The 56,017-nt window shown below is 70.3% G+C and carries 56 protein-coding genes (2 of these 56 running past the window's edge); 25 read left to right on the forward strand and 31 right to left on the reverse strand.

Annotation, left to right across the window (positions count from 1 at the left end):
- The 6 genes from RS82_RS04650 to RS82_RS04675 form a co-directional block, all read right to left on the reverse strand.
- Positions 1–742, reverse strand: partial view of a ribonuclease J gene (locus tag RS82_RS04650; RefSeq protein WP_045297276.1) — the beginning only. 935 nt of this gene lie to the left of the window's left edge; only the first 742 of its 1,677 coding nucleotides appear in the window; its start codon is at positions 740–742; its stop codon lies beyond the left edge, outside the window.
- Positions 743–811: 69 nt separating this feature from the next.
- A complete protein-coding gene (gene dapA / locus RS82_RS04655) occupies positions 812–1,789 on the reverse strand; it encodes a 4-hydroxy-tetrahydrodipicolinate synthase (RefSeq protein WP_045297277.1) in 978 nt (325 codons plus the stop codon).
- A 217-nt stretch (positions 1,790–2,006) separates the two neighbouring features.
- Positions 2,007–2,894: a type IV toxin-antitoxin system AbiEi family antitoxin domain-containing protein gene (locus RS82_RS04660; RefSeq protein WP_045297279.1), complete on the reverse strand. Its 888-nt coding sequence runs from the start codon at positions 2,892–2,894 to the stop codon at positions 2,007–2,009.
- 416 nt (positions 2,895–3,310) lie between these two features.
- Positions 3,311–4,075, reverse strand: coding sequence for an SDR family NAD(P)-dependent oxidoreductase (locus RS82_RS04665; RefSeq protein ID WP_045297280.1), 765 nt, complete (start codon positions 4,073–4,075; stop codon positions 3,311–3,313).
- Positions 4,076–4,096: 21 nt separating this feature from the next.
- Positions 4,097–4,621 carry a dihydrofolate reductase gene (locus RS82_RS04670; protein WP_045297282.1) on the reverse strand — a complete coding sequence of 175 codons (525 nt, stop codon included), beginning with the start codon at positions 4,619–4,621 and terminating at the stop codon, positions 4,097–4,099.
- Positions 4,618–5,427, reverse strand: coding sequence for a thymidylate synthase (locus RS82_RS04675; protein ID WP_045297382.1), 810 nt, complete (start codon positions 5,425–5,427; stop codon positions 4,618–4,620). The genes RS82_RS04670 and RS82_RS04675 overlap by 4 nt, the downstream gene beginning before the upstream one ends.
- Positions 5,428–5,573: 146 nt before the next feature.
- On the opposite strand from RS82_RS04675, the gene RS82_RS04680 reads away from it, so the two are divergent.
- From RS82_RS04680 to RS82_RS04695, 4 genes are all read left to right on the forward strand, one after another.
- Entirely contained in the window at positions 5,574–6,011 is a 438-nt protein-coding gene (locus RS82_RS04680; protein ID WP_045297283.1) for a TlpA family protein disulfide reductase, read from the forward strand.
- Positions 6,004–6,543: a DUF4395 domain-containing protein gene (locus tag RS82_RS04685; protein WP_045297284.1), complete on the forward strand. Its 540-nt coding sequence runs from the start codon at positions 6,004–6,006 to the stop codon at positions 6,541–6,543. The genes RS82_RS04680 and RS82_RS04685 overlap by 8 nt, the downstream gene beginning before the upstream one ends.
- 129 nt (positions 6,544–6,672) lie before the next feature.
- Complete coding sequence (locus RS82_RS04690) at positions 6,673–7,098, forward strand: OsmC family peroxiredoxin (RefSeq protein ID WP_045297285.1); 426 nt, start codon at positions 6,673–6,675, stop codon at positions 7,096–7,098.
- Positions 7,091–8,020 carry a TIGR01777 family oxidoreductase gene (locus tag RS82_RS04695; protein WP_045297286.1) on the forward strand — a complete coding sequence of 310 codons (930 nt, stop codon included), beginning with the start codon at positions 7,091–7,093 and terminating at the stop codon, positions 8,018–8,020. Before RS82_RS04690 ends, RS82_RS04695 begins: the two co-directional genes overlap by 8 nt.
- A 14-nt stretch (positions 8,021–8,034) precedes the next feature.
- On the opposite strand, the gene RS82_RS04700 is transcribed toward RS82_RS04695, so the two are convergent.
- Together RS82_RS04700 and RS82_RS04705 are read right to left on the reverse strand one after the other, a co-directional pair.
- Positions 8,035–8,484: a hypothetical protein gene (locus RS82_RS04700; protein ID WP_045297288.1), complete on the reverse strand. Its 450-nt coding sequence runs from the start codon at positions 8,482–8,484 to the stop codon at positions 8,035–8,037.
- Positions 8,481–9,296 (reverse strand): 4-hydroxy-tetrahydrodipicolinate reductase, encoded by an 816-nt coding sequence (locus RS82_RS04705; protein ID WP_045297290.1) that lies wholly within the window; start codon positions 9,294–9,296, stop codon positions 8,481–8,483. Before RS82_RS04705 ends, RS82_RS04700 begins: the two co-directional genes overlap by 4 nt.
- 70 nt (positions 9,297–9,366) lie before the next feature.
- Here RS82_RS04705 and RS82_RS04710 point away from each other — a divergent pair, with 70 nt between their 5' ends.
- Positions 9,367–9,840, forward strand: coding sequence for a GNAT family N-acetyltransferase (locus RS82_RS04710; RefSeq protein ID WP_045297293.1), 474 nt, complete (start codon positions 9,367–9,369; stop codon positions 9,838–9,840).
- 13 nt (positions 9,841–9,853) lie between these two features.
- Here RS82_RS04710 and RS82_RS04715 read toward each other — a convergent pair whose 3' ends face one another.
- From RS82_RS04715 to RS82_RS04725, 3 genes are all read right to left on the reverse strand, one after another.
- Positions 9,854–10,456, reverse strand: coding sequence for a histidine phosphatase family protein (locus RS82_RS04715; protein ID WP_045297294.1), 603 nt, complete (start codon positions 10,454–10,456; stop codon positions 9,854–9,856).
- 114 nt (positions 10,457–10,570) lie between these two features.
- Positions 10,571–11,623, reverse strand: a complete 1,053-nt coding sequence (locus RS82_RS04720) for an aldo/keto reductase (protein ID WP_045297295.1) — start codon at positions 11,621–11,623, stop codon at positions 10,571–10,573.
- A 287-nt stretch (positions 11,624–11,910) separates the two neighbouring features.
- Positions 11,911–14,190: a polyribonucleotide nucleotidyltransferase gene (locus RS82_RS04725; protein ID WP_045297296.1), complete on the reverse strand. Its 2,280-nt coding sequence runs from the start codon at positions 14,188–14,190 to the stop codon at positions 11,911–11,913.
- Positions 14,191–14,502: 312 nt separating this feature from the next.
- Between RS82_RS04725 and RS82_RS04730 the strand changes: the two genes are divergently transcribed.
- From RS82_RS04730 to RS82_RS04735, 3 genes are read left to right on the forward strand one after another with little or no spacing between them, the layout of a single operon-like run.
- Positions 14,503–14,685 carry a DUF5302 domain-containing protein gene (locus RS82_RS04730; RefSeq protein WP_045297298.1) on the forward strand — a complete coding sequence of 61 codons (183 nt, stop codon included), beginning with the start codon at positions 14,503–14,505 and terminating at the stop codon, positions 14,683–14,685.
- A gap of 10 nt (positions 14,686–14,695) precedes the next feature.
- Positions 14,696–14,830: a hypothetical protein gene (locus RS82_RS21935; RefSeq protein WP_281176459.1), complete on the forward strand. Its 135-nt coding sequence runs from the start codon at positions 14,696–14,698 to the stop codon at positions 14,828–14,830.
- A 13-nt stretch (positions 14,831–14,843) separates the two neighbouring features.
- Positions 14,844–15,029 carry a hypothetical protein gene (locus RS82_RS04735; RefSeq protein ID WP_045297299.1) on the forward strand — a complete coding sequence of 62 codons (186 nt, stop codon included), beginning with the start codon at positions 14,844–14,846 and terminating at the stop codon, positions 15,027–15,029.
- A gap of 44 nt (positions 15,030–15,073) precedes the next feature.
- On the opposite strand, the gene RS82_RS04740 is transcribed toward RS82_RS04735, so the two are convergent.
- Positions 15,074–16,525, reverse strand: a complete 1,452-nt coding sequence (locus RS82_RS04740; RefSeq protein ID WP_045297300.1) for a cation:dicarboxylate symporter family transporter — start codon at positions 16,523–16,525, stop codon at positions 15,074–15,076.
- A 184-nt stretch (positions 16,526–16,709) separates the two neighbouring features.
- Here RS82_RS04740 and RS82_RS04745 point away from each other — a divergent pair, with 184 nt between their 5' ends.
- The 4 genes from RS82_RS04745 to RS82_RS04760 all read left to right on the forward strand — a co-directional run bounded on the left by RS82_RS04745 (position 16,710) and on the right by RS82_RS04760 (position 20,851).
- The gene (locus tag RS82_RS04745; RefSeq protein ID WP_045297301.1) at positions 16,710–17,975 is read left to right on the forward strand and encodes a sensor histidine kinase; all 1,266 of its coding nucleotides are present in this window, start codon (positions 16,710–16,712) and stop codon (positions 17,973–17,975) included.
- Positions 17,972–18,664: a response regulator gene (locus RS82_RS04750; protein WP_045297302.1), complete on the forward strand. Its 693-nt coding sequence runs from the start codon at positions 17,972–17,974 to the stop codon at positions 18,662–18,664. Before RS82_RS04745 ends, RS82_RS04750 begins: the two co-directional genes overlap by 4 nt.
- 166 nt (positions 18,665–18,830) lie before the next feature.
- Complete coding sequence (gad, locus tag RS82_RS04755; RefSeq protein WP_045297304.1) at positions 18,831–20,198, forward strand: glutamate decarboxylase; 1,368 nt, start codon at positions 18,831–18,833, stop codon at positions 20,196–20,198.
- Positions 20,195–20,851 (forward strand): hypothetical protein, encoded by a 657-nt coding sequence (locus RS82_RS04760; protein WP_245619513.1) that lies wholly within the window; start codon positions 20,195–20,197, stop codon positions 20,849–20,851. The genes gad and RS82_RS04760 overlap by 4 nt, the downstream gene beginning before the upstream one ends.
- Before the next feature lie 18 nt (positions 20,852–20,869).
- On the opposite strand, the gene RS82_RS04765 is transcribed toward RS82_RS04760, so the two are convergent.
- Positions 20,870–22,855, reverse strand: coding sequence for a glycosyltransferase (locus RS82_RS04765; RefSeq protein ID WP_045297305.1), 1,986 nt, complete (start codon positions 22,853–22,855; stop codon positions 20,870–20,872).
- A gap of 139 nt (positions 22,856–22,994) precedes the next feature.
- On the opposite strand from RS82_RS04765, the gene RS82_RS04770 reads away from it, so the two are divergent.
- Together RS82_RS04770 and RS82_RS04775 are read left to right on the forward strand one after the other, a co-directional pair.
- The gene (locus RS82_RS04770; RefSeq protein WP_045297386.1) at positions 22,995–23,603 is read left to right on the forward strand and encodes a DedA family protein; all 609 of its coding nucleotides are present in this window, start codon (positions 22,995–22,997) and stop codon (positions 23,601–23,603) included.
- A 55-nt stretch (positions 23,604–23,658) separates the two neighbouring features.
- Positions 23,659–24,474: a DNA/RNA non-specific endonuclease gene (locus tag RS82_RS04775; RefSeq protein WP_425411875.1), complete on the forward strand. Its 816-nt coding sequence runs from the start codon at positions 23,659–23,661 to the stop codon at positions 24,472–24,474.
- 3 nt (positions 24,475–24,477) lie between these two features.
- Here RS82_RS04775 and RS82_RS04780 read toward each other — a convergent pair whose 3' ends face one another.
- The 3 genes from RS82_RS04780 to RS82_RS04790 form a co-directional block, all read right to left on the reverse strand.
- The gene (locus tag RS82_RS04780) at positions 24,478–25,128 is read right to left on the reverse strand and encodes an FMN reductase (RefSeq protein ID WP_045297311.1); all 651 of its coding nucleotides are present in this window, start codon (positions 25,126–25,128) and stop codon (positions 24,478–24,480) included.
- 1 nt (position 25,129) lies between these two features.
- Positions 25,130–26,329 carry an LLM class flavin-dependent oxidoreductase gene (locus RS82_RS04785; protein ID WP_157005397.1) on the reverse strand — a complete coding sequence of 400 codons (1,200 nt, stop codon included), beginning with the start codon at positions 26,327–26,329 and terminating at the stop codon, positions 25,130–25,132.
- A 167-nt stretch (positions 26,330–26,496) separates the two neighbouring features.
- On the reverse strand, positions 26,497–27,612 hold the full coding sequence (locus RS82_RS04790) for an ROK family transcriptional regulator (RefSeq protein ID WP_045297315.1): 1,116 nt from the start codon (positions 27,610–27,612) through the stop codon (positions 26,497–26,499).
- A gap of 125 nt (positions 27,613–27,737) precedes the next feature.
- Here RS82_RS04790 and RS82_RS04795 point away from each other — a divergent pair, with 125 nt between their 5' ends.
- From RS82_RS04795 to RS82_RS04810, 4 genes are read left to right on the forward strand one after another with little or no spacing between them, the layout of a single operon-like run.
- Positions 27,738–29,906, forward strand: a complete 2,169-nt coding sequence (locus RS82_RS04795; RefSeq protein WP_045297317.1) for an alpha-galactosidase — start codon at positions 27,738–27,740, stop codon at positions 29,904–29,906.
- A 40-nt stretch (positions 29,907–29,946) separates the two neighbouring features.
- Positions 29,947–31,233 (forward strand): ABC transporter substrate-binding protein, encoded by a 1,287-nt coding sequence (locus RS82_RS04800; protein WP_045297318.1) that lies wholly within the window; start codon positions 29,947–29,949, stop codon positions 31,231–31,233.
- Position 31,234: 1 nt separating this feature from the next.
- Positions 31,235–32,170, forward strand: a complete 936-nt coding sequence (locus RS82_RS04805; RefSeq protein WP_045297319.1) for a carbohydrate ABC transporter permease — start codon at positions 31,235–31,237, stop codon at positions 32,168–32,170.
- Positions 32,170–33,087 (forward strand): carbohydrate ABC transporter permease, encoded by a 918-nt coding sequence (locus RS82_RS04810; RefSeq protein ID WP_045297320.1) that lies wholly within the window; start codon positions 32,170–32,172, stop codon positions 33,085–33,087. The genes RS82_RS04805 and RS82_RS04810 overlap by 1 nt, the downstream gene beginning before the upstream one ends.
- A 41-nt stretch (positions 33,088–33,128) precedes the next feature.
- On the opposite strand, the gene RS82_RS04815 is transcribed toward RS82_RS04810, so the two are convergent.
- Positions 33,129–34,010: an alpha/beta fold hydrolase gene (locus RS82_RS04815; protein ID WP_045297322.1), complete on the reverse strand. Its 882-nt coding sequence runs from the start codon at positions 34,008–34,010 to the stop codon at positions 33,129–33,131.
- Between the two features lie 13 nt (positions 34,011–34,023).
- Entirely contained in the window at positions 34,024–35,520 is a 1,497-nt protein-coding gene (locus tag RS82_RS04820; protein ID WP_084695459.1) for a carboxylesterase/lipase family protein, read from the reverse strand.
- Positions 35,521–35,652: 132 nt separating this feature from the next.
- On the opposite strand from RS82_RS04820, the gene RS82_RS04825 reads away from it, so the two are divergent.
- The gene (locus tag RS82_RS04825) at positions 35,653–36,834 is read left to right on the forward strand and encodes an acyltransferase family protein (protein ID WP_084695461.1); all 1,182 of its coding nucleotides are present in this window, start codon (positions 35,653–35,655) and stop codon (positions 36,832–36,834) included.
- 170 nt (positions 36,835–37,004) lie between these two features.
- Positions 37,005–38,207 carry an oxygenase MpaB family protein gene (locus tag RS82_RS04830; protein WP_245619515.1) on the forward strand — a complete coding sequence of 401 codons (1,203 nt, stop codon included), beginning with the start codon at positions 37,005–37,007 and terminating at the stop codon, positions 38,205–38,207.
- 163 nt (positions 38,208–38,370) lie between these two features.
- Here RS82_RS04830 and efeB read toward each other — a convergent pair whose 3' ends face one another.
- From efeB to RS82_RS04850, 4 genes are all read right to left on the reverse strand, one after another.
- Positions 38,371–39,645, reverse strand: coding sequence for an iron uptake transporter deferrochelatase/peroxidase subunit (gene efeB / locus RS82_RS04835; RefSeq protein ID WP_245619518.1), 1,275 nt, complete (start codon positions 39,643–39,645; stop codon positions 38,371–38,373).
- Between the two features lie 61 nt (positions 39,646–39,706).
- Entirely contained in the window at positions 39,707–40,933 is a 1,227-nt protein-coding gene (gene efeO, locus RS82_RS04840) for an iron uptake system protein EfeO (protein WP_045297328.1), read from the reverse strand.
- Positions 40,930–41,904, reverse strand: coding sequence for an iron uptake transporter permease EfeU (gene efeU / locus RS82_RS04845; protein ID WP_045297329.1), 975 nt, complete (start codon positions 41,902–41,904; stop codon positions 40,930–40,932). The genes efeO and efeU overlap by 4 nt, the downstream gene beginning before the upstream one ends.
- 139 nt (positions 41,905–42,043) lie before the next feature.
- Positions 42,044–43,009: a helix-turn-helix transcriptional regulator gene (locus RS82_RS04850; RefSeq protein WP_045297331.1), complete on the reverse strand. Its 966-nt coding sequence runs from the start codon at positions 43,007–43,009 to the stop codon at positions 42,044–42,046.
- 70 nt (positions 43,010–43,079) lie between these two features.
- Here RS82_RS04850 and RS82_RS04855 point away from each other — a divergent pair, with 70 nt between their 5' ends.
- Together RS82_RS04855 and RS82_RS04860 are read left to right on the forward strand one after the other, a co-directional pair.
- Entirely contained in the window at positions 43,080–44,219 is a 1,140-nt protein-coding gene (locus RS82_RS04855) for an epoxide hydrolase family protein (protein ID WP_045297332.1), read from the forward strand.
- Positions 44,220–44,316: 97 nt separating this feature from the next.
- A complete protein-coding gene (locus RS82_RS04860; protein WP_045297334.1) occupies positions 44,317–45,351 on the forward strand; it encodes an isopenicillin N synthase family dioxygenase in 1,035 nt (344 codons plus the stop codon).
- Positions 45,352–45,436: 85 nt separating this feature from the next.
- On the opposite strand, the gene rpsO is transcribed toward RS82_RS04860, so the two are convergent.
- On the reverse strand, positions 45,437–45,706 hold the full coding sequence (gene rpsO / locus RS82_RS04865) for a 30S ribosomal protein S15 (RefSeq protein WP_005048780.1): 270 nt from the start codon (positions 45,704–45,706) through the stop codon (positions 45,437–45,439).
- A 176-nt stretch (positions 45,707–45,882) separates the two neighbouring features.
- Between rpsO and RS82_RS04870 the strand changes: the two genes are divergently transcribed.
- Together RS82_RS04870 and RS82_RS04875 are read left to right on the forward strand one after the other, a co-directional pair.
- Positions 45,883–47,193 carry an MFS transporter gene (locus tag RS82_RS04870; RefSeq protein ID WP_045297335.1) on the forward strand — a complete coding sequence of 437 codons (1,311 nt, stop codon included), beginning with the start codon at positions 45,883–45,885 and terminating at the stop codon, positions 47,191–47,193.
- Between the two features lie 97 nt (positions 47,194–47,290).
- The gene (locus RS82_RS04875) at positions 47,291–48,310 is read left to right on the forward strand and encodes a DMT family transporter (RefSeq protein ID WP_084695462.1); all 1,020 of its coding nucleotides are present in this window, start codon (positions 47,291–47,293) and stop codon (positions 48,308–48,310) included.
- Here RS82_RS04875 and RS82_RS04880 read toward each other — a convergent pair.
- The 3 genes from RS82_RS04880 to RS82_RS04890 form a co-directional block, all read right to left on the reverse strand.
- Entirely contained in the window at positions 48,273–48,836 is a 564-nt protein-coding gene (locus RS82_RS04880; protein ID WP_045297337.1) for a YceI family protein, read from the reverse strand. The genes RS82_RS04875 and RS82_RS04880 overlap by 38 nt on opposite strands.
- A 174-nt stretch (positions 48,837–49,010) precedes the next feature.
- Complete coding sequence (locus RS82_RS04885; protein WP_045297338.1) at positions 49,011–49,379, reverse strand: FKBP-type peptidyl-prolyl cis-trans isomerase; 369 nt, start codon at positions 49,377–49,379, stop codon at positions 49,011–49,013.
- 199 nt (positions 49,380–49,578) lie between these two features.
- The gene (locus RS82_RS04890; RefSeq protein ID WP_045297340.1) at positions 49,579–50,802 is read right to left on the reverse strand and encodes a PrsW family intramembrane metalloprotease; all 1,224 of its coding nucleotides are present in this window, start codon (positions 50,800–50,802) and stop codon (positions 49,579–49,581) included.
- Between the two features lie 86 nt (positions 50,803–50,888).
- On the opposite strand from RS82_RS04890, the gene RS82_RS04895 reads away from it, so the two are divergent.
- Positions 50,889–51,752 carry a fumarylacetoacetate hydrolase family protein gene (locus tag RS82_RS04895; protein ID WP_045297342.1) on the forward strand — a complete coding sequence of 288 codons (864 nt, stop codon included), beginning with the start codon at positions 50,889–50,891 and terminating at the stop codon, positions 51,750–51,752.
- A 67-nt stretch (positions 51,753–51,819) separates the two neighbouring features.
- On the opposite strand, the gene RS82_RS21310 is transcribed toward RS82_RS04895, so the two are convergent.
- From RS82_RS21310 to RS82_RS04920, 5 genes are all read right to left on the reverse strand, one after another.
- Positions 51,820–52,380: a hypothetical protein gene (locus RS82_RS21310; RefSeq protein ID WP_052676695.1), complete on the reverse strand. Its 561-nt coding sequence runs from the start codon at positions 52,378–52,380 to the stop codon at positions 51,820–51,822.
- A gap of 62 nt (positions 52,381–52,442) precedes the next feature.
- On the reverse strand, positions 52,443–53,924 hold the full coding sequence (locus RS82_RS04905) for an aspartate ammonia-lyase (RefSeq protein WP_045297343.1): 1,482 nt from the start codon (positions 53,922–53,924) through the stop codon (positions 52,443–52,445).
- A 144-nt stretch (positions 53,925–54,068) separates the two neighbouring features.
- The gene (locus tag RS82_RS04910; RefSeq protein WP_045297345.1) at positions 54,069–54,980 is read right to left on the reverse strand and encodes a phosphodiesterase; all 912 of its coding nucleotides are present in this window, start codon (positions 54,978–54,980) and stop codon (positions 54,069–54,071) included.
- 57 nt (positions 54,981–55,037) lie between these two features.
- Positions 55,038–55,367, reverse strand: coding sequence for a hypothetical protein (locus RS82_RS04915; protein ID WP_045297347.1), 330 nt, complete (start codon positions 55,365–55,367; stop codon positions 55,038–55,040).
- Positions 55,364–56,017, reverse strand: the 3' portion of a protein-coding gene (locus tag RS82_RS04920; RefSeq protein WP_045297349.1) for an inorganic phosphate transporter. The gene runs 642 nt beyond the window's last position; 654 of the gene's 1,296 nt are visible here — the last part of the coding sequence; its start codon lies off the right edge, out of view; it ends in the stop codon at positions 55,364–55,366. Before RS82_RS04920 ends, RS82_RS04915 begins: the two co-directional genes overlap by 4 nt.

Consider the following 56,017-nt stretch of genomic DNA (forward strand, 5'->3'; position numbering starts at 1 on the left):
CCTGTTGCACCCGGTGGACGTGGCTCGAGAAGCTCGCCACGATCACGCGCCGCGGCGCCTTGCCGATCACCTGGTCGAGCACCGGGCCGATCGACCGTTCGAGGGGCGTGAAGCCGGGCACATCGGCGTTGGTCGAGTCGACGAGGAAGAGGTCGACACCCTCCTCCCCCAGCCGCGAGAACGCGCGGAGGTCGGTCAGCCGGCCGTCGAGCGGCAGCTGGTCCATCTTGAAGTCGCCGGTCGCGAGAACGAGACCCGCGGGCGTGCGGATCGCGACGGCGAGCGCGTCGGGGATCGAGTGGTTCACCGCGACGAACTCGAGCTCGAACGGCCCGAGGTTCTCGCGCTGCCCCTCCGCCACCGTGAGGCTGTACGGCTTGATCCGGTGCTCCTTGAGCTTGGCCTCGGTGAGTGCGAGCGTCAGCCCCGATCCGATGATCGGGATGTCGCTCTTCAGCTTCAGCAGATACGGCACCGCGCCGATGTGGTCCTCGTGTCCGTGCGTGAGCACGACGCCGACGATGTCGTCGAGCCGCTTCTTGAGCGGCTCGAAGTCGGGAAGGATCAGGTCGACGCCGGGCTGGTGCTCCTCAGGGAACAGCACGCCGCAGTCGACGACGAGGAGCTTCCCGCCGTACTCGAACACCGTCATGTTGCGGCCGACCTCGCCGAGGCCGCCGAGCGGGACGATCCGTAGGGTTCCTGCTTCGAGCTCCGGCGGGTCGTACGGGGTGGTGGGCATTGCGAAGCCTCCTCCGGGCGCTGGGACGCCCGTCATCTGCGCGCCGTCGACGGTTCGACGGCGCGGTGGTCATCTCGTGGTGCCCGAGACCTTCGGCAGCGCGCCGCCGGCGGCGGCGTTGCGGTCGGGGCGGAAGTTCGAGAAGTCGGCGCCGGGAACATCGTTCACGAGAGCGAGCTCGTCCTCGATCTTGGCGGCCTCCCACTCCTCCGGTCCGACCAGCGGCAGCCGCACACGCGGGCTGCCGATGCGGCCGAGGCCGTGGAGGATGTACTTCGCCGACACCGTGCCGGGCACGTGGGTCATCACGGCCCGCACGAGCGGCTCGAGCTGCTGGTGCGCTGCGGTGGCCGTCCTGAGGTCACCGGCGTTGACGGCGTCGACGATCGCACGGTAAGGCTGCGCCGCGATGTTCGCGGTGACGCCGATGAGCCCCGTGGCGCCGATCGCGAGGTGCGGCAGCACGTTGGCGTCGTCGCCCGAGAAGTACATCAGGTCCGTCTGGTTGAGCACGCGGCTCACCTCGCTGAAGTCGCCCTTGGCGTCCTTGATGGCGAGGATGTTCGGGTGCTTCGCGAGGCGCAGGATCGTCTCGTACCGGATCGGCACGCCGGTGCGGCCCGGGATGTCGTACAGGATCACCGGCAGATCGGTCGCATCGGCGACCAGGCGGAAGTGCGTCAGGATGCCGGCTTGCGTGGGCTTGTTGTAGTACGGCGTGACGATCATGATGCCGTCGGCGCCGACCTTCTCGCTGGCCTTGTAGAGCTCGATCGCGTGGGCGGTCTCGTTCGACCCGCCGCCCGTGATGATCTTGGCGCGGCCGGCGGCGACATCCTTTCCGACCTCGACGAGGCGGATCTTCTCCGCGTCGGTGAGGGTCGACGTCTCACCCGTGGTGCCGGTCACGACGATGCCGTCGGCGCCCGCGGTGATGACGTCGTCGATGTGCTTCTCGACAGCGGGCCAGTCGACCTCGCCGTCGGCCGTCATGGGGGTGACGAGCGCGACGAGCACCTGTCCGAAGGGGTTGCCCGTATGCGTCATGCATTCAGGTTATCGGGATGCCGCGCCCCGGCGCGCCCGGTGACGGTCACCCCACGACGGCGACCCGGCTTCACCGGAACACGGGTCGATCGCGCGACACGCTGGGCCGACGCCTCCGTCGCCGGCGTGTCGAAGTCGTCGACCCGTGTTTCGGCGCTCGCACGAGTGGAGGGACACGGATGCTGCGTGCCGCGGGTCGGACCGAGGCAGACCGTTCTCACCACGTGAGGCCGGCGGGGCTCCGGTGCAGGTTCCGCGAGAAAGCGGCCAGGATCGCAGCCTCGACGATCTCCCAGTCGTGCACGATGAGCGCATAGTCGAAGCGAAGTGTGATGAAGCCGAGTGCCATCGCCGCGGCGTCGCGTACGCGGTCACGGTGCCGAGACGGTCCGTCATGGGTGTCGCCGTCGGCCTCCACGATCAGGCAGTCGCCGATGACGAAATCGACCACGCCGACCCCGGGAACGGCGACCTGCGGGGTGAGCGCGAGCCCGTACCTGCGGAGCCGCAGCCGAACGAGGGATTCGAGCCCACTGCCGGCGTCGGTGCGAGCGAAGTCGACGAGCCAGCGAAACCCAGCGGGGAGGCTGAGCTTCAGCCGCTCTCGCGCCTGATCATCGACCAGACTCTGCCGCAGAGCCGATTCGAGCGCCGCGAAGAACGCCTCCTCGCCCCGGCACGCAAGGATCTGCCGGAGACAGTGAAGGATTCCGACGGACGCCAATGTCGGCTCGTCAACGGCGATGTCACGGTGGAAGGCGCAGCATGCACCTTCTTCGGGCTCAGGATGGATGGCGATCCGCATCGGGTGGTGCTTCTCGTCGATCCAGGTGTGGACCGGTTCCTGATCGCCGTCGTCGAGGAGCCACAGCCCGTAGGCGCGTCCCGCGGTCACGCATGCGATGCGTCCGCGATGGCTCAGCGCCTCGACGGTTGCTGTTGGGGTGGAAGGTGTCGCGTACACGCCGACCCGAGGTCGCAGGAGGAGCCCCTCGGCGTGGGCCCGGCCGAGGTCACTCTTCCGGACGCCCTGCGCGACGATGTCCCGGGTGCGCGCGACGCCTCCGATCAGCTCCACGGCAGCAACGGCGGATTCGACGGTCATGCCTCACGGTCGCGCCATCTCTTCGCACCGGCGGACCAGGTGGGTCGATCAGTGGAGAAGCTTCGAGCCGAGTCGTCAGGGGAGGAACCCCGGGTTCCCTCCCCCGTCGCACCGCCGAGCGCACGAGGCCCCTCCCCGGCTGCCACCGAAGCACTGGCTGGTCATCCGACACGCCGGGTCGCAGCATTCGTCACCGGCGTGCCCCCGTTACCGACCCGTGCCTCGGCACACAGACTGGTGAATCTCACGACGGCTGCAGGCGAGCCGGGCTCGACGGTGCGACCGCCGGCTGCATTCCGCCGAAACACGGGTCGATCGCGCGACACGCCGGGCCGCGGCATCCGACACCGGCGTGTCGCCCTTGCCGACCCGTGTTTCGGCAATGGGAGGGGGTCCCCGGTGAGACCCGGGCCGGCTCAGCGGCCGCGCTCTCCGATGCGCGCGGCGACCGACGGCGGGGCGAAGCGGGCCAGGGCCACGAGCGCCTTGTACCGCAGCGACGGGATCGACACCGCGGCACCGCGTGCCGCGTCGCGCAGCGACTCGGCCACGACGTCGCGCGCGTCGAGCCACATCCCGTCGGGCACGCCCTCCTGCCCCGGCGGCAGCCCGAGGCGTTCGTGGAAGTTGGTGTGGGTGTAGCCGGGGCACACCGCGGTCACCGTGACGCCTCGTGGGCCGTAGCGGCCGTTCGCCCAGCGACTGAAGCTCACGAGCCACCCTTTGCAGGCGCCGTACGTCGAGCGCGGGATGAAGGCGGCCACCGACGCGACGTTGATGACGCGGCCGTGCCCGCGCGCCAGCATCGCGCCCAGCGCGGCGTGCGTGAGGCGCATCGGCACCTCGACGTGCAGCTCCAGGTGACGGACCTCGTCCTCGATGTCGTTGCGCTCGAAAGCCAGGGGCAGCCCGAAGCCTGCGTTGTTCACCAGGATCTCGATCGGCCGGGCCTCGTCGGCGATGCGCGCCTCGACCCGCTCGCGCTGGCGGCGCTTGAGCAGATCGGCTCCGAGCACGTCGACCTCGACCCCGTAGGTCGACCGCAGCCGCACCGCGAGCTGCTCGAGCGCGTGCCGGTCTCGCGCGACGAGCACGAGGTGCGCGCCTTTCGCCGCCAGCTGGCGCGCGTACTCCGCACCGAGACCAGAACTCGCACCGGTGATGAGCGCCGTCTTCGCCATGCGCGCCAGCCTATTGCCGTGTCAGTTCAAGCCGTGCGCCTCCGGCCGCACCAGTCGCAGGAAGCGGTAGCGGATGCCGGAACCCGACGTGTGCCAGCCGTCGACCGGGTCCGTCGCGGCCGTGAGCCAGCCGGCGCGGTCGGGCGCCAGGGTGTCTCCCGCGACCGCGACATCGAGTTCGGTGACCTCGAGGAGGTCGGCGAGCTCGATGGCCTCCTGGAACAGCTGCCCGCCGCCGATCACCCAGATGCGCTGGGGCCCGCCTTCGTCGGCCAGGGCCAGCGCGGCCTCGAGCGATGCGGTGCGCTCGGCGCCGGCATCCGTCCACTGCTCCTGTCGGGTGATCACGATGTTGCGCCGCCCCGGCAGCGGGCGGAAGCGCGGGGGGAAGGACTCCCAGGTGCGTCGGCCCATCACGACCGGTGCGCCGAGTGTCAGGGCCTTGAAGTGCGCGAGGTCTTCGGGCACATGCCACGGCATGCCGCCGTCGGCGCCGATCACGCCGTCGTGCGCCTCCGCCCAGATGAGGCCGATCGGGGCCGTCATACCGCGACCGCCCCGCGGATCGCGGGGTGGTGCTGGTAGTCCTCGAGCACGAAGTCGTCGTAACGGTAGTCGAAGATCGACTCGGGCGTCCGCGCGATGCGCAGCGTCGGGTAAGGGTACGGCTCGCGGGTGAGCTGCTCGCGCACCTGCTCGACGTGGTTGTCGTAGATGTGGCAGTCGCCGCCGGTCCACACGAAGTCGCCGGGCTCGAGCCCCGCCTGCTGCGCGACCATGAGGGTCAGCAGCGCGTACGACGCGATGTTGAAGGGGACGCCGAGGAAGAGGTCCGCGCTGCGCTGGTACAGCTGGCACGACAGCTTGCCGTCGGCGACGTAGAACTGGAACATCGCGTGGCACGGCGCGAGTGCCATGTCGGGGATGTCGGCGGGGTTCCACGCCGACACGATCAGCCGACGCGAGTCGGGGTTCGCGCGGATCTGGTCGAGCACGAGCGCGATCTGGTCGATGTGGTCCCCCGACGGCGTCGGCCACGACCGCCACTGCACCCCGTAGACCGGGCCCAGCTCGCCGGCGGCATCCGCCCATTCGTCCCAGATGGTCACGCCGTGCTGCTGCAGCCACGCGACGTTCGATTCGCCGCGGAGGAACCACAGCAGCTCGTACGCGATCGACTTGAAGTGGACGCGCTTGGTGGTGATGAGCGGGAAGCCCTGTGCGAGGTCGAACCGGATCTGCCGGCCGAACGCACTGGTCGTGCCGGTGCCGGTGCGATCGTCCTTGTGGGTGCCGTGTTCGAGCACGTCTCGCAGAAGGTCTTCGTACGGGGTCGGGATCGGCGTCGTCACGGCTGCCACGATACCGGCGCCCGGGACATCCCGGCCGTGCCCGCACCGTGCGAGTCCCTCACGGCGCCGCCCCTTCTGTTACATCGATCGCGTCATATTCCCCGATTCGGCCTCCATTCAGGTGAAAGGGGTTAGCCTGATCTGCTGTGAACCTCGTCGGCGCCCTCATCGCCCTCGCCGCGCTCCTCGCGGCGACGGTGGCACTCGGTGTCTTCCTGAACTGGCGACAGTCCCACGCCCGCCGCAACGTCGAGCACGAGGTCATCGAACCTCACCGCCTCGGCGCCGACGGACTCGGCGAAGTCGCCACCCTGCTGCAGTTCAGCACCGAGCTCTGCGCCCGTTGTCCCGGCGTGCACCGCACGCTCTCGGCCATCGCCGACGATCACGAGGGCGTGCGCCACCTCGACGTCGACCTCACCCACCGCCCCGACATCGCGAAGCACTTCCAGGTGCTCCAGACGCCGACCACGCTCGTGCTCGACCGCAACGGCGTCGTGCAGACGCGTTTCGGCGGCGCGCCCGGCCGCGACGTGCTCGAGCTCGAGCTCAACCGCCTGATCGCAGAGGACGCGAATGTCTGACCGAGCGGACGCTTCCCCACGCGGCATCGACCCCCGAGGCCCGCGCTTCGCAGCCGGCATCACCGCCGTGCTGCTGCTCATCGTCGTGTTCCTGGGGCTCACCGGCCTGTCGACGGCGCAGACGGCCGAGGGATGGGCGGTCTCCGCGGCGAGCGTCGCCCAGCGGTTCCTCGACCCCGCCTTCCTCCTGCTGCTCGCGACGACCCTCCTCTTCCTGTGGGGCGTGGTCTCGCCGCGCACCGCGCCGTGGGGCGCGCTGTACCGCACTGTCGTGGCGCCGCGCCTATCGGCTCCGAGCGAGCTCGAGGACCCGCGCCCGCCGCGCTTCGCGCAGGGCGTGGGCCTGTTCGTGTCGGCACTCGGTCTCGCGCTGCAGCTGTTCGGCATGCCGTGGGCGTTGACGATCGCCGCCGCTGCGGCCTCCATCGCCGCGTTCCTCAACGCCGTCTTCGGGCTCTGCCTCGGCTGCCAGCTGTACCTCCTCCTGCAGCGCGCCGGCATCGTCGGCCGCGCCCGCCCGGCTTCGGCCTGACGCCCGGTCGGCCGTCCGCGGGCCGAGGGGCTCAGCATCCCCTGTCAACCCATCGCGGTGCGGCGGGCCGACGCCATAGGCTGACGCGAGACGCCCGGCACGCGGGCGTCCGTCAGCGAGGAGGCCCATATGACCGTCACCAGCGAAGCAACCACGGTGTGGAAGGGCGGACTGTTCGACGGGTCCGGTGAGACCACGTTCGTGTCGTCCGGCCTCGGGACCTTCCCCGTCAACTGGAAGGCGCGCAGCGAGGGCTCGACGTCCGTCACGACCCCCGAGGAGCTCATCGCCGCCGCCCACGCCTCGTGCTTCAGCATGGCGTTCTCGCTCGCCCTGGCCGAGAACGGCACTCCCCCGGAGTCGATAGACACGACCGCCTCCGTCACGTTCAAGCCGGGCACGGGCATCACCGGCAGCCACCTGAACGTCAACGCCGTCGTCCCGGGACTCGAGCCGGAGGACTTCGAGCGACTCGCCCAGAGCGCGAAGGCCGGATGCCCCGTCTCGCAGGCCCTCGCGGGCATCGAGATCACCATCGAGGCCACGCTTGCCTGAAGGCCCGCCGGGCAGTGACGACGGCAGGCGGATCGTCGTCGCCGGGGCGTCCGGCCTCATCGGCCGGGCGCTCGTCGAGAGCCTCCGCGCCGACGGCGCCGAGGTGACGACGCTCGTGCGCCGGCCCGCCGAGGCCGCGCACGAAGTCGAGTGGCTCACGACGGCCGAGCGGCTGGATCCCGCGGTGCTCGAGGGGGCGGACGCCGTCGTCGGGCTCAACGGTGCGAGCATCGGACGCTTCCCGTGGACGCGGTCGTACAAGAGCACACTGCTGTGGTCGCGCATCGCGCCGACCCGCGCGCTCGCCCGAGCCGTGCGCGAACTCGGTACGGGGTCCCCGCACTTCGTATCGGCATCGGCCGTCGGCTACTACGGCTCCGCGCCCGGTGCGCGCCTCACGGAGGACGCACCGCGCGGCGAGTCGTTCCTCGCGGATCTCTGCGGCGAGTGGGAGGCCGCGGCATACGGCGCGGGGACGGATGCTGCGGTGTCGGTGCTGCGCACTGCCCCGGTCGTGCACGCCGACGGCGTGCTGAAGCCGCTGATGCTCCTGACGAAGCTCGGCCTCTCCGGCCCGATCGGCCGCGGGACGCAGGCGTGGCCGTGGATCTCGCTCGAGGACGAGGTCCGCGCGATCCGACACGTGATCGACGCCCGCCTCACCGGTCCGGTGAACCTCTCCGGGCCTACGCGCGCCACGGCGAACGATCTCGGGTTCGCCCTCGCGGTGCGGATGAACCGCCCGTTCCTGCTGCGCGCGCCGGTGTGGGGCATGAAGCTCGCCCTCGGTGCGGACGCCACGGAGGCGATCCTCACCGCAGATGCGCACGTCGTGCCGGATGCGCTCGAGACGTCGGGCTTCGCGTTCTCGCACCCGACGGTGGAGGACGCGGTCGCAGCCGCCGTGCCCGCGGCATCCTGATCCCGCGCCGGGATTCAGCCGGGGCGGTCGGCCTTCTCCAGCCGGATGGCGGCGCGCACCGCCTCTCGTGCGCGACGGCGGTCGCCGGCGGCGTCGTAGGCGAGTCCGAGCCGGTACCACGCCCGCCAGTCGTCGGGGTGGGCCTCGACGTCGGCGCGGTGCACCGGGAAGACGGCGTCCCCGTCCTCGCGCATCACGCGGCCGCTCGGACGCACGGCGACCTCCTCCTGCGGCAGAGCGTCCTCGGCCTCGAGCCGTTTGCCGAGCTGCTGCGCACGCACGCCGAACCACAGCTCCCGCCCGAGCGCCCACGCGGCGATGAGCGGCAGGACGACGAGCGCCGCGCCCATCGCGATGCCCACGGGGTCGCCGCTCACGAGCAGCAGCCACGCCCGCTGCCCGACGAGCACGATGTACAGCGCGAGCAGCGCCGCCATGACGGCGACGCCGATGCGCGCGCTCATGCCCCCGTCGCGCGGGCGACCTGGCCGGGCACGCCGCCCTCGTCGACGGGGCGCCCGTCGGGCTGAGACGTGCGGCGACCGACGCCGATGTCGATCAGGCTGTCGAGGCCGACGGTGACTCCCGAGGCGTCCCGAGCGGCGGCAAGGGCGAGACGGATGCCGGGACCGTACGCCTGCGCCGGCTCCACGGTGTCGTGCACGATGGTGAGCGACTCCCCCGCCCCCGACAGGATCGTCTCCTGGCGTGCGACGACGCCCGGGCGGCGCAGCGAGTGGATCGGCACGCTCGCGACCTGCTGGCCGCGGGCGCGCTGGTCGACGTGGGGCGACTCGACCGGGCCGACGCCTTCGCGCGCGGCGGCGATGAGTTCGGCCGTGCGCACGGCGGTGCCACTGGGCGAGTCGATCTTGGTCTCGCGGTGCGCCTCGACGATCTCGATCGACGGGAAGAACGGCGCCGCGGCGGCCGCGAGCGCCGAGCCCAGCACCGAGCCGAGCGAGAAGTTGGGGATGAAGACCGCGCCCGTGCCGGCGGCCTCGACGAGCGGGCGGACCAGCGCGATGCGCTCGGCCGACCAGCCGGAGGTGCCGATGAGCACGTTGATGCCGCGCTCGATCGCGGCGCGGACGACGTCGATCGACACGGCGGGCGTCGACGCATCGACCACCAGGTCCGCGCCGTCGAGCTCCGACAGCTCCGACCGGGACGACAGCACCCCGGCGACCTCGAAACCTGGTTCGGCGTCGACCACGTCGCGGATGATCGCTCCGAGCTTTCCGGTGCCTCCGACGATGGCCACGCGTGTCGTCATGCCTCCATCCTAGGCGGGGGCCGGAGAGCAGCCGGGCCGCGCGGCAGCGGCTGACGCCTACTCTGGAGGCGTGGTGACTCTCCGACCCTCCCCCGTCGATGCGCCCGACGCCCACGACCTCCTCGCCGAGTACTTCCGGATCCGCACCGAGGGATTCGCCGACCAGGGCGTCGCGTATCGGACGACCTTCCCCGATCCGGCGGCCTTCCTGCCTCCCGCCGGCGTCTTCGTCGTGCTCGACGATGACGAGGGCGTCGCACAGGGCTGCGGCGGCATCCGTCTCATCCCCGAAGGGCGGCTCGGCCCGCGGTACGAGCTGAAGCACCTGTACCTGCGGCCGGTCACACGCGGGCGCGGGTGGGGGCGCCTGCTCGTCGAGGACCTCATCGAACGCGCCCGCGGATTCGGCGCCGCCGAGCTCGTACTCGACACGCACCACTCGCTCGAGGCAGCCGGCGCACTCTACGCGCGCACCGGATTCGTCGCGATCGAGCCCTACAACGACAACCCGAACGCGTCCCGCTGGTACGGCAAGGTGCTCTGAGCACCGAGGCGGGTCAGACGGGGTAGACCTCGGGCAGGCCCGTCCGCAGCTCGACCGGCAGGTGCGCGAGGTCGTTGTGCGACAGCAGCGTCCATGGACGCCCCTGCTTCTGCGCGATGACGGTCAGCCCGCAGTGCGCCTGGTTGAGCGTCATCCAGCGCCAGTCGGGCGCCTGCAACACCTCGCGCACGAACCACGCGATCACGAAGTTGTGCGTGATCAGGAGTTCGTGCACCTCGCCGCGCTTGCGCGCCAGGAACTCGCTCGTCGCGTCCGACATCTGGGCGCGACCCGCCTCGACCTCGGCTTCGGTGATCGAGCCGAAGAACGGCTCGAAAGCGGCGGGGGTCTCGTCTGTCATGCCCGTCGGCACGCAGTCGAACAGCAGGGCGGACGGTTCGGGCGTGAGCGACGGCATCCGTTCGGCGACCGCGCGAGCCGTCTGGCTGGCGCGTTCGAGCGGCGAATGCCACAGCGCGTCGAACGGCACCCCGGAGAGCCGGTCCGCCAGCAGCGCCGCCTGCCGGCGGCCCCGAGGCGACAGCGGTCCGTCGACGAGTCCGTGCTCGGCGTCCTGATGTTCGCCATGCCGCACGAGGTAGATGTAGTGCGTCACGCAGTTCACTCCGTCGGGGATCGCGTGCCCTGGGGAAGGCACAGCATCCAGCCTACGACACCTCGTCGGGGCGGTTCAGCGACTGTGGACGGCGAGTCTCAAGCGCCGGTGGGTCTACTCCGAGGCGCGTCCGATGTCGGCCAGCTGGCTGCGGCTGAGGCGGACGCCGACGCCCTGGACGAGCTCCTCGACGTGCTGCGGCGCGTACGCGTTCACGATGGGCCCGGTGACGAGCTTCTGCGAGAGCAGCCAGGCGACGGCGACCGCCGCATCGGGAACACCCAGCTCGGCGCCGACGGCGTCGAGCGCGCGCAGCGTCCGGCTCCCCCGGCGGTTGAGGTTGGCCGCCAGCTGCGCCCCTCGCACCGAGAGGGCGCCGCGGATCTTCGAGCGCTGCCGGCCCGCGAGGAAGCCGTGCTCCAGCGCGTGCGACGGGGTCACCGCCATGCCCTGCGCCCCGGCGACGAGACGCAGATCGGCGTCGAACTCGTGGCGGCGCAGCACGTTGAACGGGACGTCGAGCACGGTGATCCGGGGGTAACCCGCCGACGCGAAGATGCGCGCCTCGACGAGTTGCGCGGCGCTGTAGCCGATGGCGCCGAGCGCCCGCACCTTGCCGGTCTCGACGAGCCACTCCGCCGTGGCGAGCGTGTCTTCGAGCGACGAGGAGCGATCGGTCGTCGCATCGAGGTAGAGCACGTCGATGCGGTCGGTGCGCAGCCGGGTCAGTGAAGCCTCGACGGCGCGCACCAGGTTCACCGGGCCGAGACCGGGGTTGTCTGCGTGACCGCCGACGCGGACCGCGAGCACGATGTCGTCGCGAAGACCGCGCGACTGCAGCCACTGGCCGATGATGTGCTCGCTGCGACCGCTGGAGTAGCTGTCGGCGGTGTGCACGGTGTTGCCGCCCAGCTCGGCATACGTGTCGAGGATCGCATGGCTCGACTCGAGGTCGACGTTCCACCCGAACTCGGCGGCGCCGAGGATCAGCGGGAAGATGTGCGAGCCGCTCTCGCCGAGCGCGACGCGAACGTTGCTGCCGATCGAGGGGCCCTGCACGGGGATCGGAGCGGAGGGATGCGGGCCGCGCACGACGGCGCCCGGCTGCGTGGATGCGGCATCCGGACTCGACGATGGGAGCGTCGAGTCAACGCCGAAGTAAGCCATGTGCCACCCCCTCACGAGATCCCCGCGGGACTCGTGATCACTGTGCGCGCCCCCCGGCGCTTACACACAGGGTAGGCCAGTCCGGACAGGGCGCCGCTCACTGAGGCGAACTATGGATAAACATTACATAACGCTTTGGTCACAAGGGCTGATCCCCAGGGGATACGTCCCCTGTCCGGTGGACAACGTGCGCGAAGCCCTACCGGACGACGTACGACGGATGCCCGCCCCCTCTCGGGGACGGGCATCCGTGATCCGACGACCGGGTTTCACCGGACGGCGAGGCGTCAGCCTTCGGCGGGAGCCTCCGGGCCCTCGCTGGCCGCGGCGCGACCCTCCTGGTCAGCAGCCTCCTCGAGCACCGGCTCGAGCGAGAGCTTGCCGCGGTCGTCGATCTTCGTGATCTTGACGAGCAGCTTCTGACCCACGGAGAGCACGTCGTCGACGTTCTCCACGCGCTTGCCGCCGGCGAGCTTGCGGACCTCGCTGACGTGCAGCAGGCCGTCCTTTCCGGGCAGCAGCGAGATGAACGCGCCGAACGTCGCGATCTTGACGACCGTTCCGAGGAACTGCTCGCCGACCTCCGGGTTGGTGGGGTTGGCGATCGCGTTGACCTGGGCCCGAGCGGCCTCGGCCGAGGGGCCGTCGGTCGCGCCGATGTAGACGGTGCCGTCCTCCTCGATGGAGATCTGCGCGCCGGTCTCGTCCTGGATGGCGTTGATCGTCTTGCCCTTCGGGCCGATCAGCTCGCCGATCTTGTCGACCGGGATCTGCACGCTGATGACGCGCGGGGCGGTCGGTGCCATCTCATCCGGGCCGTCGATCGCGGCGTTGAGCACGCCCAGGATCGTGAGGCGCGCGTCCTTGGCCTGCGTGAGCGCGGCGGCGAGCACCGACGACGGGATGCCGTCGAGCTTCGTGTCGAGCTGGATCGCGGTGACGAACTCGCTCGTGCCGGCGACCTTGAAGTCCATGTCACCGAGGGCGTCCTCGGCGCCGAGGATGTCGGTCAGCGCGGCGTAGCGCGTCTGGCCGTCGACTTCGTCCGACACGAGACCCATCGCGATGCCGGCGACGGGGGCGCGCAACGGCACACCCGCGTTCAGCAGCGACAGGGTCGAGGCGCACACCGAGCCCATCGACGTCGAGCCGTTGGAGCCGAGAGCCTCGGACACCTGGCGGATCGCGTACGGGAACTCCTCGCGGCTGGGCAGCACCGGCACGAGCGCGCGCTCGGCCAGGAAGCCGTGCCCGATCTCGCGACGCTTCGGGCTGCCGACACGGCCGGTCTCACCGGTCGAGTAGGGCGGGAAGTTGTAGTGGTGCATGTAGCGCTTGCTCGTGACGGGCGACAGCGAGTCGATCTGCTGCTCCATCTTGAGCATGTTCAGCGTGGTGACGCCCAGGATCTGGGTCTCGCCGCGCTGGAAGATCGCCGAGCCGTGGACGCGCGGGATGACCTGCACCTCGGCGTCGAGCGGACGGATGTCGGCCAGGCCGCGCCCGTCGATGCGGACGCCCTCGGCGAGGATGCGGCCGCGCACGATCTTCTTCGTGACGGACTTGTATGCGGCGCTGAACTCGAGCGTCGCGACCGCGGGAAGATCGCCTGCCTCGACGGCGGCGAGCAGCTCGGCCTTGACGGCGTCCTTGATCGCGTCGTCGGCGTTCTGGCGCTCCTGCTTGTCGGCGATCTGGTACACCGGCACGAGCTGGTCGTACGCGCGACCGGCCACGAAGTCATAGACCTCCTGGCTGTACTGCGGGAAGACCGGGTACGGCTGGATCTCCTTCGCCGCGGCGTTCGCCACGACGTTCTGCGCCGCGACGAGCTCCTTGATGAAGGGCTTCGAGGCCTCGAGGCCCTGCGCGACGATCTCTTCGCTCGGCTTGGTGGCGCCGGCCTTGATGAGGTTCCAGCTGTGCTCGGTGGCCTCGGCCTCGACCATCATGATCGCGACGTCGCCATCGGGCAGGACGCGACCGGCGACGATGAGGTCGAACACGGCCTCCTCGAGCTGCGTGACGGTCGGGAACGCGATCCACTGGTCGGAGTGCTCGCCGTGACCCGGGATGAGCGCGAGGCGCACACCGGCGATCGGGCCCGAGAACGGCAGGCCCGAGATCTGGGTCGACAGCGAGGCCGCGTTGATCGCGAGCGCGTCGTAGAACTCGCCCGGCGCGATGGAGAGCACCGTGACGACGATCTGCACCTCGTTGCGGAGACCGTCGACGAACGACGGGCGCAGCGGGCGGTCGATGAGACGGCAGACGAGGATCGCCTCGGTGGAGGGGCGGCCCTCGCGACGGAAGAACGAACCGGGGATCTTGCCCGCAGCATACGAACGCTCTTCGACGTCGACGGTCAGCGGGAAGAAGTCGAAGCCCTCGCGAGGCGACTTGCCGGCACTGGTCGCCGACAGGAGCATCGTCTCCTCGTCGAGGTACGCGGCGACGGCACCCTGTGCCTGCTGCGCGAGTCGTCCGGTCTCGAACCGGACGGTGCGGGTGCCGAAGCGGCCGTTGTCGAGAACGGCCTCAGCGGCGGTGATTTCAGGACCTTCCAAGAGGTCTCTCCTTCTTTGTTTAGGCTCGCACGCGCGTTTCGCGCACGAGCTTGTGCGAAGGAGCAGGAACAGGCAGATCTCGGCGCGCGGGGATGCCGCGGGGTTCGCCAGCGCTGGTCACCAGTAGAAGATCACCCGACGTCGTCCGGCGGGGAATCCACCACAGGGGACCAGCTTCCTGCCGGCCTGCTCCGTGTAGCTCACATATGGAATTGAGCGGTTGCCACACGGCAACCCGCCCAAGCCTATCAGCAGCGCCTCGGATAGCCCCCCACCCTGGCGAGCGTCCGATGCCGCGCCTAGGGTGGGGGCATGAGCACCGACGAGAAGCCGGCGTCTGCGGCATCCGAAGAGATGAAGCGCAAGTTCAAGGAAGCACTCGACAAGAAGAACGCGAATCACCGCGAGGGCGAGTCCCACATGGATGGCGACTCGGCGATCCACGGCACGCACGGCGCGGTCACGAAGCGCGAGTTCCGTCGCAAGAGCGGATAGGAGCAAGGCCATGGTCTTCGACCCGACGTTCCACGAGATCTCGAACGAGGCCGACGAGCTGCCCGACCTGGACGGTCAGGACGACGCCCCTCCCGTCGCGGGCGCCATCGAGCAAGACGAGTTGCCGCCGTACGGCGAGGAGTGATCGCGAGAAGGCAATGAGCGACTTCCGAGAGCGGATCCCCGACGACGAGCGCGACGTGCCCGTCGACGACAGCGTGGAGTTCGAGCTCCCGCCGCCGACCATCGACCCCCTCGAGGCGGTCGAAGAGGATGTCGACGAGCTCGAGCTCGAGGAGCGCGAGTCGGCCATCGAGGCCGGCGAGATCGCCCCGGACGACTGAACGGGCGGGCGCGGGTTCGACCCGCGCCCGCCCGTGCCGTCGGATCAGCGAGAGAGCAGCTCCTCGCGCTCGCGGGCGCGGCGCTCCTTGGCTTCCGCCTCGCTGATCGCAGCCTCCTCGAGGCCCTGCACACCGACCGCGTCCGTGGCGGGCGACATCCCGTCGTGGCCGTCGCCCGACAGGGTCGTCTCGTCGAATGGCAGCTCCCCGGTGAGCACGCGGCGCGCGCGGGAGGCGTCGAACTCCTTCGTCCATGTGCCGATCAGCACCGTGGCGACGGCGTTGCCGGTGAAGTTCGTGAGCGCACGGCCCTCCGACATGAACCGGTCGATGCCGACGATGACGCCGACGCCGTTCACGAGATCGGGCCGGTACGCCTGCAGACCGCCGGCGAGTGTCGCCAGGCCCGCACCGGTGACGCCGGCTGCGCCCTTCGAGGCGATGATCATGAAGACGAGAAGGCCGATCTGCTGGCCGATCGACATCGGGGCGCCCATGCCGCTCGCGATGAACAGCGAGGCCATCGTCAGGTAGATCGCGGTGCCGTCGAGGTTGAACGAGTACCCGGTCGGCACGGTGATGCCCACCACCGGCTTCGAGACACCGAGGTGTTCCATCTTCGCGATGAGGCGGGGCAGCGCCGATTCGGACGATGACGTGCCGACGATCAGCAAGTACTCGCGCGCCAGGTACTTGATGAGGCTGAAGATGTTCACGCGGGTGACGGCGTACAGCAGCGTGCCGAGGACTCCCACGATGAACAGCACGCACGTGATGTAGAACGCGATCATCAGCGTGCCGAGGGCCCAGATCGCGGCGATGCCGGTGTTGCCGACCACTGCGGCGATGGCGCCGAAGGCTCCGATCGGCGCGAGCCACAGGATCATGCCGAGGATGCGGAAGACCAGCGCCTGCAAGTGCTTCACCGCGTTCATGATGGGCGTGCCCTTGTCGCCCATCTGCTGCAGCGCGAAGCCGACGAGGAGAGCGATGAAGAGGACCTGCAGCACGCTCTCGCCGGTGAAGGCCGAGAAGAACGTCGCAGGGATGATGCCGAGGATGAACTCCTGCGTGGTCTTCGCCTCGGCGGTCGCCTCGTATGTGGCGTTCGCCATGTTCAGACCTTCGCCCGGGTGCAGCAGGTTGCCGACGACGAGGCCGATGGCGAGTGCGAACGTCGACATCACCATGAAGTACAGCAGCGCGAGACCGCCGATCTTGCCGACGGTGGCCGCTTTCGCGATGGAGCCGACGCCCACCACGATCGTGCAGAAGATGATCGGCGCGATCATCATCTTGATGAGGGCGACGAAGCCCTCGCCGAGCGGTTTGAGCGCGACTCCGACGTCGGGCCAGACCAGCCCGACGATCGCGCCCAGGACGACGGCGGCGATGACCGAGAGGTAGAGCCAGGTGTGCTTGTCCCACGCCTGCTTGCCACGTCTCCAGTTGAAGCCGGGCAGCGTGAAGGACGTGGTGCGGGTTGAGAGAGCCATCATTGCCTCCTGCGGGATGAAACGGCGGTGTTTCCGCGGTGCCGCTCGAGAGTGCGGCGTGTGAGACAGCGTGCGCGTCTCGGAGGCGACCGGCGATTTACGGTCGTATTGGTCGCACCCGCGGACTCCCGCCTGCCGCCCTCGGCAGGCGAGGATGGAGGCGGCGGCATCGACGAGGAGGGCCATGTCAGCGAAGACGCAGCGGGGCAGCGCGGCATCGCGCGTGTTCGTCGTCGTCGCCGTCTCGGCAGCCGTGATCGTCGCCGCCCTCGCCGCCGTGCTCGTGCTCGACGCGGAGCGCTCCGAACGGAACGAGGCCGAGGAAGTGACGCGGGCGGTCGCGTCGTCCCTCGCGTCGCTGCCCGAGGTGGCTCAGTCCCTGAGCGCGCCCGACCCTTCGGAGGCGCTGCAGCCGCTCGCGGCTGACGTGATGGCGCAGACAGGCCTGGACTTCGTCACGATCATGACCCCGGACGGCATCCGAGTCAGCCACCGCGACCCCGCCGAGATCGGCCGGCACTACCTCGGCACGATCCCGAGCACGCCGAGCGTCTTCACCGAGGAGTTCACGGGCACGCTGGGCCCGTCGGTGCGGACGATCGTGCCGGTGACCGCCGAGGGCGAACTCGTCGGCTGGGTCTCGGTCGGCGTCACGATCGGCAGCATCTGGTCGAAGATCCTGCCGCGGCTGCCCTTCGTCGTGTCGATCGCACTGGCCCTGCTCGCGGCGGGCCTCGTGGGCGCGTGGCTCGCCCGCCGCACGACTCGGCGCGTTGCAGGCGACCTGCCCGCCGGGACGATCCGCGACGCGGTCGCCTCGTACGAGTCCGTGCGGACGCTCGGCGAGGCGCTGCGCGCGCAGACCCACGAGCACGGCAACCGCATGCACACCGCGGTGTCGCTGCTCGAGCTCGGCCGCACCGGCGAGGCGATCGAGATCCTCACCGAGACGTCGCGGCAGAGCCAGGAACTCGTCGACCAGGTGGCTGCACGGCGTGGCGGCGACCCCACCGTGGGGGCGCTGCTGCTCGGCAAGGCGGCCCAGGCACGTGAGCGCGGCATCGAGTGGTCGGCCGAGATCGACCCGGACGCGCCACGAAGCGTGCTGTCGCCCGTCGACGCGGTGTCGGTGGTCGGCAACCTCATCGACAACGCGATGGATGCTGCGGCCGCAGCGGAGGCGCCCCGCTGGGTGCGGGTCGTGTTCGGGAGGACGCCCTCCTCCCCCGCGTCGCTGCGTATGGAGGTGTCGGACAGCGGCACCGGCGTTCCCGCGGCGCTGCGAGAGCGCATCTACGAGCACGGCTTCACCACCAAGCCCGGCGGAGCCGAGGGACGCGGTGTGGGCCTCGCGCTCGTCCGCTCGATCGTGGCGAGCGCAGGCGGTCGGCTGGAGCTGCGCGACGACCCGACGGCCTTCGTGGTCACCCTCCCGGCGAGGCCGACATGATCCGCGTCCTCCTCGTCGACGACGACGCGCTCACGCTCGAACTGCACCGGGACTACCTCGCGCGCCTGGACGACTTCGAGGCCGTCGCCGAGTGCACGGGCGCTCGTGCTGCGATCGACGCCGTGCTGGAGCGCGGGGACGAGATCGACCTCGTGCTGCTGGACGTCACGATGCCCGACGGCACAGGGCTGGACGTGCTGCGGCACGTGCGCGCCCGCGGCGCCGCCGTCGACGTCATCGCGATCACGGGCGTCCGTGACGCCGACGTCGTGCGGCAGATGGTGTCGCTCGGCGTCGCTCAGTGCCTCGTCAAGCCGTTCACCTTCGCCGTCTTCCGCGAGCGCCTGGAGCAGTACCGCGAGTTCCGGCGGCGCGCGGCCGAGGCTGCGGGTGCACCGACGCAGGCTGAGATCGACGCGCTCCTCGGGGCGCTTCGACCCGCGACCCGGGTGGCGCTGCCGAAGGGCCTCTCCGCCGACACGCTCGCCCGCATCAGCGACGAGGTGCGCGAGCGCGGCCCCGTCTCGGCCGCGGAGGCCGCGCAGCGGCTGGGGATGTCGCGCGTCGCCGCTCGTCGCTACCTCGAGCACCTCGTGACGGAGGGCCGCGCGCAGCGCGCGGCGCGCTACGGCACGCGCGGCCGGCCGGAGTCCGAGTACGCGTGGGCGCAGCATCCGTCCCTTCCGTAAGGCGAACAGCGACGAAACATCGCGCTCACGCGCGATTCAGGGATGACGGCAGGACCTCAGCGGTATAGCTTCGGCACCGAAGGGGCCGAACCGGGGGTGCGGTGGACTGGGCACCGCACACTCCGACGCGCATCCGCGCGACAGGTCCGCAAGCGACGGAGGATGCATGTACCAGGACGAGGCGCTCCAGCCCACCTTCACCCGAGCCGGCGAGGCGACGACCGCGAGATACAACGTCATCCCCGAGGGAGAGATGCTGCCCGAGACGGCGTACCGCGTGATCCGGGACCAGACGATGCTGGACGGCAACGCACGCTTGAATCTCGCGACCTTCGTCGGCACGTGGATGGACGACTACGCCAACCGGCTCGCCGTGGACTCCGCCGACAAGAACATGATCGACAAGGACGAGTATCCCGCCACGGCTGCGATCGAGGAGTGCTGCTGGCGCATCCTCGGCGACCTGTGGAACGTGCCCGACAACGACGACGTGATCGGCACGTCGACCATCGGCTCGTCGGAGGCGTGCATGCTCGGCGGCCTCGCACTCAAGCGTCGCTGGCAGCACGCACGTCGCGCGGCAGGGAAGTCCACCGAGAAGCCGAACCTCATCATGAGCTCGGCGGTCCAGGTGTGCTGGGAGAAGTTCTGCAACTACTTCGACGTCGAGATGCGGCTGATCCCCGTGACCGCGGAGCACCCGCTGATGGACGGCACGGGGCTGGAGGACTACGTCGACGAGAACACGATCGGCGTCGTCGCGATCGTGGGCGTCACCTACACGGGCGCGTACGAGCCGGTGAAGGCCATCGCCGCGAAGCTCGACGAGATCCAGGAGAAGACCGGGCTCGACATCCCGATGCACGTCGACGGCGCATCGGGTGCCATGATCGCGCCGTTCCTGCAGCCCGACCTCGAGTGGGACTTCCGTGTGGAGCGCGTGCAGTCCATCAACACGTCGGGCCACAAGTACGGGCTCGTGTATCCGGGGGTCGGCTGGGTGGTGTGGCGCAACGCCGCGGCGCTGCCCGACGACCTCGTCTTCAAGGTGAGTTACCTGGGCGGTTCGATGCCCACCTTCGCGCTCAACTTCTCGCGTCCGGGCACGCAGGTGCTGCTGCAGTACTTCCGGTTCCTCCGGCTCGGCCGCGCCGGCTACACCGCGATCCAGCAGGCCTCGCAGGACGTCGCCGTGTACATCTCGTCGGGGGTCGCCGAACTCGACGCGTTCGAGCTGCTCAGCGACGGCACCGACATCCCCGTGTTCGCCTGGCGGCTCACCCCGGGCCACACCGACAAGTGGACGCTGTACCACCTGTCGGAGCGACTGCGGATCAAGGGATGGCTCGTCCCCGCGTATCCGCTGTCGGGCGAGCTGTTGGATCAGACGGTGATGCGCATCGTGTGTCGCAACGGGCTCAGCCGCGACCTCGCCGAGGACCTGCTGAAGGACATCCGCAGCGAGACCGAGTTCCTCGACTCGCTCGAGAGTCCCATGCCCCACCCCGGCATCGGCCCCAGCTTCCACCATTGAGCGCGCGACGACCGCTGGACCCGACCGCGCGGCGGATCCGGCGACTCCGGCGGGAGTCCTGGGGCTTCGCAGTCGGGTCGGCGCTGTTCTTCATCGGCGTCGTCCCGGCCTACGCCGCGTGGGCGGGTCCGGTCGGCGCCAACGTCACGTTCTTCGCGGGATCGATCTTCTTCACCACGGCGGGTCTGATCCAGCTCCTGCTGAGCGGGCGCCGCGCGCCTGACGCGCGCATGAACCGGGCGGACCGCGTCGACTGGTGGGCCGCCGCCATCCAGTTCGCCGGCACGCTCCTGTTCAACGTGTCGACCGCGGCCGCCCTCATCGCCGCGATCACGGATCCGGACTACGTCGGGGCCGGATGGCGGCCTGACGCGTGGGGCTCCGCGGCCTTCCTCGTCTCCAGCGTCCTGGCGGTCGTGGCGACGAAGGACCGGGGAACGCTGTGGGATCGCGACGCGCGCACATGGCACGGCACCGGCCTCAACCTGCTGGGGTCGATCGCCTTCGGGGTGTCGGCGGTCGCCGCGTTCGTCCTGCCGTCGACCGGCGAGCTCGTGAGCCCGCTGTGGGCGAACCTCGGCACGGGCGTCGGCGCGCTCTGCTTCTTCGCGGCGGCCCTCCTCGCCCGCCGTACGATCGGCGAGGCGGAGTGAAAGGACGAAGCGGATGCCTCATCCGGCGTGCACGCGAGCATGCACGTCGCCGGGTCCGCCGATGAGCACGTAGTCCGTGTGCTTGGCGACGAGCCCGTCGCCGGCCGTGCGGCCCTGGAGCCGTCGCCACACCCACGGCAGGGCGTCCCGGCGCAGCCACGTGCCCGGCAGCACCCGGTCGTCGTCGGCGTGCAGGCTCGCGTCGAGCTCACCGAGCGCTTCGGCGTCGGGCACCCCGAGCGCCTCGGCCGCGCGGTAGGCGAGGTACCGGTGGCCGCGCGGACGCAGGTGCACCTTGTCGTCGGCCCAGAGGTCGAGGTCGCCGATGGCGGGGAGCCCGCGCGCGTCGAGGAACGCGTCGGTGTCGAGCAGCACCGCGCCGGTGGCCGCGGCGATCCGGCGCAGCTCCGACGAGAACACCGCGAACCGGCGGGCGAACAGCCGCGCCGGGCGCCGACGCGGGAGGAAGGGCGTCACGAGGAGCACGTCGATTCCGGCGCTGCGCAGCTCCCTCACGGACTGTTCCAGCTCGCACGCGACGGCGATCGGGTCGACGCGGCGCCCGACGAGGTCGTTGGCGCCGACGAGGATCGACACCAGCTGCGGCCGCAGGGCCAGCGCCTGCGGCACCTGCTCGCTCACGACGTGCCGCACGCGACGGCTTCGCACCGCGAGGTTGGCGTAGCCGAACGGCTCGCCCGCATGGCCGGCGTGCGCGAGCAGCTGTGCGAGTCGGTCCGCCCACCCGCGGTACTGCCCCGTCGGCATGCGCGAGACGTCGCAGAGCCCCTCGGTGATCGAGTCGCCGAGCGCGACGAACCGCGACCACGAGCCCCGCGAAGCAGGTGTCGGAACCGCCGGCCGGGTCGCCGCACGCTGGGGCTGCGCGTCGTCGATGGGGCGCAGCATCCGTGCCTCGTCATAGTGCTCGACCAGGCGGCTGCAGACGGCGTGCCACGTGCGCTCGCGCACCGACTCGTGGGCCGCGGCGGCGAACGCACGGCGCTTGCCGTCGTCGCCGATGAGATCGGCGACGCGGGCGCGCAGATCGACCAGGTCTCCGGGCCGGTAGAGCCAGCCGTCGACCGAGGATCGCACCAGGTCGACGGGTCCGCCGACGCCGGTCGCCACGGCGGGCACGCCGCTGGCGAGCGCCTCCTGGATGGTCTGCCCGAACGTCTCGCTCTCGCCGGGGTGCACGAACACGTCGAAGCTCGCGAGCGCCTCGGCGAGCGCGGGTCCGGTGAGATGCCCGGTGAAGACGGCGTCGGGCAGCGCGCGTTCGAGCGCCGGTCGTGAGGGTCCGTCACCGACGATGACGAGGCGCGTCCCCGGGAGCCCGGCGAGCGCCGCGAGATCCTCGACCTGCTTCTCGGGCGCGAGGCGGCCGACGTAGCCGACGATCGCGTGGCCCCGCGCGACGCGCGCGCGCCAGCCGTCGCTGCGCCGCTCGGGACCGAAGCGCTCGGCATCGACGCCGCGCCCCCAGCGACGGAGGCGGTCCACGCCGAGCTCCTCGAGCTGCTGCAGCGACGCGGTCGACGGCGCCAGGGTGAGCGTCGCCCGTCTGTGCAGCCGCCCGATGTGGCGTCCGACGAGCGCGGCGGCCTGCGGCATCCCGTACTTCTGCGCGTACGCGACCACGTCGGTCTGGTACACGGCGACGGAGGGCACGCGCAGCGCATCGGCGGCCGCGAGGCCCTGCCAGCCGAGCACGAACGGCGACGCCAGGTGCACGACATCCGGCCGGAACTCGCGGAGGATCGCCGTCAGCCGGGCGGCGCGCGCGAACACCACGCGCACCTCCGGATACGACGGCAGTGGCGCCGAGCGCAGCAGCTCGGTGCGCGCGCCGTGGAGATCGGTGGTGATCTCACCGGCGCGCGGGGCGATGACGAGGGTCTCGTGTCCTTCCGCGGCCAGATGCCGGAGGACCTGGAGCACCGATCCCGTCACCCCGTTCATGTGGGGCAGGAACGATTCGGCGAGCAGTGCGACTCTCACGCCTCCAGCGTGACGCGACGGATGAAGACGGATGCCGCGAACCGGCGTCCGTGCGGAAGAGTTCACCGGATGCACCGCGGCGGGTCACCGGACGTGCCCCGTTCCGTCGCCGTTCACCGCGGGCGGGTACCAAGAAGACATGCTCGAGGACCTGCTCACCACGGTGGCGTCGAGCGCGTGGGCGCTGCCGCTGCTGTTCGTGCTCGTGCTGGGCGACGCGTTCCTGGTGGTGATCCCCGGCGAGGCCGCCGTCACCGCGCTGGGCGCGCTGGCGGTGTCGCAGAGCGAGCCCCCGCTCGTGGCGATCGTGCTCGTGGCCGCCGCAGCCGCTCTCACCGGCGACGCCGCGTGCTACCTCGTGGGGCGCTCGATAGGCCCCCAGCGCTGGCGCTGGATGCGCACGTCGCGGGCGCAGACCGCCTTCGCCTGGGCGCGGCTGCGCCTGGAGCACCGTGCGGCACTGGTGCTGTTCTCTGCGCGGTTCATCCCGTTCGCGCGACTCGCGGTCAATCTGACGGCGGGTGCGACGCGCTTGCCGGCGCCGCGCTACCTCGCCGTGGCCGCTCTCGCCGCGCTCGCGTGGGCCGTCTACCAGGCCCTCGTGGGGGCGGTCGTGGCGGCGCTCGTGCCCGGCGGGCCCGTCGTGGCGGTCGTGGTCTCGGTGGCGTTCGCGGTCGGCCTCGGGCTCGCCGTCGACGCGGTTCTCGCGCGCCGGCTGCGGGACCGCAGCGCCGCGGGCGATGACTGAACAGGCGGCCTCGCGCGATGTCGCCGGGGACGACAAGGATGGGGACGTGGCAGACGTGACCTCGGACGCATACGACGACGGCTTCCTCGGCATCCCGCTCCCCCTCCCGCGTCCGGTGGATGGGCGCGAGGTGCGCGAGCTGACCTACCCTCGGTTCACCGTGCTCCTCGATCCCCAGCGCCGGCTCGCGGTCGTGACCGGCGTGAACATCGACGGGGCGACGCTGCAGGACCTCCCCCGCACCGGCGAATGGGAGCTCGATCCGCGCGTTCCCGTCGCCGAGCAGGCGGGGCCCGCTGTCTACGCCTCGAACGACCTCGACCGTGGGCACCTGGTGCGCCGACGCGATCCGGGGTGGGGCTCGGCGGCCGAGGCGCGGCGGGCGACGGAGGCGACGTTCACGTACCCGAACGCCGCACCGCAGGCGAGCGGGTTCAACCAGTCGAAGGAGCTGTGGCTCGGCCTCGAGGACCACGTGCTCACGTTCGCGCAGGCGACCGACGAGCGACTCAGCGTCTTCACCGCACCGGTGCTGCAGGCCGACGACCCCGCCTACCGCGGCATCCGTGTTCCGCGACGCTTCTTCAAGGTCGCCGCGTGGGTGACGCCTGACGACGACGGGATGCCGCGGCTCGCGGCCGCGGGCTTCGTACTCGACCAGTCGGAGCTCATCGACCTGAGTCGGGGTGTGCTCGCGGTGCCGGTGCTCGGCGCGTTCCGCACGTTCCAGGTGCCGATCGCCGACATCGAAGAGCTCACCGGTGTCGATCTCGGCCCACTGGTGGCCGCCGACGTGCTCCCCCGCACGACGGTTCGCGGAGAGGACGCATGGCGCCCCCTCCGCGAACCGGAGGATCTCGTTCTCGGCTGAGGGCTACTCCCCCGCGAGACCGCCCAGCAGGTGGCCGAACGAGCGTCCTTCGCCGAGGTAGTTGGCGGGGTCGAACGGATCGGAGTCGGAGGCCGGCTCCCGACGCGCGATGGCGTCGGCGAGCTCCCGGGCGCCGCGGTCGATGCGCTCACCCAGCGGGGCCACGTTGTCGGCCGAGGCACCCCAGTCGCTGGACGCGGCGAACACTCCGGTCGAGACCGGCTCGGCGTGCAGGTACGTGAACAGCGGCCGGATCGCGTAGTCGATCGCGAGCGAGTGGCGGGCGGTGCCCGCGTTCGCGCCGATCAGCACGGGCTTGCCCGTGAGGGCGTCGGGGTCGAGCACGTCGATGAATGACTTGAACAGTCCCGAGTAGCTCGTCGAGAAGATCGGCGTGACCGCGATGACCGCGTCGGCCGACACGACGGCGTTGATCACCGATTCGAGCGCCGGAGGCGCGAACCCCGTGAGGAGGTTGTTCGTGATGTCGTGCGCGTGGTCGCGCAGCTCGAACACATCGACCTCGACCTCGATGCCGCGCTCGGAGAGCTGCTTCGCGGTCGCTGCGGCGAGCCGGTCGGCGAGCATGCGGGTCGACGACGGGTTCGACAGACCGGCCGAGATCACCGCGATGCGGCGTGCGGAGCTGGTCATGTCATGCCTCCTTCCGGCTGAGACCGAACGCCGCGCCCGCGGGGGCGGGGGTGTCGGCGTAGGGGCTCGAGCCCACGAGGTTGTCGCCGCGGTTCGCGCCGGGAACGGCCTGGCGCGGCGCCTCGTCGCCGTACTTCGCGGTCACGAGGTTGGCGTGGGTCGGGGCATCCGGAACGTCCGCCGGACGGTTCTTCTGCAGCTCCTTGCGCAGCACCGGGACCACTTCGCCGCCGAGGATGTCGAGCTGCTCGAGCACGGTCTTGAGGGGCAGGCCGGCGTGGTCCATGAGGAACAGCTGGCGCTGGTAGTCGCCGTAGGTCTCGCGCATAGCGGCGTATCGGTCGATCACCTGCTGGGGCGACCCCACCGTGAGCGGCGTCATCTCGCTGAAGTCCTCGAGCGACGGGCCGTGACCGTAGACCGGCGCGTTGTCGAAGTACGGGCGGAACTGCTTCACCGCGTCCTGCGAGTTCGCGGCCATGAAGACCTGTCCACCGAGGCCGACGATCGCCTGCTCGGGCGTGCCGTGCCCGTAGTGCGCGAAGCGCTGACGGTACAGCTGGATCAGGCGCTGGTAGTGCTCCTTGGGCCAGAAGATGTTGTTCGCGAAGAAGCCGTCACCGTAGTACGCCGCCTGCTCCGCGATCTCGGGGGTGCGGATCGAGCCGTGCCACACGAACGGCGCGACGCCGTCGAGGGGACGCGGTGTCGAGGTGAATCCCTGCAGCGGCGTGCGGAACTGCCCCTCCCAGTCCACGACGTCCTCCCGCCAGAGGCGGTGCAGCAGGTTGTAGTTCTCGATCGCGAGGGGCAGGCCCTGGCGGATGTCCTTGCCGAACCACGGGTACACCGGGCCGGTGTTGCCGCGGCCGATCATCAGGTCGGCGCGGCCGTCCGACACGTGCTGCAGCATCGCGTAGTCCTCGGCGATCTTCACCGGGTCGTTCGTGGTGATGAGCGTCGTGGCGGTCGAGAGGATGAGGCGCTCGGTCTGCGCCGCGATGTACGCCAGCGTCGTGGTCGGCGACGACGACCAGAACGGCGGGTTGTGGTGCTCGCCGAGCGCGAAGACGTCGAGGCCCACGTCCTCGGCGTGCTTGGCGATCTTCAGGGTCGCCTTGATCCGCTCCGCCTCACTGGGCGTGGTGCCGTCGGTCGGGTCCTGGGTGATGTCGCTCACCGTGAAGATGCCGAACTGCATTCCCGACCACGTGGTGCTCTCGCTCACGATCGCTTCTCCGCTCCTTCGCCGTGCGGGTTCTCCGTCGGACGAATCTATGCAAATGAATGTATCTCGTAGAACGTGTGCTCACCAAGATTATTCCGAAACGGATGCCGCGGCCCGTGCCGCCCCCATGGCACCGGCGTTCAGTCGAGCCGCAGCCGGTCGACGGCCGACTGGATCGCGACGGCGGCGGCGCCGCGAGCCCACGCGGTGAAGCCGGAGTCGTCGACGAAGAGCCGCACGGGCTCCGCCCGCGGATCCCTGCCTGCGGAGATCGCGGCCCGCACGCGCTCCTCTGCGATCGCGAAGAGTCCGATCCCCTCGCCGGCGAGCACCACGGCGGCCTGGAAGGTGAGATTCGCCGCGAGCGCGATGAACCGGCCGAGCGCGTCGGCTGCAGCGTCGACCACCATCACGGCTGCAGGCTCACCTGCCGCGGCGAGCGCGAGCACCTCGTCGTAGGACACCGGGCGCTGCAGCGCCGCGGACACCTGCGCGGCGATCGACCCTGACGTGAGCATCGCCTGCGAACAGCCGCGATGGCCGGCCTGGCAGAGCGGACCGGTGTCGCTGAGCGGGATGTGGCCGCCCAGGCCCAGTCCCGCCTCCGCGGTGCGCACGACCTCGCCCCCCACGACGAGGCCGTAGCCGACACCCGCGCCGATCGTGAGGACGACGAAGCCCGAGATGCCTCGTCCGAGCCCGAACCAGCGCTCCGCCTCGGCGAGCGCGACGAGGTCGTTCTCGAGTGCGACCGGAACGCCGAGATCCTGCTCGAGAAGCGATGCGAACGCGACGTCCTCCCACTCGAGGAACGGCGCGTAGCGCACGATGCCGCCGTCGACAGCCCCGCCGAGCGCGACCCCGACCCCGACGAGGGCATCGCTGTCGAGTGCGCGGATCGCGTCGGCGATCCGCGCGGCGACCAGCACGGGCTCATGCGTGTCGAGCGGCACCGTGCGCTGCGCGAGCAGCCCCGCACGCACGTCGGTGACGACCACCTCGATCGCGTCGCCGGTGACCTTGACGCCGGCGAAGCGCCCGAGGCCCGGTGCGACGTCGAGCGGGCGCACCGGCCGTCCGACCGACCCGTCGGCGAGATCGTCGAGTTCGACCAGATATCCGCGATCGAGGAACGGCTTGGCGAGTCGGGTCAGGCTCGCCGGCGACAGCCCCAGCCTGCGCGTGAGCGCACTGCGCGCGATCGGGCCGTGGATGAGCACAGCTCGGGCGAGTGCTCGCTCGCTGTCCGTCAGCATCGTCGACAATCCCCCCTCCGGCGCGAAATGCTTTCATTCTGGCACGAATACCCCGCCCAGAGACGTTTGAAACAGTTCGAACTCCCCTCTTGTTCGCTTATTACTTCCGTGATAGAACTAACTCTATGCACAGCACCGACAGGCTGCTCGCCGCCGAGCACACCGTCCCTGCCCCGGATCCTCGCGTTCTGCATCTCCTCCGGGGAGGAACGAGCGTCCTCGTCGACCTGGACGCCGCGCCGGCACCGGCGATCGTGCATTGGGGCGCGGCGCTCGAAGACTCCGCGCCCGCCACGCTCGGCTCGCTCGCCGTCGCCGCGCGGGCACAGCGCGTGTCGGGCGGTCTCGACGCGACCCCGGCGCTGACGCTGGTGCCCACCGGCGCGGAGGGCTGGTTCGCAACCCCGGGCCTCGAGGGGCACCGTGAGGGCTCCGGGCTGAGCATCCGTCTCGCGCTCGCCGATGTGCAGGCAGGCGAGCACCGCGCGAGCATCGCCCTCGCCGACGCCGAGGCAGGCCTCGCCGTGCGCGTGGAACTGCGGATCGGCCCGAGCGGCCTGTTCCACCAGCGCGTCACCGTGCGCAACACCGGCCCGACGCCCTACACGCTGCAGTCGGCCCAGCCCACGTTCCCCCTCCCCTGGGACGCCACCGAGATCTTCGACACGACGGGCCATCACCTGCGCGAGCGCTCACCGCAGCGGCGCACGCTGGGCACCGGCTCCCACGTCCGCGAGAGCCGTCGCGGCCGCACCGGCGCCGACTCGGCGATCCTGCTCGCCGCCGGTCGGCCGGGGTTCGGCTTCGAGCGTGGGCGGGTGCACGGCATCCACGTCGCATGGAGCGGCAACCATCGGGTCACCGCCGAGCGCACGACCACGGGCGATGCGCTCCTCGCGGGCGGCGAGCTGCTGCTGCCCGGCGAGGTCGTGCTCGCGTCCGGCGCCGCCTACAGCTCCCCCTGGGCGATCGGTTCGTGGGGCGACGGCCTGACCGAGCTCTCGGCACGCTTCCACGACGAGTGGCGTGCGCGCCCCCAGCACCCGCGGCGCCCGCGCCCCGTGACGCTGAACACGTGGGAGGCGGTCTACTTCGATCACTCCCTCGAGCGGCTCACGGCCCTCGCCGATGCCGCGGCATCCGTCGGCGTCGAGCGCTTCGTCCTCGATGACGGCTGGTTCGAGGGTCGTCGCGACGACACCGCCGGTCTCGGCGACTGGACCGTCGACGGCGACGTGTGGCCCGAGGGCCTGCATCCGCTCGCCGACCACGTGCACGCGCTCGGGATGGAGTTCGGCCTCTGGGTCGAGCCCGAGATGGTGAACCCCGACAGCGACCTCGCGCGCCGGCATCCGGACTGGATCCTGCGGGGACGGATGTCGCTGCCGCCGTCCGCACGACAGCAGCAGGTGCTCGACCTCTCGCACCCCGAGGCGTACGCCCACATCGCCGCCCGCCTGCACGCCCTGCTGGACGAGTACCCCATCGCCTACCTCAAGTGGGACCACAACCGCGATCTGGTGGACGCCGCGAGCGGACCGGCCGGGAGCGCGCGCGTGCACGAGCACACGCTCGCGGTCTACCGCCTGCTCGACGAGCTGAAGGCGGCACACCCCGGCCTCGAGATCGAGAGCTGCGCATCGGGCGGAGCCCGTGTGGACCTCGGCATCCTGGACCGCACCGACCGCGTGTGGACCAGCGACAGCCTCGACCCGCTCGAGCGGCTCGACAACCAGAAGTACACGGGCGTCGTCGTGCCGCCCGAGATGCTGGGCATGCATCTGACGAGCCCCGTCGTCCACTCGTCGGGGCGCACGGTCTCGCTCGGCCTGAGCGGTGCCGTGGCCCTGTTCGGCCACTTCGGCATCGAGTGGGACCTGACCAGCCTCGACCATGCCCGTCGCGCCGAGATCGCGGAGTGGGTCGCACTCGCGAAGCGCCTCCGGCCCCTCATCGCGTCGGGTCGCGTCGTCCACGTCGACGGCACCGAGCCCGGGATCGATGTGCGGGGGATGGTGGCAGCGGGCGCCGCATCCGCGGTCTTCACGATCGTGCAGACCGCGACGACCGCCGCGTACCCGCCGGGTCGCATCCGGATGCCGGGGCTCGACCCCGCACGCACCTACCGCCTTCGCGTGCTGGTGCGCGACGGCGAGGACGCCGGGCAGTCCCCCCTCGAGTGGGCCGAGTCCGACACCGTGCTGACCGGCCTGCAACTGGCCGAAGTGGGCGTGCGCCCACCCGTGCAGCGCCCGCAGCAGGCGATTGTCGTCGAGCTCACCGCCGAGAACTGAACACCCGCTTTCCCAACCCCCACGCGCAAGGAGGCGCACGATGAGAACCATTCACCGACGATGGATCCGGCCGCTCGCGGTCGTCGCCGTCGCCGCGACAGTCGCCGCGCTCGGCGGCTGCGCCCAGAATCCCGCGGACGCCGTCACGACCCTGAACTTCTTCCAGTTCAAGGGCGAGGCGCTCGAGGACTTCAACGACATCATCGCGGGCTTCGAGGCAGAGAACCCCGACATCAAGGTGGTGCAGAACCAGGTCGCCGACGCCGACACGGCCATCCGCACGCTCCTGGTGAAGGACCGCATCCCCGACGTCATCACGCTCAACGCCAACGGCAACTTCGGCCGGCTCGCACAGGCGGGCGTGTTCTACGACTTCTCGGACGAACCGGTGCTCGACACGATCAACCCGGCGGTGCAGGACATCCTCGCCGACCTCGGCACCTACGGCGACGAGGTGAACGGCCTCGGCTACGTCAACAACGCCAACGGGGTCATCTACAACCAGGACATCTTCGAGGAACAGGGCCTCGAGGTCCCGCAGACGTGGGACGAGTTCATCGCGGTGTGCGACGCGCTGGTGGAAGCCGGCATCCAGCCGTTCTACGGAACCCTCGCCGACTCGTGGACCGGGATTCCGTCGTGGAACGCGCTCGGCGCGTACCCCTCGCAGAACGGATTCTTCGACAAGATGCGGGAGGAGGGCGCCGAGGTCGGGCCCGACTCCGAGGTGTCGTTCGAGAAGGACTTCGCCGAGGCGATGGACCGGCAGTACCAGCTGTACTCCTACATGCAGGAGGGCTACCGAGGCAAGACCTACGACGACGGCAACGCAGCCTTCGCACGCGGCGAGTCGGCGATGCTGCTCCAGGGCATCTGGGCCACCAACCCGATCAAGCAGGTGAATCCCGACATCCGGATGGGGATCTTCCCCTACCCCACCGATGAGCCCGGCGAGAGCCTGCTCGTGTCCGGCGTCGATGTCGTCTTCACGCTCGGAAAGGACAACCCCAAGCACGACGCGGCGATGCGCTTCATCGACTACGTGTTCCAGCCCGAGGTGATCGAGAAGTTCGCCGCGTCGCAGAACATGGTGCCCTCCGTCGAGGGCGCGGAGCTGAGCGACGATCCGGCGCTCCAGTCCGTCCGGCCCTTCTTCGAGGACCGGAGGATCACCGGCTTCATCGACCACCAGATCCCGCCGGCCATCCCCCTCATCCCCACCGATCAGCAGTTCCTGTTCGACGGCGACGCCGAGAAGGCGCTGCAGACCCTCGACCGCGAGTGGGCCAAGGTGGCCGCCCGCACGATCCCCGTGACGGGAGAATGACATGGCCACCCTCACCGAGGCCGTCCGATCCACTCCGACGGGCACTGCCCGCAAGCGCGCCACCCGCACGCGCACGGACTCGTCCCGCGCCCCCGCGACCTACTACTGGATGGTGTGGCCGGCGGTCATCGCCTTCGCCGCCTTCCACACCCTGCCGGTCGTCGTGGGCATCTTCTTCAGCTTCACGAACTACGCCGGCTACGGCGCCTGGAACTTCGTGGGGCTGTCGAACTACTTCAACCTGTTCAAGGACGATCGCGTCCTGCAGGCATACGGGTTCTCGTTCCTGTTCGCGATCGTCGCGACGATCCTCACGAACGCGTTCTCGCTCGCCATCGCGCTGGGGCTGAACGCGAAGATCAAGGCGCGCAACTTCTGGCGCGGCGTCTACTTCGTGCCCTACATCCTGGCGATCCTGGTGATCGGCTACGTGTTCCAGTTCTTCTTCTCGAACTCGCTGCCGAAGATCCTGTCGGGCATCCCGCTGTTCCGCGACAACATCCTCACCAACGAGACGTGGGCGTGGACCGCGATCGTGGCCCTGGCCGTCTGGCAGGCGTGCGCGTTCGCGATCATCATCTACCTCTCGGGGCTGCAGACGATCCCCACGGAGCTCTACGAGGCGTCCTCGCTCGACGGCGCCTCGCCGTGGCGGCAGTTCCGCTCGATCACGTTCCCGCTCATCGGCGCGTTCTTCACGATCAACGTGGTGCTGAGCCTGAAGGGGTTCCTGCAGGTCTTCGACCCCATCGTCGCCCTCACCAACGGCGGACCGGGCACGTCGACCGAATCGGTGACGCTGCTCATCTTCCGGGGCGGCTTCTCGGGCGGCGAGTTCGCCTACCAGACGGCCAACGCGGTGATCTTCTTCATCGTGATCACGGTCGTCTCGCTCTTCCAATTCCGGGTCCTTCAGCGCAGAGAGGCCGACTTCTGATGACCACCATGACTAACACCGCTTCGCAGCTCGAACAGGAGGTCGATGCCGTCACGGCGAACGACCGCCGCAAGCGACGCGGCGAACCCGACGACGACACCCGCAAGACCAACTGGTGGGCGACGGCGCTCATCGCGGTGTGCTCGCTCACCGTGCTGATCCCGCTCTACCTGGCGGTCGTCGTCGCCCTCAAGACGCCGGAGCAGCTGACGGAGGGCACCGGGTTCGAGCTTCCGAATCCGATCCGCTGGGAGAACTTCGCGGACGCCTGGGTGCGCACGAGCTTCCCGCAGGCGCTCCTGAACACGGCGATCATCACCGTCGGCTCCGTGGTGTTCACGCTGCTGACCAGCTCGATCGTGGCGTATGCGCTGGCGCGCAACATCCACCGCCCCTTCTTCAAGGGCGTGTTCTTCTACCTGCTCGCGGCACTGTTCATCCCGTTCCCGATCATCATGCTCCCGCTGGTGAAGCAGACGTCGATCCTCGGGCTCGACAACCAGGCCGGCATGATCATCCTCTACACGATCTACGGCCTGTCGCTGAACATCTTCATCTACACGGCCTACATCCGCTCGATCCCGATCGAGCTCGAAGAGGCGGCGCGCGTCGATGGAGCGTCGACCTGGCGCATCTTCTGGTCGGTGATCTTCCCGCTCCTCATGCCGATGAACGCGACCGTCGGCATCATCACCTGCGTGTGGGCGTGGAACGACTTCATCATGCCGCTGGTGGTGCTGACCGAACCGTCCGCGCGGACGCTGTCGCTCGCGCAGTACGTGTTCCAGGGCCAGTTCAACACCGACTACACCGTGGCCTTCGCCTCGTACCTGATGGCGATGGCGCCGCTGCTCATCGTCTACATCTTCAGCCAGCGCTGGGTGATCTCGGGCGTCACACGGGGCTCGATCAAGTGAGTGAAGGGGGACGGATGCCGCGGGCCGCGGCATCCTCCTCCTCACCGTGCGTCGGCGAAGAGTCGCAGCATGTCGCGCGCGAGCTGGTGCGGCGCGGTCTCGCAGGGCGCGTGACCGGTCGGGTACGTCGCGACGCGGGCGCCGATGCGCGCGGCGTAGGCATCGTGCTGCGCCTGCGGCCAGAGGTCCTGGTCACCGACGGCGATCAGCTTCGGGATGTCGACCGCCGCGACGGCGTCGGCGAAGTCGGGCGTCGACATCATGAGCCCGACCACGTCGTCGATGCAGGCGCGCCGTGTCACGCCGAGACGCTCGCGGACGAAGGCGATGCGACCCGGTGGCGTGCGGTTGAGGTTGTAGCGGATGCCCCAGAGGATGAGACCCGCTGCGCGGTGCGGCGACATGTCGGAGATCGGCCCGATGTGCTTCACGCCGCGGAAGACCTGGCCGGTCGCGGGCGGCGCGGCCATGAGCGTGAGGCTCCGGAAGAGGTCGGGACGCTCGACGAGCGCGAGCTCGGTGACCAGGCCCGCGAAGCTGTAGCCGAGCACGTGGGCGGGGCCGCCGTCCTCGAGGATCGCGATGAGATCGTCGACGAACAGCGCGTAGTCGTAGGAGTCCCGTGGTGGATCGAGATGGCGCGGCCCGGCTTCGGCCGACTCGTAGTGACCGGCGATGTCGTACGACTCGACGCGGTAGCCGGCGGCGGCGAGCAGCGGGAACAGCAGGACGAAGTCCTCCTTCGAGCCGGCCACGCCCGGGACGAGCACGACTCTCGGCGCGTCGTGCTCACCGAGGCGCATCCGCGCAAGACCCCCGCTGGGGGCGCGGAACACGTCGCGCTCGGTCCCGCCGGGGAACACATGCCAGTCGAGGTCGGCAATGGCCTGGTCGCGCTGCAGCGCGTCGTCGATCGTCGTCATCGCGCCTGCGAGACTACCCCTCGGGAAGGCCGTCGAGCTCGTTCTGCCGCGGCGCGTAGTCGATGTGCCCGCCGTCGGCATCGAACGCCTGTACCGGCCGCCGCGCCGACCATGCCTCCCAGCCCGGATCGCCGTCGACCACGAACGACACCCACGCCCGATGCATCGCGTCGGCGAGGGTCTGGGGCCCGTCCGGACCCCCGATGCCGATCGCGTCGGGCTCGGTGAGCCGGTCGAACACGAACCCGAGCTCCATGACGTGCGCGGCGCCGAGCCCGTCGACCGGGCTCCGCCACCGGAACTCGTACACCCACGTCGGCGAGCCCGTCGACCCGACCCGACTGTCGGCGAACCGCGTGATCGGGCCGCGCAGCAGGATGTCGCCGATCACCTCGCCCAGCACCTCACCCGGTTTCGCGCCCGGGCGGCGAGCGCGGTGAGCCCGCACGATGCGCGCCGGCACGCGGGCGGCCAACCGGGCGACCGTCACCGTGAGCCAGCTCGCCTTGTCGACCGCCCCCGACGGGACGAGCCACAGACGATACTCCTCGCTGGTGGAGCCGATGAGGACCGGGATGCCCCGACCCGCGCCCGCGAGCAGGGCATCGAGCGGGCTGCGGGGCACGGCCTCGCCACCGATCGCCAGCGCGACCGTCGGCCCGCCGCCGAGCGGAGAGCCGCCCGCAGCCAGCGCGGTCTGCTGTGCGACGAGCTCGTCCGCGGGGACGCCGGAGAATCCCGCACGGGTGGCGGCGATCTTCAGTCGCTTGGCGATCTCGCGCGTCATGCGGCCCGCCTTCTCGGGCGGCCGCGCCTCGAGCGGCCCGGACTGCAGGATCGCCCGGTCGAACAGCTCCTTCGCGTGCGGCAGCGCCAGCAGTGCGGTCAGCGTGTTGGCGCCGGCCGAATGTCCCATCACGGTGACGCGGGCCGGGTCGCCGCCGAACGCGGCGATCTCGCGGCGCACCCAGCGCAGCGCGAGCTCCTGGTCCAGCACGCCGAGGTTCTGCGGCACGTCGTCGAGCACCGCGAAGCCCTCCTGGCCGAGCCGGTACTGGATCGACACGTACACGATGCCGTGCCGCGCGAAGCGCTCGCCGTCGTAGGTGGGAAGCGCGGTCGTGCCGCGCGTCAGCGCGCCGCCGTGCACGAACACCAGCACCGGCAGAGCTGTGTCCGGTGCTCGATCGGCGGGCGTCCACACGTTCACGGTGAGGATGTCGTCGCCGGGCACCTCGACGGACGCGAGGTACTTCGCGATCGCCGGACTGTACGGGCGCTGCGGCGCGGTCGGTCCGAAAGCCGAGGCATCCCGCTCCCCCGCCCAGGTCGCGGCAGGCTCGGGAGCGCGGAAGCGGCGCTCGCCCACCGGCGGGGCGGCGTACGGGATGCCGAGGAAGCGGTCGAGCCCACCGTCCCGGGTGCCGCGGACGACCCCGGTGCTCACCGTCACGACGGGGCGGGTGGTCGCCGGGCCTGTCGAACCCGCCTGGGTCGCAGCATCCGACATCGGTGAATCCCTCCCGGCGACCGTGGTCGGCACGCTCGCACTCAGATTCAGCCAGTGCGGGACTCGGTGTCAAGCGAGAGCGCCGAGCGGCGCACGCGGCTAGTCTGGTCTGCGCCCCGGCGAGAGGTGACGATGACCGGCAGCAGCGTTCCGCCCACCGCGACGACCCCCACCCCGACGGGATCCGTCGCCCGTCCGCGGCGGCGCACGCCGTTCTGGGACAACGCACGCTTCGCGTGCATCGTGTTCGTGGTGCTCGGCCACGCCGTGCAGCGGCTGACGTACGACTCCGACATCGCGCTGGGCCTGTACCTCGTCATCTACGCGTTCCACATGCCGGCGTTCGCGATCATCTCGGGCTACTTCTCGAAGTCCGATACCCCGACCAAGACGCAGATGGCACGCGTCATCACCGACATCCTGGTGCCCTACCTCGTGTTCGAGGGGCTGTGGACCCTGACCAAGTGGATCGTCGAGGGGCAGGCGAACCCGAACATCACCCAGCCCTCCTGGACGCTGTGGTTCCTGCTGGCGCTCGGCATCTTCCGCGTCGTGCTCCCCTACCTCGCCCTGCTGCGCTGGCCGCTGCTGTGGACCGTCGTGATCTCGATCGGAGCGGGATACCTGCCCAACATCGGCTCGACGTTCTCGCTGTCGCGCACGCTCGGCCTCCTGCCGTTCTTCACGCTCGGCTGGTGGCTGCGCGAGCACGACATCGTGGCGCGCCTTCGACTCCTGGACCGTCGGCCCTGGTGGGTGCTCGCCGGCGGGCTCGGACTGTTCGCCGTCGCAGGCTGGGCGGCATGGTTCTTCGTCGACGACTGGCGCGCGATGAACCTGCGCGAGTGGCTGTTCTACGACGAGAACTACGCCTCGATCGGCGGCACGCAGTGGTGGGCGGGCGGCGTGCGCCTCGCGCTGATGGTCGTCGCGGTCGTGCTGTCGACGGCGTTCTTCGCGCTCGTGCCGCGCAGCACGCACTGGTGGACGCACTTCGGCCAGTACACGATGTACGTCTACCTGCTGCACTCGTTCGTGCTCTACCCGTTCCGCGAGAACGGCCTGCTGCGCAACGCGGAGCCGACGTGGCTGTGGCTGCCTCTCGTGATCGTCGGATCCGTGCTGATCGCCCTCGGACTCGCGACGAAACCCGTGCGCCGCATCTTCCGCCCGCTGGTCGAGCCGCGTCCGACGTGGCTGTTCGCCGATCGCGCCCTCGCCCGCCGAGAAGGACGGCGCAACGATCCCACCGGATCGCGGCGGCCGCGGGAGGAACCGCGGATGCCCCGACCCGATCCGCGCCAGAACGGCTGACTCCGTTGCGAAACCCCTGGACATCAGGGGGTTGTGCGGCGCGCGCGTACCACATATGTTAACGGCGAATCACATTCGTCCTGGATGGATCGACACGCGGGAACCGGCGTCGAGGATGTCGCCGGGCGGGATCCGTCCCCCGTCGGGAAGCAGGTACCCCCATGCCCGAAATGACCAGACGCTCCGTCCTGACGCTGGGGGCCGCGCTCGGTCTCGCCGGCGTCGCCATCCCCAAAGCGGCCTGGTCGTGGTCGCCCGCGGGGTCGGTGCTCGGCACCGGCTCCGGCGTCGATCCGCAGTGGGTGTGGGACGACGACCTCGACCGCATCATGGCTTCCGTCATCTCCAGTGGTCAGACCGCCGCGATCAACGACGCGATCCTGCCCTGGGTCAACAACTGGCAGCCGGTGCCCACCGGCCTCCCGCCGGAGCTGGCGGGCTTCCTCCAGGGCTCGACCCAGCTGCCGTCCTGGGCCGACCGGACCAAGCTGCGCCGCGCGGCGGACTTCAACCGCCGCAAGGACACCTACCTCTTCATGATCTACGGGATCGGCGGCGGCATCATGAGCACCGTCATCCCGCGCGAGGCGCGGTCGGTGTACCACTCCAAGGGCGGCGCCGACATGCAGGACCGCGCGGCGAAGACGTTCAGCTTCGGCTACGACCTGAGCGATATCAACGCGTTCGAGACGACCGGCGAGTTCATGGTGACGTCGAACAAGACGCGCATGGTGCACTCCGCCGTCCGCCATCTCCTGCCGCAGTCGCCGCACTGGCAGCAGAGCGGTCACGACGAGCAGATCCCCATCAGCAACCACGACATCCTCGTCACCTTCCACAGCACCGGCACCTTCGCGCACAAGAAGCTCAAGGAGTGGCGGGTGCCGATGTCGACGGCCGACCAGGACGCCTTCCTGCACTCGTGGCAGGTCGCACTGCACTTCCTCGGCGTCCGCGACGAGTACATCCCCGCGACCTGGGACGCCGCGCACGCCCAGGCCGCGCAGATCCTGACGCCCAAGCTGGCGTGGACGCCCGAGGGCCAGGAGCTCGCCGAGACCCTCCTCGGCCTCACTGCGCAGGTCGATCTCGGCGTGACGCGCGGCTTCCTCAACGAGTTCGTCCGCTATCAGCTCGGCAACGAGATCGGCGACTGGCTCGGCCTCCCCCGCGACTACGTGTCGGCCGCCACGATCCGGGTCGGCTGGCCGAGCTACATCGCGTTCCGCGAGGGGCTCCTTCCGCTCATGCCGGCGAACTTCTACCTGTTCGACCAGCTGCTGCGCGGCATCGCGATGGCCTTCCTGAACCGCGGCGCATCGGGCACGACCACCCCCATCACCATCCCGGACATGAACCGGCCCACCCCCTGAGAACCGCGGATGGCCGGGCAGGACGCCGGCCCGGCCACCCACCGGCATCGCGGCCGTCGCGCCGAGCTCGCTGATGCCCGCGTTGTTGACCAGCACGCTGCGCGGGGGACGCGTCATGCGTCCAGCACGCCGGACGACGGTCTCGGTCGCAACGGGCGTCAGATCATGCGAAGAGTGCCGCCCCGACGTACGAGCCGGGCGCCGCGCCCGACGGAATCGCCCACAGGCCCGAGCCCACGTGGCGGATGTACTCGTTCATCGTGTCGGTCGACAGCGCGCGCTGGAGCGTCACGAACTGCTCGGGCGAGCGCTGGTACGACAGGAAGAAGAGGCCAGCGTCCAGACGACCGAGCTCGTTGTTGCCGTCGACGAAGTTGTAGCCGCGGCGGAGGATCCGGTTGCCGTCGTTGAGCTCGGGGTGGGCGAGGCGCATGTGGCTCGTGACGGGGATCGCCGGCTCGCCATCGGCGCCGGTCGCGTGGAAGTCCGGCTCGGTGAACTCATCGCCGCCCGAGAGCGGGGCGCCGGCGCCCTTGGTGCGGCCGATGATCGCCTCCTGCTCGGACAGGCGCACGCGGTCCCACGTCTCGATGAGCATCGCGATCTTGCGTGCGACCAGGTACGAGCCGCCCGCCATCCACGCCGGCTCATCGGATGCCGCGACCCAGACGTGGTCGTCGAGGGCGGCCTGGTCGGTCGCGAGGACGTTCGCGGTTCCGTCCTTGAAGCCGAAGAGGTTGCGCGGCGTCGACTGCGCCGCCGTCGTGCGCGACGTGCGTCCGAAGCCGAGCTGCGACCAGCGCAAGCGGGCCCGGCCGAACGCGATGCGGCTGAGGTTGCGGATCGCGTGCACCGCGACCTGGGGGTCGTCGGCACACGCCTGGATGCAGAGGTCGCCGCCCGAGTGGGCGGGGTCGAGGTCGTCGCCGAGGAACGCCGGGAGCTTCTCGAGCTGCGCCGGCCGCATGGCGGCGAGGCCGTAGCGGTCCTCACCGTCGTTCTCGAAGAGGGTGGGGCCGAAGCCGAACGTGATCGTGAGGCCGCTCGCCGCCAGACCCAGGGCCTCGCCGGTGTCGTCCGGCGGTGCCTCGGGAGACCCGCCGACGGCGCCCGTCGCGCTGACGTCGAGCCCCTGCGTCATGCGCGCCGCCGCATACGACCAGTCCTGCAGGAGCGTGACGAGGTCGTCTCGATCGGTGCGCGCCATCATGTCGAACGCCGCGAAGTGCAGGTGGTCCTGCACGGGAGTGGTGATGCCGGCCTGATGGGCGCCGAAGAAGTCGTAGACGGATGCCGCAGCATCCTGTTCGCGCGCACGCCCGACGGCGACCCCCGCCGTCGCACCCGCGCCGGCGCCGAGCGCGAGGCCGGCGGCGCCGGCACCGAGCGCGAGACCGAGGACGCCACGGCGCGACAGGCTCGCGGATGCCGGCGGCACCGCCTCCGTGGCGGAGGCGGTGCCGCCGGTGACGTTCGGGCCGGTCGAGGATGTGGTCAACTCAGGCCAGCACGGTGTTCGTGAGCTGCGCGAGCGGCTCGGCGAGGGCGTTGATGAGGTCGGTGAGCTCGCGCTTGTCTTCGTCGGTGAGCTCGGTGTACACGACGAAGCCGTCCTCGAGTGAGCCGTACTCCGCCAGCGCGGACTCGAGCTCGGCGTACCCGCCGTCGATCTCGTCGGCGAGCGCGGTGCCCGCGTCGCCCTGTGCCGCCGCGAAGTCGCGCACCAGCGAGAACGCCATCTTCGAGCCCTCGACGTTGGCGGCGAAGTCCGACAGGTCGGTGCCCGACCACCAGTCCTCCTCGCCCTGGATCTTGCCGGTCGCGACCTCGTCGAGGAGCGCGATCGCGCCGTTCGAGATGCCGGCGATGCCCTGCGCGTCGAGCGAATCCTGGAACTCGTCGGAGTGCACGTAGTCGTACAGCTCCTGCACGTCGGCGATGAGCTGGTCGCCGAACGCGGCGCGCTCCTCGGTCGTCGACGGCGCCCAGTCCTGCCACGCGGGGGTCTCGCCGTCGGCGTTCAGCGCGTCGGCGGCGGGTACCCACAGGTCCTTCTCGATGCGGTGGAAGCCCGTCCAATCGAGGCCCTCGGCGACGGCGTCGACCTCGCGGTAGTCGATGCGCGGGTCGAGGTCGCCCAGCGCCTCGGCCACGGGCTCGATGCGCTCGTAGTACGCGCGCACGGCGGGGAACTGCGTGCGCGCGGTCTCGTCGTCGCCCGACTCGTATGCGGCGACGAAATCGGACACGGCCGGGGCGAGCTGCCCGACCTGGTCCTTGACGAACCCGGCGTACAGCTCGACAGCCTGCTGCTTCTGCTCGGCGTCCTCACCGGACACCTCGACCGCCTCGCCCGAGACCGCGAACGCGGCCTTGCCGACGCCCTCGCCGATCATTCCCGGCTTGCACAGCGTGTAATAGTCGCCCGGCTGGGCGACGACGGTGAGGGTGCGCGAGGCGCCGGGGGCGATGTTCTCGACCTCGCCGACGATGCGCAGGCCATCCTCGGCCAGCAGGTAGAACTCGGTGACCTCGTCGCCGTCGTTGCTCACGTCGAACGTGAGCGTGCCGCTGGTGGCGGACGAGCCGGACACCTCGCAGCCGGCAGCCGTCGACGACACCGACAGCGCGTCGGACCCGGCGAGGTCGGCCTTCGCGACGCAACCCGACAGGATGAGGGCGCCGACGCCGGCGAAGGCGAGGGCCGGAAAGAGACGAGAGGTCATGCTTCTCCTTGCGAGGACGGAACGGGCGACGGTTCGGAAGATTCGGACGCGGGTGCGGCGGATGCGGCGACCTCGGTCGCAGCCGGGCGCGCGGCGGGGCGGGAGCGCACCTGGCCGCGCAGCCAGATACCGCCGACGATGCCGACGTAGAGCACCCACGCGACGACCTGCAGCCATGACATGCGCGGCATGAAGCCGACGGTCGCCTGCAGGATGGCCGCGAGCGCGCTTCCCGGAGGGATCGACGCGGTCACATCGAAGGCCCAGCCGAGCGGGAACGCCGCCCAGCCGACCGCGACCTCGCCGGTGACGGGGTCGATCGGGGCGGCCGCGGTGAACGGGCCGGGAAGCGCCCCGGCCTCCTGCAGGTCGTGGATCGCGTAGGTCAGCACGCCGGCGGCGACGATGACGAGGAAGGCACCGGTCCACCCGAAGAAGATGCGGAGGTCGAGGCGCAGCATCCCGCGCGCCAGCGCCCAGCCGAGAAGGACGGCGGTCACAAGTCCCAGCAGCGCACCGGCGAGCGCGGCGGGCGCCTCGCCGAACGACTGCACCATCGACCACAGCAGGAGGGTGGTCTCGACGCCTTCGCGCGCGACCGAGACGAAGCCGATCGCGACCAGAGCCCACAGGCTCCCCGTCGCGAGCGCGCGATCGATGTCACCCTCGAGCGTCCGCTTGAGGGTACGGGCGGTCTTCTGCATCCAGAAGATCATCCAGGTGACCATCGCGACCGCGAGGAGCGACAGCAGCCCGCCGAGGAGCTCCTGCGCCTCGAACGTCAGGGTGTACGCCCCGAACGTGAGGATCGCCCCGATGGCGACTGCGAGCGCGATGGCGAGGCCGACGCCGGCCCACAGACGGGGCAGCACATCGCGGCGACCGAGCTTCGTGAGGTAGGCGACGAGGATGCCGACGACGAGCGCGGCTTCGAGGCCTTCACGCAGGCCGATGAGGAAAGTGGCGAGCAACGGGGTTCCCAAGGTGGTGCGGATGACTCGGCGCTCCGTTGCACCGCGGCACACCTGCGGCCTCCGCGAGCGGAGACACTCAACATAGGTGAGCCTTACCTACGACGCTACCGAACAGCTGTGCGGCTGTCCATCTCGGTTACGGCGCGGATGCCTCGGCCGACGCGCGGACATAGCGCTCCGCGAGACGCCGCAGGTGCGGCACGAGCTCGACCGGGGAGTCGACCGTGAAGTCCATGCCGAGCATGCCGATGTAGGCCGCGATCGTCTCGAGGCTGTCGGCCCCGGTGACGAGCACCGACGTCGTGGGGTCGATCGCCTCCACCACCCCCACGGTCGGGTTGATCCGCGCGATCACGTCGTCCGCGGGAGCGGCGATCCGCAGGCGCGCGTGCACGTTCCAGCCCGCGGCCGCGATCGACCTCAGCGCGAAGGCCGTGAAGTCTCCCCCGGGCACCGGCACCGGGTCGAAGGGTCGGCGCGTCGGCATGCGCGGCTCGATCCAGTCCAGGCGGAACGTCTCCCAGTCGTCCGTGTCGGGATCGCGTGCGACCAGATACCACCGTCGCTGCCAGCTGAGCAGCCGATACGGCTCGACTCGACGCGGAGTGCCGCGATCTTCGAATCTCAGCCACTCCCCCGCGTGCACGGCCTGCGCGACGGCACTCAGCACGTGGGGTTCGACCTCGGGGTCGGGCGCATCGGTGCCGACGTTCTCGGGGCCGCGATCGATCGTCGTCGCGACGGCGTCCACGGTCGGCCGCAGCCGATCGGGGAGGACCTGCAGCAGCTTCGCGAGCGCGCGGGCACCGGCTTCGTCGACGCCGGCCACCCCGCGCGTCACGCGCAGCCCGATCGCCACGGCGACCGCCTCGTCGTCGTCCAGCAGCAGCGGCGGAAGCTTCCCTCCGGCGGCCAGCCGGTACGAGCCGGCGCGACCGCGCTCCGCCTCGACCGGATAGCCGAGCGTGCGCAGACGCTCGATGTCGTTGCGGATCGTGCGCACGGAGACGTCGAGCCGCGCCGCGAGCTCCGGCCCCGGCCAGCGCGGGCGACTCTGCAGCAGCGCGAGGAGCGCGAGCATCCGCGCCGAGGTGTCGGCCATCGCGCTCGATTCGTCATGAGTTCGGATAACAGGAAGATAGCTTGCCTGTTTCGACCGTAGCGTCGGAGACATGAACACCGCAACCGCCCCCAGCACCGACATCCGCCCCTTCCGCATCGACGTGCCCGAGGCCGACGTCGACGACCTCCGCGACCGGCTCGCCCGCACGCGACTCCCCCAGCCCGCACCCTCCGATGACTGGGAGTCGGGAACGCCCAACGACTACCTCGCCGACGCCGTCGCGCACTGGCGCCGCTTCGACTGGCGTGCCGCCGAAGCCCGCATGAACGAGTTCCCGCAGTTCACGACCGAGATCGACGGACAGACGATCCACTTCGTGCACGCCCGCTCTCCGCACGAGGGCGCGACCCCGCTGCTCCTCGCGCACACGTACCCGGGCTCGTTCGTCGACTACCTCGACATGATCGGCCCGCTCGTCGACCCGGTCGCGCACGGCGGCCGCGCCGAGGACGCGTTCGACGTCGTCGTGCCCGATGCCCCGGGCTTCGGCTTCAGCCAGCCCGTGACCGACGCCGGCTGGACCACCTCCCGTGTCGCCGCCGCGTACGACGTGCTCATGCGCCGCCTGGGCTACGACTCGTACGGCATCCACGGCAGTGACAACGGCGCGATGATCGCCCGCGAACTCGGTCTGCTCGCCCCCGACGGCTTCCTCGGGCTGCATGTGCTGCAGCTGTTCTCGTTCCCCTCGGGCGACCCGGCGGAGTTCGAGAAGCTCGAGCCGCAGGACTACGCCGGCCTCGAGCACATGCAGTGGTTCCAGTCGGTCGGCGCCTACAACACGATGAACGCCGCCCGACCCCAGACCGTCGCCGCTGCGCTGTCCGACTCGCCCGTCGGTCACCTCGCCTACGCCGAGCTGTTCAACTCGTTCGGCAACGGCACGTCGCTGGTCCCGCTCGATGCGATCCTCACCGAGGTGAGCGTGGCCTGGTTCGCGAACGCCTCGGCGGGCATGAGCCGCGCCTACCGCGACAACATGCTGGCGGAAGCCGAACCCCGCGTCAGCGACGCACGCACAGGAGTCGCCGTCTTCAAGGACGACTTCCAGACGATCAAGGTGTTCGCCGAGCGCGACAACTCGAACATCGTCCAGTGGAGCCGCTTCGAGCGCGGCGGCCACTACGCGGCACTGGAGGTCCCCGAGCTCGTCGTCGGCGACATCCGCACCTTCTTCGCACGCTCCTGAAGAACTCCGAGCCGGGGCGTCGGAACCTCCCGCCGCCCCGGCTTAACCGTGCGCAACAAACAGGACGGATGCCGCGACAGCCGCCTACTCTCGCACCATGACCGACCTCAATCTGCCGATCCTCGACCTCTCCCGGCTCGACGCGGGCCCGGAGGCGGCCGCGCAGTTCCGCGACGACCTGCGCGCCGCGACGCACGACGTCGGCTTCTTCTACCTGACCGGCACGGGCGTCTCGCCCGAGCTGGAGGCGCGACTGCACCAGGCCGCACGCGACTTCTTCGCCCTCCCCGAGGCGGACAAGCTCGCGATCGAGAACGTCAACAGCCCGCACTTCCGCGGCTACACCCGCATCGGCGGCGAGCGCACGCAGGGCAAGGTCGACTGGCGCGAGCAGATCGACATCGGTCCTGAGCGCGAGGCGATCACCGACGCCGACGCCCCCGACTTCGCACGGCTCATCGGCCCGAACCTGTGGCCGAGTGCGCAGCCGGAGCTCCGCGAGGTCGTCTCGGAGTGGCACGACCACCTGTCGGGCGTCGCTCGCAGGCTGCTGCGCGCCTGGGCCCTGTCGCTCGGCGCACCCGAGAACTACTTCGACGAGCACTTCGGCGAGCCCTCGACGCTCATCAAGATCGTGCGATATCCGGGCAAGGAGGACCCGACGCCGCAGCAGGGTGTGGGCGCCCACAAGGACTCCGGCGTGCTGACTCTGCTGTGGGTCGAGCCCGGCAAGGGCGGCCTCCAGGTCGAGCGCCACGGCGAGTGGGTGGATGCCCCGCCGGTGCCCGGCGCCTTCGTCGTCAACATCGGCGAGCTGCTCGAGTACGCGACGCAGGGCTACCTCACCGCGACGAAGCACCGCGTGATCTCGCCGCGCTACCCGGACGACCGGATCTCGGTGCCGTTCTTCTTCAATCCCGCCCTCGACAAGCGTCTGCCGCTCATCGAGCTGCCCGACGAGCTCGCGGCGCAGGCGCGCGGCGTCACTCAGGATCCGTCGAACCCGATCCACGCTCTATACGGCGAGAACGCGCTGAAGTCGCGGCTGCGCGCGCACCCCGACGTCGCCGAGATCCACCACGCGGATCTGGTCGCGGCGCGGGCCGGGGCATCCGCTCGACTGTCGGGCTGAGACATCCGGGAACGACGAAGGCCTCCCCACACCGTGGGGAGGCCTTCTCAAGAATGTTTTGCGCGATTGAACGCTGGTCGATGCCTTATCGACGGAGACCGAGGCGCTCGATGAGCGAGCGGTAACGGTTGATGTCGATGTCCTGGAGGTAGCCCAACAGGCGGCGGCGCTGACCGACGAGCAGGAACAGCCCACGACGCGAGTGGTGGTCGTGCTTGTGCTCCTTGAGGTGCTCGGTGAGGTCCTTGATGCGCTGCGTCAGCATCGCGACCTGCACCTCGGGGGATCCGGTGTCACCGGGGTGCGTCGCGTACTCTTCGATGATCGCCTTCTTGACGTCTGCTTCCAGTGCCATAGGTGATCCCCTCTCTGCTTGTTGCGCGGTGCTCGTCACCCGATGTGCGAGCTCTCTTTCTCCGCGGCCGATCCAACGGCAACCTGAAGAGTCTACCAGCCAACGGATGCCCCGGCGAACCGGCCGCCCATGCGCCCGGGTACGCTCGGATCCGTGCAGCACACCGAGGCCGACGAGTGAGCGCCGGGGAGCATCGCAGCCACTTCATCGACCTGCGGCCCTTCCGCGCCAGCCCGGCGTTCGCGCGCATGTGGATCGGCTCGACGCTCGCCGGTCTCGGCGGGCAGCTGACCATCGTCGCGATCATGCTGCAGATGTACGACCTGACCGGGTCGACGTTCGCGGTGTCGATGATCGCGGTCGCGGGGCTCGTGCCGATGGTCTTCGCCGGGATCTACGGCGGCATGCTCGCCGACGCGTTCGACCGCCGGGCGGTGGCCCTCATCGCCGCGACCGTCACGTTCGCCTCGACCGCGCTGCTCGCCGTGCTGACCTGGGCGGATCTCGAGACCGTGTGGTGGCTGTACGCGCTGAGCATCGTCAACTCGTCGGCGAACTCGATCGTGTTCGCCTCGCGTCAGGCGATCGTTCCGCGCCTGCTCCCGCGCGAGCTCCTTCCGGCGGCGTCGGCGCTGGGCGGCATCACGGTCGGGATCATGGTGATGGCCGGGCCCGCCCTCGCGGGTGTGCTGGTCGCCCTCACCGGCTACGCGTGGACCTACACGCTCGACGTCGTGCTCATGACATCGCTCTTCCTCGGGCTGTGGACCCTTCCGAACCTCCGTCCCGAGGGCGAGGTCGTGCGGCCGGGACTCGAGTCGCTCCGCGACGGCTGGCGGTTCCTGAAGCGCGCGTCGAACATCAGGCTGCAGTTCATCCTCGACATCATCGCGATGACCTTCGGCCAGCCGCTCTCGCTCTTCCCCGCGATCGGCGCGGTGCTGCTCGGCGGCGGGCCGATCACGACGGGCGTGCTCACCGCCTCGGTTGCGGCCGGAGCCTTCGCCTCCAGTCTGTTCTCGGGCCGGGTCGGCGGCATCCGACGTCAGGGCGTCGGGATCGAGCGCGCGATCCTCGCGTACGGCGGCTCGATCGCCGCGCTGGGACTCGTCCTGGGCGCCGCGGCGCTGGGGTGGTTCGCCCCGGACGGCGTCGACGCCGACACCCCGAACCTCGTGCTCATCGCACTCGCGTGCCTCGTGCTCGCGGTCTCGGGCGCCGCCGACAACATCAGCTCGATCTTCCGCAACACGATGGTGCAGTCCGCGGTGCCCGACACGATCCGCGGCCGCCTGCAGGGGATCTTCATCGTCGTGGTGACGGGCGGCCCACGCCTCGGCGCCCTGTACGCGGGCACGCTGGCGACGCTCACCGCACTGTGGTTCCCGCCGCTCGTGGGCGGCCTCATCATCATCGGGCTGGTGGCGACGCTGGTGCGGCTCACGCCGCGGTTCCGCGCGTACGACGCCGAGAATCCCGTCCCCTGAGCCGCGCCCGTAGCCTGACGGCCGCACAACGGCGGATTTCGGACGTCGCATCCCCTCCTGGGCTCCAGCGTCGGCGGGCGGGCGTACGGTGGCCACCGTGACCTCGACAAGAACGGCTCCGCCGGCGACGCGTGCGGAGAGGCTGCCGTCCCCGCGCTGGATCACGGTGCAGTTCGTCCTCGCCGGGATCGTGTGGGGCGCGAGCTTCCTCTTCATGAAGGTGTCGCTCACCGGCATCTCGCCCGCGCAGGTCGCGTGGACCCGCATCCTCCTCGGCGCGCTGACCCTCGGCGCACTCGTCCTCCTGCGGCGCGAGCACCTGACCCGCAGCCTCAAGGTGTGGGCGCACCTGACCGTGCTCGGGCTCACGTTCTGCGTCATCCCGTTCCTGCTGTTCTCGTGGGCGCAGCAGCACGTCAGTTCCGGCGTCGCCAGCATCTTCAACGCGACCACGCCGATCATGACCGCGATCATGGCGTGGCTGGTCTTCCGCGTCGAGCGACTCAAGGCCCTGCAGGTCCTCGGGATCGGCGTCGGCATCCTCGGCGTCGTGGTGATCATCGCCCCGTGGCAGGGCATCGCCCTCGACGGGAGCCTCGTCGCCGAATTCGCCATCCTCGGCGCGACGGCGAGCTACGGCTTCAGCTTCGCCTACATGCGGCGCTTCGTCTCGAACACCGGGATGTCGGCGCTCGCATTCACGTTCGGCTACATCGCGATGGCCGGCGTCGTCATGGCTCTGCTGACGCCGTTCCTCGTGCTGACGCCCGTGCGCCTCGACGTGCCGATCGTGGTGAGCCTGCTGCTGCTCGGCTGTCTCGGAACAGGCATCGCGTACGTGTGGAACCAGAACACCGTGCGCGCGTGGGGGCCCACGCGCGCCTCGACCGTGACCTACATCACCCCGGTCGTCGGGGTGATCCTCGGCATCCTGATCCTCGGCGAGACGATCACGTGGAACGAGCCGATCGGCGCGCTCGTCGTGTTCCTCGGCATCCTGCTCGCGCAGGACCGACTGCGTACGCGAAGAGCGGATGCCTCGGGGTCGAGGCATCCGCTCTTCTCTCGCCTGCGGAAGGTCAGTCCTGCTGGAGCGCGCCCTGCAGGTCGAGCGTGATGGTGACGTCCTTGCCGACCAGCACGCCGCCCGTCTCGAGGGCCGCGTTCCAGGTGAGGCCGAAGTCCTCGCGGTTCACGACCGTCTTGGCCGTCGCGCCCGCCTTGTAGTTGCCCCACGGGTCGGTGCCGAAGCCGCCGAACTCGAACTCGAACGACACGGGCTTGGTGATGCCGCGGATGGTGAGGTCGCCGTCCACGAAGAACTCGCCGTCCTTCACGTGGGCGCCGGTCGAGACGAACTCCATCGTGGGGTGGTTCTCGGCGTCGAAGAAGTCGGCCGAGCGCAGGTGGTTGTCACGGCCCTCGTCCTTCGTGTCGACGGAGGTGACGTCGACGGATGCCTCCACCTTGGCCTCGAGCGGGTTCTCCGGGGCAACGAGGGTGGCGCTCTTCATGCCGAAGGTGCCGCGCACCTTCGAGATCATCATGTGGCGCACGCTGAAGGTGACCTCGCTGTGCGCGGGGTCGAGCACCCAGGTGCCCGCCTTGTAGCCGGGAACGTCGATCGTGGTGGAGTCGGTCATGTTCGTCCTTCGTGTTCAGGTCCGTGTGGGGCGCCCGAGGGGACGGGCATACGGGTTCCAACACAGCCTCGCAGACGTTCTATTCCCGTGAATGTAAATTACGTGCGAACTCCTGGAGACCACGGAGGGGGCGGATGCCGCAGCATCCGCCCCCTCCGGACGATCGGGATGGAGTCAGCCGACCTTGATGAGGTCGATGACGAAGATCAGCGTCTTGCCGCCGAGGAAGTGGCCACCGGCCGGACCGTAAGCGAGGTGCGGCGGGATGACGAGCTCGCGGCGACCGCCCTCCTTCATGCCCGGGATGCCGTCCTGCCAGCCCTGGATGAGGCCACGGAGCGGGAACTGGATGCTCTCACCGCGGTTCCACGACGAGTCGAACTCTTCGCCGGTCTCGTACTCGACGCCCACGTAGTGGACGGTCACGGTATCGCCGGGCTTCGCCTCGGCGCCGGAGCCCACGACGATGTCGCGGACGACGAGGTCGGCCGGCGCCGGGCCGGCGGGTGCGTCGATCTCGGGCTTTGTGCGGTCGTCAGTCATGCGTCCATCCAATCATTGGAAGCGCGCCGGCGCCGAGCGAGTTCGCCGTCAGGAGAACCGCCGGGGTTCTCTTGACACCCGCGCAGGCGTCCCGGCATGCTGGGGGGCAGACCAACTCAGCGCTCGGTAGACACGCAGGCATCGCCGCGGCACCGAGCGCTGAGTCTTCGTATCGGGGGTTCTCGCGTCGCTTCGCGGGTCACGGCGCGAACATAGCGGCGCGGGTCGCCGCGGTCTTCGCGAGCAGGTCCCGTTCCTCAGCCGCGGCCTGCGGATCGCGCCCCGTGATCGCCCGCTGGCGTGTCGCAGCGAGGGCCGTGGCATCCGTGATGAAGGTCTTCATGAGCGGCGTGCGGTCCCCTCGCAGCGTCCGCGCCCACGCGAGGGCGGCCTTGCGCCCCGCCGAGGTCGCGAGCATGTCGACCTCCTGCGGCGTGAACCAGCCGGCGGCTGCGTACTCGCCGAGCCGGCGTCGCGTGAGCCGCGACTCCTCTCGCCGGAGCGCCACGACACCGAGGATGAACCCGATGAACAGCGGCACCTGCAACGTCAGGTAGAGGAAGAAGAAGTCCCCGAACATGGCGGACCCGTTCCAGAACGCGTGCAGCGCGATCGCGCCCGCGAGCCCGAGCAGCCCGGGCCCGATCGCCTGACCGGTCGACAGTCCGCGGCGCGCGGCAAGACCGAGCGCGAAGCCGGTGACGCTGGTGAACATGACGTGCGCGAAGGGCGACAGGATGCCGCGCAGGAAGAACGTCGTGGTCGTCTCGGTCGCGCCGCCCTCGATGAAGCTCACCGCGAAGTACTGGATGTTCTCGGTGAACGCGAAGCCGGCGCCGACCAGCGCGCCGTAGACGATGCCGTCGATCGGGCCGTCGAACGCGCGCCGAGCGGTCGCGAAGATGAGGAATACGCCGAGCCCCTTCGCGAACTCCTCGACGACCGGCGCCTGGACGACGGTCTGCAGCACCTCGCGGGCCCCGGTCGCCGGGCCGAACACCATCGACAGCAGCAGGTCGACACCGAGCGCGATGCCGACGGCGGCGATCGCACCCCACGCGATAGCCAGGATGAGCAGTCCGCGGGGCTCGGGTTCCCAGCGGTCCACGATCCGCACCGCGAACAGCACGCCCACCAGCGGCACCACCGCCAGCACCATCCCGATCAGCGACGCCGCCGGGCCGAGCGCGGTGAGGAAGTACGCCACCAGCACGATCAGCACGAGCACGAGGATGCCGATGATCCAGACCGATGCGCTGCGTCCGCGACGCGCGGCGGCGGTGGGCAGCTGCACGGGTGTGGGCGAGGACGACGGGGGCGTGATCGCCGCGGGAGCCGCGACGCGGGGCTGTGCGAGCGCGGAGGCGAACTCCGGCGGCGTGAGCGAGGGCCGGGGACGGGAGGCACCGGGGTCGAGCGTCATGCGCACAGCCTATGGGTGCACGACGCCCACCCGTCATCCGGGCCGTGGACCGCCCACCGGCACACCCCGGCGGCTAGGTTGGGGGCATGCGCTTCGCCCATGTCGTGCCGCCGGAGTCGGGTGAGCCGAGGCTCGCACTCGTCGAGGGCGACGAGGTGGCGATCGTCGAGGAGCTGTTCGATGGAGCGCCCCGCGTGCTCGAGGAGCTCATCGCCGGCGGCGACGAGCTGCTCGCACGCGTGCGGGAATCCGCAGACCGTGGCACGCGGCATCCGCTCGACGGAATGGGCTTCGCATCCGCCGTTCTCGCGCCCCCGGTGATCCTCGCGATCGGCCTCAACTACGCGGCGCACTCCAGCGAGCTCGGGCTGAAGACGGACTCGACGCCGACCGTGTTCGTGCTCTGGCCGAACTCGCTGGCCGGGCACGACCACACCACGACCTGGCCGCGTTCGCTCAGCGAGTCCGTCGACTACGAGGCCGAGCTCGGTGTCATCATCGGCACCCCGGCGAAAGACGTGTCCCCCGAGGACGCCCTCGACCACGTCTGGGGGTACACGGTGGTCAACGACATCACCGCGCGCGACATCCAGTACTCCGAGGCGCAATGGTCGCGCTGCAAGTCCTTCGACGGCTTCACGCCGACCGGGCCGTTCGTGGTCACCGCCGACGAAGTGCCTGATCCGCAGGACCTCCATATCTGGACAGTCCTCGACGGCACGACGCTGCAGGATGCGACCACGGGCCAGATGGTGCGCCCGGTCGCCACGCTCATCTCGCATCTGTCGAGGTCGGCGACTCTGCTGCCGGGGACGCTCATCTCGACGGGCAGTCCGGGCGGCGCCGGCTACTCGCGGGATCCGCAGGTGTTCCTGCGCGACCGCTCGACCGTCACCGTGGGGATCGACGGCATCGGCGCGCTCACGACGCACTGCCGCATCCTCGGCTGAGGTCGCGCTCTGACGACGCGAAAGGCGGGCCCGCGCCGCGGACCCGCCTCCCACGTCGATGCCTGCGTCAGTTGCAGGTGATCGTGCCACCGCCCTGGAGTTCCCACACACCCGGGCCGAGTTCGGCGCAGGCAGCTGCGAGACCACCGAACACCACGGTCAGGATGATGATCGTCACGATGATGCCGACGACGATCAGCACCGCCGAGATGATGATCGCCGCGAGGGCGAAGCCGTTCTTGACCCCGGCCTTGCGGCTCTGCACGAGCGCGACGATGCCGAGGATCAGCGCGACCAGCTGGACGAAGAACGACAGGATGAACGCGACGATGCCGAGCGTCTTGCCCGGGACGGGCGCGTCGGCCGGCGCCCCGTACGCGGCGGGCGGCGCCGCGCTGTACGCCGGGGGCGCGGCGCTGTAGGCCGGCGCGCCCGCGGGGGACGCCGGCGGAGCCGCCGCGTACTCGGGCTGGGCGGCGGGCGCCGACGGTGCAGGGTAGTCCGGTGCGGGAGCGACGGGTTCCGCCGCGGGCGCAACCGGCGCGTCGGCGGGGGGCTGAGGCGCAGTGGGCTGCGACGCGGGCTGCTGCGGAGGCTCGGGTGCGGCCGGGTTCTGCGGATCGGTCATTTCTCGCCTTTCGTTCGAGTCTCCCTGACGTTATCGATCGGGAGCCGCCCGCGGCAACCGGCTCAGCGCGTGTCTGCCGGTGCCTCCGCGACGACGTCCTCGGGCGCCACCACGATCGGGATGGCGGCGGTGACGGTCTCGAGTCCCGACAGGCGGGCGGGCGAGAGCTGCTTGGCGACCTCGTCTCGCGACATGAGCCCGGCCTCGACCACCAGGTCGGCGACGCCGCGCCCGGTGAGCAGGGCGGCCTTCGCCAGCGCCGCGGCTGCCGCGTAGCCGATGAACGGCGTGAGCGCGGTGATCACGCCGACGGACGAACCCACCATGGCGCCGAGCCGCTCGCGGTTCGCGGTGATGCCGTCGACGCAGTTGACGCGCAGCGTGAACATCGCCTGACGCAGCCACGTGATGGACTGGAAGATCGAGTGCGCGATGACCGGCTCGAACGCGTTGAGCTGCAGCTGGCCGCCCTCGACCGCCATCGTGACCGTGAGGTCGGCGCCCGCGACCGAGAACGCGACCTGGTTGACGACCTCGGGGATGACGGGGTTCACCTTGCCGGGCATGATGCTGGACCCCGCCTGTCGTGCGGGAAGGTTGATCTCGCCGAACCCCGCCTGCGGGCCCGACGAGAGCAGACGCAGGTCGTTGCAGATCTTCGACAGCTTGATCGCGTTGCGCTTGAGCGACGCCGAGAATGACATGAACGAACCGGTGTCGCTCGTGGACTCGACCAGGTCGGAGGCCGTGGCGAGGTCGAGCCCCGAGATCTCGCGGAGGTGGCGCAGCACTGCGGGCGCGTACGCCGGGTGGGTCGTGATGCCGGTGCCGATCGCGGTCGCGCCCATGTTGACCTCGTACAGGAGGTAGGCGTTCTCGGTGAGGCGCTGGTGGTCGTAGCCGAGGGTCGTGGCGAACCCGTGGAACTCCTGGCCGAGGGTCATCGGCACGGCGTCCTGCAACTGGGTGCGGCCGACCTTGAGCACGTCGTGGAACTCGACGGCCTTCGCGAGGAACGCGCGGCGCAGCAGGTCGAGCTCTTCGAGCAGCGTCTTCAGGTCGAGACCGAGTCCGACCTTGATCGCGGTCGGGTAGACGTCGTTCGTCGACTGGCTGCGGTTGGTGTCGTCGATCGGCGACAGGAACTCATAGTCGCCCTTCTCGCGTCCGGCGAGCTCGAGCGCGATGTTGGTGATGACCTCGTTCGCGTTCATGTTGGTCGACGTGCCGGCGCCGCCCTGGATGACCCCCACGACGAACTGGTCGTGGAAGTCGCCGTCGATGACGAGCTGGGCGGCCCGGTCGATGAGGTCGGCCTTCGCGGGGTCGAGCACCCCGATCTCGCGGTTCGCGCGAGCCGACGCCTGCTTCACCATCGCCAGCGCCCGCACCAGGTCGGGGTAGACCGAGATCGGCCTCTTCGAGATCGGGAAGTTCTCCAGCGCGCGGGCGGTGTGGATGCCCCAATACGCGTCGGCGGGGATCTCCAGGGATCCCAGGGAGTCGGTCTCGATGCGGGTTCGCGTCATTGCGTCCAGAGCCATGTGTTGCAGTCCTCGTGGGTCGTTCACAGCGGTGTGCGGGATGATTCGAGCCTACTCGCGGCACCCGCCGGCCGGGCTGTACACGGCGTACACCTGACCACACGTACGCATACACGGTGGCGGGACGGGGTGAGGAGAACTCTGTCAGCCACGCTTGCGCGAGAAGGCCTCGAGCCGCTCCTCGGGCGTGAGGCGCGACATCCGCTCCACCCACTCGGCGGAGAAGACGTCGCCGGTCGGCGCCTCGACGACGGGCACGACGGCGTGGGTGATCGTGTCGTCGTACACGTGCACCAGGTGGAAGGACTGGCCGGCGTCCATGCCGTTGACCTCGACCGCGGGACGCGCGAGGTTCATCGTGTAGCACGTGGCCGCGGCCACGCTCACCGGGACGCCCGCGAACGTGCCGCTCGTCGAGTAGTGCAGGTGGCCCGCGAGGATCGCGCGCACGTCGGTGCCGGCGATCACGTCGGCGAGCCGCCCCTGGTCCCGGAGCTCGAGGATGTCGAACAGCGGCACGTGCGACGGCAGCGGCGGATGGTGCAGCGCCAGGATCGTGCCGAGCGGCGCCGGTGTCGCCAGCTCACGGCGCAGCCATTCGAGCTGCCCGTGGTCCAGATCGCCGTGATGCCAGCCGGGCACCGTCGAGTCGAGGCCGATGAGCCGCAGTCCGCCGAGATCCCACACGCCGGTCACGGGTTCCTCGGTCGGCGCCAGCCCGAGGAGATCGCGCCGCAGCGCCGGACGCTTGTCGTGGTTGCCGGCGACCCACACCACCGGGGCGCCGAGTCGTTCCGCCACCGGCTCCACTGCTGCGCGCAGCGCGGTGTAGGCCTCGGGCTCGCCGAGATCCGTCAGGTCGCCCGTGAACACGACCGCGTCGGGACGGATGCCGGTGGCCTCGGCCGCCTCGAGCGTCCGGGCGAGGTTCGCCGCGGTGTCGAAACGGCCGCCGAGCGGCGCGTTGCCCGCGAGCAGGTGCGTGTCGCTGACATGCAGCAGCGTGCGCCGCGCAGGCGGGTACTGACCGAACTGGACGGATGTGGCGGTGGCCATGGGCCTCAGCCTAGGCCGTCGTGCCGACAGCATCCCGCCCCGGCGCGATCGCGCCGCTCAGTGGTTGAAGACGATGAGCAGCAGTCCGCCGAGCACGGCCGCGGCGCACACCGCGAAGCACGCGTAGGCGCCGACGAGCGCGAACCGCTTCTGGCCGTCGGTGAGCGGACTGCGCTTGGCAGCCTTCGCGGCGGCCTTCTCGGCGCGCCGCGCCTCCTTCTCGGAGATGACGGTGATGGCGTCGGTGAACTCCGCGGGAGCCACCACGGGGGCGCGGCCGGCGCGCACGAGCAGCCGCAGGCCGAGCGCGTAGAACGAGACGACCACGACGGCCGAGATGAACGCCGCGACGAACACCTGAACGAAGGCGAGCCAGTTGATGGTCATCGCGGGCCTCCGTCCTTCGACCGGTTCTCGGATCGCCCGGCCGCCTTGGCGGCCTTCTTCGCCGCCGCTTCCGCCGCGGCCACGCGCCGCGCCTCGTCGCGCGCGAGTGCGCGCTGGCGGCGCGTGGGCGGAGGGTTGCGCTTGACCTTGACGGCCCGACCGGAGTCTGCGACCTCGCTCATCGCGTTCGACGCGGTGACCTCGTCGCGGCGCGAGCGCATGAAGAGGAAGAGGATGATCACGACGGCGAGGACCGCGTCGATGATGACGCCCCACACCGGCAGCCACACGACGATGAGCGCCGCGACGGCGCCGACCGCACCGGCCGCGGGAAGCGTGAGGATCCAGCCGACCATGATGCGGCCGGCGGTGCGCCACCGCACCTGCGAGCCGCGACGGCCGAGGCCAGAGCCGATGACCGAGCCCGATGCGACCTGGGTGGTCGACAGCGCGAAGCCGAGGGCGCTCGAAGCGAGGATCGTGGACGCCGTCGACGCCTCGGCCGCGAAGCCCTGCGCCGGCTTGACCTCGGTGAGACCCTTGCCGAGGGTGCGGATGATGCGCCAGCCGCCCATGTACGTGCCGAGCGCGATCGTGATCGCGCACGCGAACACCACCCACGTCTGCGGCTCAGGGTTCGAGGCCGACTG

Source organism: Microbacterium trichothecenolyticum, from assembly GCF_000956465.1.
Lineage (GTDB): Bacteria > Actinomycetota > Actinomycetes > Actinomycetales > Microbacteriaceae > Microbacterium > Microbacterium trichothecenolyticum.

Bases quoted from the DNA above. Each gene is read 5' to 3' on its own strand.
- dapA (WP_045297277.1), bottom strand. From the start codon at position 1,789: ATGACGCATACGGGCAACCCCTTCGGACAGGTGCTCGTCGCGCTCGTC.
- RS82_RS04735 (WP_045297299.1), top strand. From the start codon at position 14,844: ATGAGCGACTTCCGAGAGCGGATCCCCGACGACGAGCGCGACGTGCCC.
- RS82_RS04795 (WP_045297317.1), top strand. From the start codon at position 27,738: ATGCACAGCACCGACAGGCTGCTCGCCGCCGAGCACACCGTCCCTGCC.
- RS82_RS04750 (WP_045297302.1), top strand. From the start codon at position 17,972: ATGATCCGCGTCCTCCTCGTCGACGACGACGCGCTCACGCTCGAACTG.
- RS82_RS04730 (WP_045297298.1), top strand. From the start codon at position 14,503: ATGAGCACCGACGAGAAGCCGGCGTCTGCGGCATCCGAAGAGATGAAG.
- RS82_RS04885 (WP_045297338.1), bottom strand. From the start codon at position 49,379: ATGACTGACGACCGCACAAAGCCCGAGATCGACGCACCCGCCGGCCCG.
- RS82_RS04790 (WP_045297315.1), bottom strand. From the start codon at position 27,612: ATGCTGACGGACAGCGAGCGAGCACTCGCCCGAGCTGTGCTCATCCAC.
- RS82_RS04670 (WP_045297282.1), bottom strand. From the start codon at position 4,621: ATGACGGCCCCGATCGGCCTCATCTGGGCGGAGGCGCACGACGGCGTG.
- RS82_RS04785 (WP_157005397.1), bottom strand. From the start codon at position 26,329: ATGCAGTTCGGCATCTTCACGGTGAGCGACATCACCCAGGACCCGACC.
- RS82_RS04720 (WP_045297295.1), bottom strand. From the start codon at position 11,623: ATGGCTTACTTCGGCGTTGACTCGACGCTCCCATCGTCGAGTCCGGAT.
- RS82_RS04860 (WP_045297334.1), top strand. From the start codon at position 44,317: ATGACCGACCTCAATCTGCCGATCCTCGACCTCTCCCGGCTCGACGCG.
- RS82_RS04810 (WP_045297320.1), top strand. From the start codon at position 32,170: ATGACCACCATGACTAACACCGCTTCGCAGCTCGAACAGGAGGTCGAT.
- RS82_RS04905 (WP_045297343.1), bottom strand. From the start codon at position 53,924: ATGGCTCTGGACGCAATGACGCGAACCCGCATCGAGACCGACTCCCTG.
- RS82_RS04910 (WP_045297345.1), bottom strand. From the start codon at position 54,980: ATGGCCACCGCCACATCCGTCCAGTTCGGTCAGTACCCGCCTGCGCGG.
- RS82_RS04685 (WP_045297284.1), top strand. From the start codon at position 6,004: ATGTCTGACCGAGCGGACGCTTCCCCACGCGGCATCGACCCCCGAGGC.
- RS82_RS04660 (WP_045297279.1), bottom strand. From the start codon at position 2,894: ATGACCGTCGAATCCGCCGTTGCTGCCGTGGAGCTGATCGGAGGCGTC.
- RS82_RS04690 (WP_045297285.1), top strand. From the start codon at position 6,673: ATGACCGTCACCAGCGAAGCAACCACGGTGTGGAAGGGCGGACTGTTC.
- RS82_RS04830 (WP_245619515.1), top strand. From the start codon at position 37,005: ATGACCAGACGCTCCGTCCTGACGCTGGGGGCCGCGCTCGGTCTCGCC.
- RS82_RS04700 (WP_045297288.1), bottom strand. From the start codon at position 8,484: ATGAGCGCGCGCATCGGCGTCGCCGTCATGGCGGCGCTGCTCGCGCTG.
- RS82_RS04805 (WP_045297319.1), top strand. From the start codon at position 31,235: ATGGCCACCCTCACCGAGGCCGTCCGATCCACTCCGACGGGCACTGCC.
- RS82_RS04780 (WP_045297311.1), bottom strand. From the start codon at position 25,128: ATGACCAGCTCCGCACGCCGCATCGCGGTGATCTCGGCCGGTCTGTCG.
- gad (WP_045297304.1), top strand. From the start codon at position 18,831: ATGTACCAGGACGAGGCGCTCCAGCCCACCTTCACCCGAGCCGGCGAG.
- RS82_RS04745 (WP_045297301.1), top strand. From the start codon at position 16,710: ATGTCAGCGAAGACGCAGCGGGGCAGCGCGGCATCGCGCGTGTTCGTC.
- RS82_RS04915 (WP_045297347.1), bottom strand. From the start codon at position 55,367: ATGACCATCAACTGGCTCGCCTTCGTTCAGGTGTTCGTCGCGGCGTTC.
- RS82_RS04895 (WP_045297342.1), top strand. From the start codon at position 50,889: ATGCGCTTCGCCCATGTCGTGCCGCCGGAGTCGGGTGAGCCGAGGCTC.
- RS82_RS04705 (WP_045297290.1), bottom strand. From the start codon at position 9,296: ATGACGACACGCGTGGCCATCGTCGGAGGCACCGGAAAGCTCGGAGCG.
- RS82_RS04820 (WP_084695459.1), bottom strand. From the start codon at position 35,520: ATGTCGGATGCTGCGACCCAGGCGGGTTCGACAGGCCCGGCGACCACC.
- RS82_RS04800 (WP_045297318.1), top strand. From the start codon at position 29,947: ATGAGAACCATTCACCGACGATGGATCCGGCCGCTCGCGGTCGTCGCC.
- RS82_RS04665 (WP_045297280.1), bottom strand. From the start codon at position 4,075: ATGGCGAAGACGGCGCTCATCACCGGTGCGAGTTCTGGTCTCGGTGCG.
- RS82_RS04890 (WP_045297340.1), bottom strand. From the start codon at position 50,802: ATGACGCTCGACCCCGGTGCCTCCCGTCCCCGGCCCTCGCTCACGCCG.
- RS82_RS04850 (WP_045297331.1), bottom strand. From the start codon at position 43,009: ATGGCCGACACCTCGGCGCGGATGCTCGCGCTCCTCGCGCTGCTGCAG.
- RS82_RS04740 (WP_045297300.1), bottom strand. From the start codon at position 16,525: ATGGCTCTCTCAACCCGCACCACGTCCTTCACGCTGCCCGGCTTCAAC.
- RS82_RS21935 (WP_281176459.1), top strand. From the start codon at position 14,696: ATGGTCTTCGACCCGACGTTCCACGAGATCTCGAACGAGGCCGACGAG.
- RS82_RS04825 (WP_084695461.1), top strand. From the start codon at position 35,653: ATGACCGGCAGCAGCGTTCCGCCCACCGCGACGACCCCCACCCCGACG.
- rpsO (WP_005048780.1), bottom strand. From the start codon at position 45,706: ATGGCACTGGAAGCAGACGTCAAGAAGGCGATCATCGAAGAGTACGCG.
- RS82_RS04855 (WP_045297332.1), top strand. From the start codon at position 43,080: ATGAACACCGCAACCGCCCCCAGCACCGACATCCGCCCCTTCCGCATC.
- RS82_RS21310 (WP_052676695.1), bottom strand. From the start codon at position 52,380: ATGACCGATCCGCAGAACCCGGCCGCACCCGAGCCTCCGCAGCAGCCC.
- RS82_RS04815 (WP_045297322.1), bottom strand. From the start codon at position 34,010: ATGACGACGATCGACGACGCGCTGCAGCGCGACCAGGCCATTGCCGAC.
- efeO (WP_045297328.1), bottom strand. From the start codon at position 40,933: ATGACCTCTCGTCTCTTTCCGGCCCTCGCCTTCGCCGGCGTCGGCGCC.
- RS82_RS04880 (WP_045297337.1), bottom strand. From the start codon at position 48,836: ATGACCGACTCCACCACGATCGACGTTCCCGGCTACAAGGCGGGCACC.
- RS82_RS04770 (WP_045297386.1), top strand. From the start codon at position 22,995: ATGCTCGAGGACCTGCTCACCACGGTGGCGTCGAGCGCGTGGGCGCTG.